The sequence below is a fragment of the Streptomyces sp. NPDC031479 genome (assembly GCF_055581065.1).
This window is the reverse complement of record NZ_JBVIKC010000004.1, coordinates 1-57249: the sequence shown is the minus strand read 5'-3', so window position 1 is coordinate 57249 and position 57249 is coordinate 1. Positions and strand designations below refer to the sequence as shown.

At 73.3% G+C, this 57249-nt stretch carries 46 protein-coding genes and 2 pseudogenes (1 of these 48 only partly in view); 30 read left to right on the top strand and 18 right to left on the bottom strand.

Going from position 1 to position 57249, the window contains the following annotated elements:
• Together ACZ5D2_RS06695 and ACZ5D2_RS06690 are read left to right on the top strand one after the other, a co-directional pair.
• A protein-coding gene (locus tag ACZ5D2_RS06695) for a prolyl oligopeptidase family serine peptidase (protein ID WP_371680307.1) crosses the window boundary here: on the top strand, positions 1 to 936 show its end. 1134 nt of this gene lie to the left of the window's left edge; 936 of the gene's 2070 nt are visible here — the last part of the coding sequence; its start codon lies off the left edge, out of view; its stop codon occupies positions 934 to 936.
• A 95-nt stretch (positions 937 to 1031) separates the two neighbouring features.
• Positions 1032 to 2210, top strand: coding sequence for a PP2C family protein-serine/threonine phosphatase (locus ACZ5D2_RS06690; protein WP_468927673.1), 1179 nt, complete (start codon positions 1032 to 1034; stop codon positions 2208 to 2210).
• Between the two features lie 25 nt (positions 2211 to 2235).
• Here ACZ5D2_RS06690 and ACZ5D2_RS06685 read toward each other — a convergent pair whose 3' ends face one another.
• From ACZ5D2_RS06685 to ACZ5D2_RS06675, 3 genes are all read right to left on the bottom strand, one after another.
• The gene (locus ACZ5D2_RS06685; RefSeq protein WP_371680309.1) at positions 2236 to 4344 is read right to left on the bottom strand and encodes a SpoIIE family protein phosphatase; all 2109 of its coding nucleotides are present in this window, start codon (positions 4342 to 4344) and stop codon (positions 2236 to 2238) included.
• Positions 4345 to 4521: 177 nt separating this feature from the next.
• Positions 4522 to 5601 (bottom strand): alpha/beta hydrolase family protein, encoded by a 1080-nt coding sequence (locus ACZ5D2_RS06680; protein WP_468927668.1) that lies wholly within the window; start codon positions 5599 to 5601, stop codon positions 4522 to 4524.
• On the bottom strand, positions 5598 to 6533 hold the full coding sequence (locus ACZ5D2_RS06675) for a zinc-binding dehydrogenase (protein ID WP_468927665.1): 936 nt from the start codon (positions 6531 to 6533) through the stop codon (positions 5598 to 5600). The genes ACZ5D2_RS06680 and ACZ5D2_RS06675 overlap by 4 nt, the downstream gene beginning before the upstream one ends.
• 88 nt (positions 6534 to 6621) lie before the next feature.
• Between ACZ5D2_RS06675 and ACZ5D2_RS06670 the strand changes: the two genes are divergently transcribed.
• A complete protein-coding gene (locus tag ACZ5D2_RS06670; RefSeq protein ID WP_468927662.1) occupies positions 6622 to 7560 on the top strand; it encodes a LysR family transcriptional regulator in 939 nt (312 codons plus the stop codon).
• A 60-nt stretch (positions 7561 to 7620) separates the two neighbouring features.
• Here the strand turns inward: ACZ5D2_RS06670 and ACZ5D2_RS06665 are convergent, their stop codons facing one another.
• Positions 7621 to 9687 carry a phosphocholine-specific phospholipase C gene (locus ACZ5D2_RS06665; protein ID WP_468927659.1) on the bottom strand — a complete coding sequence of 689 codons (2067 nt, stop codon included), beginning with the start codon at positions 9685 to 9687 and terminating at the stop codon, positions 7621 to 7623.
• A 268-nt stretch (positions 9688 to 9955) separates the two neighbouring features.
• Here ACZ5D2_RS06665 and ACZ5D2_RS06660 point away from each other — a divergent pair, with 268 nt between their 5' ends.
• Positions 9956 to 11281, top strand: a complete 1326-nt coding sequence (locus ACZ5D2_RS06660; protein ID WP_468927656.1) for a cytochrome P450 — start codon at positions 9956 to 9958, stop codon at positions 11279 to 11281.
• A gap of 204 nt (positions 11282 to 11485) precedes the next feature.
• On the opposite strand, the gene ACZ5D2_RS06655 is transcribed toward ACZ5D2_RS06660, so the two are convergent.
• Complete coding sequence (locus ACZ5D2_RS06655) at positions 11486 to 11998, bottom strand: hypothetical protein (protein WP_371680315.1); 513 nt, start codon at positions 11996 to 11998, stop codon at positions 11486 to 11488.
• A 242-nt stretch (positions 11999 to 12240) separates the two neighbouring features.
• Between ACZ5D2_RS06655 and ACZ5D2_RS06650 the strand changes: the two genes are divergently transcribed.
• The 6 genes from ACZ5D2_RS06650 (at position 12241) to ACZ5D2_RS06625 (ending at position 18880) form a co-directional block, all read left to right on the top strand.
• Entirely contained in the window at positions 12241 to 13446 is a 1206-nt protein-coding gene (locus ACZ5D2_RS06650; protein ID WP_468927652.1) for a sensor histidine kinase, read from the top strand.
• Positions 13443 to 14108, top strand: coding sequence for a response regulator transcription factor (locus ACZ5D2_RS06645; protein ID WP_371680317.1), 666 nt, complete (start codon positions 13443 to 13445; stop codon positions 14106 to 14108). Before ACZ5D2_RS06650 ends, ACZ5D2_RS06645 begins: the two co-directional genes overlap by 4 nt.
• A gap of 186 nt (positions 14109 to 14294) precedes the next feature.
• Positions 14295 to 14579, top strand: a complete 285-nt coding sequence (locus tag ACZ5D2_RS06640) for an SHOCT domain-containing protein (RefSeq protein ID WP_371681376.1) — start codon at positions 14295 to 14297, stop codon at positions 14577 to 14579.
• Complete coding sequence (locus tag ACZ5D2_RS06635; RefSeq protein WP_468927648.1) at positions 14576 to 15448, top strand: ABC transporter ATP-binding protein; 873 nt, start codon at positions 14576 to 14578, stop codon at positions 15446 to 15448. Before ACZ5D2_RS06640 ends, ACZ5D2_RS06635 begins: the two co-directional genes overlap by 4 nt.
• Positions 15445 to 18015: an FtsX-like permease family protein gene (locus ACZ5D2_RS06630; protein WP_468927645.1), complete on the top strand. Its 2571-nt coding sequence runs from the start codon at positions 15445 to 15447 to the stop codon at positions 18013 to 18015. The genes ACZ5D2_RS06635 and ACZ5D2_RS06630 overlap by 4 nt, the downstream gene beginning before the upstream one ends.
• Before the next feature lie 118 nt (positions 18016 to 18133).
• The gene (locus ACZ5D2_RS06625; RefSeq protein WP_371680320.1) at positions 18134 to 18880 is read left to right on the top strand and encodes an SOS response-associated peptidase; all 747 of its coding nucleotides are present in this window, start codon (positions 18134 to 18136) and stop codon (positions 18878 to 18880) included.
• Here ACZ5D2_RS06625 and ACZ5D2_RS06620 read toward each other — a convergent pair.
• Complete coding sequence (locus ACZ5D2_RS06620) at positions 18864 to 19511, bottom strand: MerR family transcriptional regulator (RefSeq protein ID WP_371680321.1); 648 nt, start codon at positions 19509 to 19511, stop codon at positions 18864 to 18866. The two genes, ACZ5D2_RS06625 and ACZ5D2_RS06620, sit on opposite strands and share 17 nt — an antisense overlap.
• Before the next feature lie 109 nt (positions 19512 to 19620).
• Between ACZ5D2_RS06620 and ACZ5D2_RS06615 the strand changes: the two genes are divergently transcribed.
• From ACZ5D2_RS06615 to ACZ5D2_RS06605, 3 genes are all read left to right on the top strand, one after another.
• Positions 19621 to 20619, top strand: coding sequence for a hypothetical protein (locus ACZ5D2_RS06615; protein WP_371680322.1), 999 nt, complete (start codon positions 19621 to 19623; stop codon positions 20617 to 20619).
• A gap of 61 nt (positions 20620 to 20680) precedes the next feature.
• On the top strand, positions 20681 to 21106 hold the full coding sequence (locus ACZ5D2_RS06610) for a GNAT family N-acetyltransferase (RefSeq protein WP_371680323.1): 426 nt from the start codon (positions 20681 to 20683) through the stop codon (positions 21104 to 21106).
• 116 nt (positions 21107 to 21222) lie between these two features.
• Complete coding sequence (locus ACZ5D2_RS06605) at positions 21223 to 21633, top strand: GNAT family N-acetyltransferase (RefSeq protein ID WP_371680324.1); 411 nt, start codon at positions 21223 to 21225, stop codon at positions 21631 to 21633.
• A gap of 21 nt (positions 21634 to 21654) precedes the next feature.
• On the opposite strand, the gene ACZ5D2_RS06600 is transcribed toward ACZ5D2_RS06605, so the two are convergent.
• Complete coding sequence (locus ACZ5D2_RS06600) at positions 21655 to 22776, bottom strand: sulfite oxidase (RefSeq protein ID WP_371680325.1); 1122 nt, start codon at positions 22774 to 22776, stop codon at positions 21655 to 21657.
• 105 nt (positions 22777 to 22881) lie between these two features.
• On the opposite strand from ACZ5D2_RS06600, the gene ACZ5D2_RS06595 reads away from it, so the two are divergent.
• The 3 genes from ACZ5D2_RS06595 (at position 22882) to ACZ5D2_RS06585 (ending at position 25115) form a co-directional block, all read left to right on the top strand.
• Positions 22882 to 23754 (top strand): class I SAM-dependent methyltransferase, encoded by an 873-nt coding sequence (locus ACZ5D2_RS06595; RefSeq protein ID WP_468927638.1) that lies wholly within the window; start codon positions 22882 to 22884, stop codon positions 23752 to 23754.
• A 37-nt stretch (positions 23755 to 23791) separates the two neighbouring features.
• Positions 23792 to 24583, top strand: a complete 792-nt coding sequence (locus ACZ5D2_RS06590; protein WP_371680327.1) for a class I SAM-dependent methyltransferase — start codon at positions 23792 to 23794, stop codon at positions 24581 to 24583.
• A 154-nt stretch (positions 24584 to 24737) separates the two neighbouring features.
• Positions 24738 to 25115 (top strand): hypothetical protein, encoded by a 378-nt coding sequence (locus ACZ5D2_RS06585; RefSeq protein WP_371680328.1) that lies wholly within the window; start codon positions 24738 to 24740, stop codon positions 25113 to 25115.
• Between the two features lie 28 nt (positions 25116 to 25143).
• On the opposite strand, the gene ACZ5D2_RS06580 is transcribed toward ACZ5D2_RS06585, so the two are convergent.
• The 5 genes from ACZ5D2_RS06580 to ACZ5D2_RS06560 form a co-directional block, all read right to left on the bottom strand.
• Positions 25144 to 25527, bottom strand: coding sequence for a GntR family transcriptional regulator (locus ACZ5D2_RS06580; RefSeq protein WP_371681377.1), 384 nt, complete (start codon positions 25525 to 25527; stop codon positions 25144 to 25146).
• A 125-nt stretch (positions 25528 to 25652) separates the two neighbouring features.
• The gene (locus ACZ5D2_RS06575; protein ID WP_468927634.1) at positions 25653 to 26639 is read right to left on the bottom strand and encodes an ABC transporter permease; all 987 of its coding nucleotides are present in this window, start codon (positions 26637 to 26639) and stop codon (positions 25653 to 25655) included.
• Entirely contained in the window at positions 26636 to 27580 is a 945-nt protein-coding gene (locus ACZ5D2_RS06570) for an ABC transporter ATP-binding protein (RefSeq protein WP_371680331.1), read from the bottom strand. Before ACZ5D2_RS06570 ends, ACZ5D2_RS06575 begins: the two co-directional genes overlap by 4 nt.
• Before the next feature lie 85 nt (positions 27581 to 27665).
• Positions 27666 to 29582 (bottom strand): helix-turn-helix domain-containing protein, encoded by a 1917-nt coding sequence (locus ACZ5D2_RS06565; RefSeq protein WP_468927629.1) that lies wholly within the window; start codon positions 29580 to 29582, stop codon positions 27666 to 27668.
• Positions 29583 to 29616: 34 nt separating this feature from the next.
• On the bottom strand, positions 29617 to 31002 hold the full coding sequence (locus tag ACZ5D2_RS06560) for an MFS transporter (RefSeq protein WP_371680333.1): 1386 nt from the start codon (positions 31000 to 31002) through the stop codon (positions 29617 to 29619).
• A gap of 236 nt (positions 31003 to 31238) precedes the next feature.
• On the opposite strand from ACZ5D2_RS06560, the gene ACZ5D2_RS06555 reads away from it, so the two are divergent.
• The 5 genes from ACZ5D2_RS06555 (at position 31239) to ACZ5D2_RS06535 (ending at position 36491) form a co-directional block, all read left to right on the top strand.
• Positions 31239 to 31454 carry a hypothetical protein gene (locus ACZ5D2_RS06555; protein ID WP_371680334.1) on the top strand — a complete coding sequence of 72 codons (216 nt, stop codon included), beginning with the start codon at positions 31239 to 31241 and terminating at the stop codon, positions 31452 to 31454.
• Positions 31455 to 31571: 117 nt separating this feature from the next.
• Positions 31572 to 32048 (top strand): cupin domain-containing protein, encoded by a 477-nt coding sequence (locus tag ACZ5D2_RS06550; RefSeq protein ID WP_371680335.1) that lies wholly within the window; start codon positions 31572 to 31574, stop codon positions 32046 to 32048.
• A gap of 458 nt (positions 32049 to 32506) precedes the next feature.
• Positions 32507 to 33550: a DUF2278 family protein gene (locus ACZ5D2_RS06545; RefSeq protein ID WP_468927959.1), complete on the top strand. Its 1044-nt coding sequence runs from the start codon at positions 32507 to 32509 to the stop codon at positions 33548 to 33550.
• Between the two features lie 29 nt (positions 33551 to 33579).
• The gene (locus tag ACZ5D2_RS06540) at positions 33580 to 35241 is read left to right on the top strand and encodes a hypothetical protein (protein ID WP_468927624.1); all 1662 of its coding nucleotides are present in this window, start codon (positions 33580 to 33582) and stop codon (positions 35239 to 35241) included.
• Between the two features lie 101 nt (positions 35242 to 35342).
• Complete coding sequence (locus ACZ5D2_RS06535; protein ID WP_371680338.1) at positions 35343 to 36491, top strand: hypothetical protein; 1149 nt, start codon at positions 35343 to 35345, stop codon at positions 36489 to 36491.
• 109 nt (positions 36492 to 36600) lie between these two features.
• Here the strand turns inward: ACZ5D2_RS06535 and ACZ5D2_RS06530 are convergent, their stop codons facing one another.
• Entirely contained in the window at positions 36601 to 37545 is a 945-nt protein-coding gene (locus ACZ5D2_RS06530; RefSeq protein WP_468927620.1) for a hypothetical protein, read from the bottom strand.
• Positions 37546 to 38025: 480 nt separating this feature from the next.
• On the opposite strand from ACZ5D2_RS06530, the gene aac(6') reads away from it, so the two are divergent.
• Together aac(6') and ACZ5D2_RS06520 are read left to right on the top strand one after the other, a co-directional pair.
• Entirely contained in the window at positions 38026 to 38499 is a 474-nt protein-coding gene (gene aac(6'), locus ACZ5D2_RS06525) for an aminoglycoside 6'-N-acetyltransferase (RefSeq protein ID WP_371680340.1), read from the top strand.
• A gap of 59 nt (positions 38500 to 38558) precedes the next feature.
• Positions 38559 to 39535 (top strand): annotated as a pseudogene (locus ACZ5D2_RS06520) (transposase).
• Between the two features lie 359 nt (positions 39536 to 39894).
• Here the strand turns inward: ACZ5D2_RS06520 and ACZ5D2_RS06515 are convergent.
• Positions 39895 to 40095: a hypothetical protein gene (locus ACZ5D2_RS06515; protein WP_468927617.1), complete on the bottom strand. Its 201-nt coding sequence runs from the start codon at positions 40093 to 40095 to the stop codon at positions 39895 to 39897.
• A gap of 135 nt (positions 40096 to 40230) precedes the next feature.
• Between ACZ5D2_RS06515 and ACZ5D2_RS06510 the strand changes: the two genes are divergently transcribed.
• The 3 genes from ACZ5D2_RS06510 to ACZ5D2_RS06500 all read left to right on the top strand — a co-directional run bounded on the left by ACZ5D2_RS06510 (position 40231) and on the right by ACZ5D2_RS06500 (position 45504).
• The gene (locus tag ACZ5D2_RS06510; protein WP_371680342.1) at positions 40231 to 40407 is read left to right on the top strand and encodes a hypothetical protein; all 177 of its coding nucleotides are present in this window, start codon (positions 40231 to 40233) and stop codon (positions 40405 to 40407) included.
• Between the two features lie 596 nt (positions 40408 to 41003).
• A complete protein-coding gene (locus ACZ5D2_RS06505) occupies positions 41004 to 44519 on the top strand; it encodes a CHAT domain-containing protein (protein ID WP_371680343.1) in 3516 nt (1171 codons plus the stop codon).
• On the top strand, positions 44512 to 45504 hold the full coding sequence (locus tag ACZ5D2_RS06500; protein ID WP_468927612.1) for a hypothetical protein: 993 nt from the start codon (positions 44512 to 44514) through the stop codon (positions 45502 to 45504). The genes ACZ5D2_RS06505 and ACZ5D2_RS06500 overlap by 8 nt, the downstream gene beginning before the upstream one ends.
• A 259-nt stretch (positions 45505 to 45763) precedes the next feature.
• On the opposite strand, the gene ACZ5D2_RS06495 is transcribed toward ACZ5D2_RS06500, so the two are convergent.
• Entirely contained in the window at positions 45764 to 48382 is a 2619-nt protein-coding gene (locus ACZ5D2_RS06495) for an MDR family MFS transporter (RefSeq protein WP_468927956.1), read from the bottom strand.
• Between the two features lie 50 nt (positions 48383 to 48432).
• On the bottom strand, positions 48433 to 51372 hold the full coding sequence (locus ACZ5D2_RS06490) for an AfsR/SARP family transcriptional regulator (protein ID WP_468927610.1): 2940 nt from the start codon (positions 51370 to 51372) through the stop codon (positions 48433 to 48435).
• An 80-nt stretch (positions 51373 to 51452) separates the two neighbouring features.
• On the opposite strand from ACZ5D2_RS06490, the gene ACZ5D2_RS06485 reads away from it, so the two are divergent.
• From ACZ5D2_RS06485 to ACZ5D2_RS06475, 3 genes are all read left to right on the top strand, one after another.
• The gene (locus tag ACZ5D2_RS06485) at positions 51453 to 52016 is read left to right on the top strand and encodes a carboxymuconolactone decarboxylase family protein (RefSeq protein WP_468927607.1); all 564 of its coding nucleotides are present in this window, start codon (positions 51453 to 51455) and stop codon (positions 52014 to 52016) included.
• Positions 52017 to 52148: 132 nt separating this feature from the next.
• Positions 52149 to 53126 carry a GNAT family N-acetyltransferase gene (locus ACZ5D2_RS06480; RefSeq protein ID WP_371680347.1) on the top strand — a complete coding sequence of 326 codons (978 nt, stop codon included), beginning with the start codon at positions 52149 to 52151 and terminating at the stop codon, positions 53124 to 53126.
• Between the two features lie 43 nt (positions 53127 to 53169).
• Positions 53170 to 54021: an SAM-dependent methyltransferase gene (locus ACZ5D2_RS06475; RefSeq protein ID WP_371680348.1), complete on the top strand. Its 852-nt coding sequence runs from the start codon at positions 53170 to 53172 to the stop codon at positions 54019 to 54021.
• A 117-nt stretch (positions 54022 to 54138) separates the two neighbouring features.
• Here the strand turns inward: ACZ5D2_RS06475 and ACZ5D2_RS06470 are convergent, their stop codons facing one another.
• Together ACZ5D2_RS06470 and ACZ5D2_RS06465 are read right to left on the bottom strand one after the other, a co-directional pair.
• Positions 54139 to 54597 (bottom strand): transposase family protein, encoded by a 459-nt coding sequence (locus tag ACZ5D2_RS06470; protein ID WP_468927602.1) that lies wholly within the window; start codon positions 54595 to 54597, stop codon positions 54139 to 54141.
• A 459-nt stretch (positions 54598 to 55056) separates the two neighbouring features.
• Positions 55057 to 55596, bottom strand: a complete 540-nt coding sequence (locus ACZ5D2_RS06465; RefSeq protein WP_371680350.1) for a GNAT family N-acetyltransferase — start codon at positions 55594 to 55596, stop codon at positions 55057 to 55059.
• Between the two features lie 98 nt (positions 55597 to 55694).
• Between ACZ5D2_RS06465 and ACZ5D2_RS06460 the strand changes: the two are divergent.
• Positions 55695 to 56516, top strand: a pseudogene (locus ACZ5D2_RS06460) (FAD-dependent monooxygenase); the annotation flags it as partial.
• Between the last annotated feature and the right edge of the window lie 733 nt (positions 56517 to 57249).

Below are 57249 nucleotides of genomic sequence, written 5' to 3'. Positions count from 1 at the left end.
GTGTGCACGGACCCGGACGAGAGCGACGAGTACTTCCTGAACGTCACCGGCTTCCTCCAGCCCTCCACCCTCCACCGGGGCACCGCCGGAGCGGCCGACCGGGGAGAGGCCGTCAAGCGGGGACCCGCGCTCTTCGACACCGCCGGCCTGGCCGTGAGCCAGTACTTCGCCACCTCGGCCGACGGCACCCGGGTGCCCTACTTCGTCATCGGCCCCGAGGACCGCCCCGGCCCGGGCCCCGCCCTGCTCTACGGGTACGGCGGCTTCGAGATCTCCATGGTCCCGCAGTACAGCGCCGTCACGGGCCGCGCCTGGCTCGCGCGCGGCGGGACCTACGTGGTGGCCGGCATCCGCGGCGGCCGCGAGTACGGGCCCGCCTGGCACCAGGCCGCCCTCGGCGCCAACCGCGTCCGCGCCTTCGAGGACTTCGCCGCCGTCGCCCGCGACCTCACCGCCCGCGGCGTCACCACCCCCGCCCAGCTGGGCATCGAGGGCGGCAGCAACGGCGGCCTGCTGATGGGCGCCATGCTCACCCGCGACCCCGAACTGTTCGGCGCGGTCGTCGCCCACGTGCCCCTGCTGGACATGCTCCGCTTCCACAAGCTCCTCGCCGGAGCCAGCTGGACCGCCGAGTACGGCGACCCCGACGACCCGGCCGACCGGCCCCACCTGGAGCACATCTCCCCGTACCACCGGATGCGCGCGGACGGGCCCGCGTACCCGCCGCTGCTCCTGCTGACCTCCACCCGCGACGACCGGGTCCACCCCGGCCACGCCCGCAAGGCCGCCGCCCGGCTGCGCGAACTCGGCCACCCGGTCCTCTTCCACGAGCACCTCGGCGGCGGCCACGGCGGCGCCACCGACCACCGGCAGACCGCCTTCAACGAGGCCCTCGTGCACACCTTCCTGTGGGAGCGGCTGACCCCGCGCAGGTGAAGGCCGTCCGGCGCGCTGCCCCGCCCGGCGCGCGGGGGCTGGTGCAATGGAACCACCGGCGGCCCGCACGGGGCCGCCCGGCGGGCGGAGGCACCGTGTCGGATCGCGACAGCCGCGCGTGGGTCCCGACGCCGGACGAGACCCTCGACGCGATCGGCACGACCGACGACGAGCACACCACCTGCCGGGAACTCGCCGCCTTCCTCTTCCGCGCCCTCTGCGACGCGGTGGCCGTCGACCTGACCGGTGAGGCCGGGCGCGTCGAGCGGGTGGCCGAGGCGGGCGCCGCCGGCCTGCTGCGGCCCCCGGGCCCCGGAGCGGGCGCCGCCGTCCGGGCGGTCGACGCCGGGCACCCGCTGCGCAGCTGGACGCTGCGGCCGGGCGGCCCCCCGGTGCACGGCCTGTCCGTCGAGCTCGCCCGCCAAGGGACCTCGTACGGGATCCTCCTCGTGGTGCGCACCGGCGCGGCCTTCACCGACCGGGAGGCCGCCGCCCTGCACTTCGCGGCGCGGGTCGCCGCCGTGCACGTCCGCCACGCCCGGAGGCTCGCCGCCACCGAGAGCGTGGCGCTCGACCTCCAGCGGGCCCTGGTCTCGGACCCCGGCCGGCCGCACCCCAACCTCCTGATCGCGGGCCGCTACCTGCCCGTCGGGCCGAGCGCGCTCGTCGGCGGCGACTGGTTCGAGACGGTGCGCCTGCACTACGGGCGGACCCTGCTGGTCGTCGGAGACGTCATGGGCCACGGCCTGGACGCCGCCGTCGACATGAACGCCTACCGCTCCACCCTGCGCGAGGTCGCCTCCACCGACCTGGCCCCCCACCGGGTCCTGCGCCAGCTCGACGCCGTGGTCTCCGAGGACGCCGGGCGGCGCCCCGCGACCTGCCTCCTGGTCCGGGTCGACCCCGCCCGCGGGACCGCGGTGTACGCCAGCGCCGGCCACCTGCCGCCCGCGGTGTTCGCCGCCGACGGCACCGGCCGGCTCCTCGACGTCCCCGTCGGCCCCCCGCTGGGCACCGGCCTCGGCGGCTACGAGTCCGCCGCCCACCCCCTGGCCCCCGACGAGACCCTCCTGCTCTACACCGACGGGCTGGTCGAACGCCGGGGCGAGGACATCGACACCTCCCTGGCCCGCCTCACCGCCCTGCGGCTGCCGCGCGGCGCCGGCATCGCCGAAGCCGCGGACGCGATCGTCGGCGGCCTCGACGCCCTCCACGCCGAGGACGACGTCGCCGTCCTCGCGGCCCGGATCCGCTCCCGCTCCCCGCACCCCTGACCCGCACCCCTGACCCGGGGTCCCGTCAGGGGAGGGCGCGGGCGATCAGGAGGGCGACGTCGTCGTGGGTGTCGGGGCGGCGCAGGGCGGACAGGAGCAGGTCGCAGGTCTCCTCGATGGGGCGGTGCGGGCCGGCCAGGAGGTCGGTGAGGGTCAGCAGCCGGGTGTCGATGTCCTGGTCGCGGGTCTCCACCAGCCCGTCGGTGTACAGCACCAGCTCGTCCCCGGGGGCCAGGGTCAGCGCGGTCGTGAAGAACGGGATGCCGCCGACGCCCAGCGGGACCGCCGACTTCAGGCGCAGGAGCTGCGGGTGGCGACCGCCGCGCAGGTGGACCGGGGGCAGGTGACCGGCGGTGGAGAACAGGCACAGCCGGGTGTGCGGGTCGTAGACGGCGTAGACGCAGGTGGCCATCGCCTCGCCCAGGTCGGCGGTCGCCGCGTCCAGGTGGGTCAGGACCGTCGCCGGGTCCAGACCCAGGCGCCCCAGGGCGCGGGCGGTGGCCCGCAGCTGTCCCATGGTGGCGGCGGCGTTGATGCCGCTGCCCATCACGTCCCCGACGACGAGCGCGGTGCGCTCCCCGGTGAGGGGGATGACGTCGAACCAGTCGCCGCCGGTCTCGTCGGCGGCCCCCGCGGGCTGGTACCGGTAGGCGATGTCCAGGCCGGGGGACGCCGGCGGTGACTGGGGGAGCAGGTGCTGCTGGAGGGTGAGGGCGGCGTGCCGCTGGCGCTGGAACCAGCGCGCGTTGTCGATGGACACCGCCGCGTGGGCCGCGAGTTCCGAGGCGAGCAGCACGTCGTCCGGCCCGAACGGCGCCGGGTTGCGCGCCCGCTTGAGGTCCAGCGCGCCCAGGACCTGTCCCCGGGCGATGAGCGGCACCGCCAGGTACGAGTGCAGGCCCGCCTCGCCGAGCAGCCGGGCCGCGTCCTCGTCGCGGGCGATCCGGGGCAGGTCCTCGGGCAGCACGTGCGGGACGAGGACGGGCCGCCCGGTGCGGGCGCAGCGGGAGACCAGCCGGGCGGGGCCGTACAGGGCGACGTCCCCGACGGGGTCGGCGGCCGCCTCGGCGGGGGTGCGGTAGGCGGACTTCACCGCCAGCGCCCGGAACCGTACGCCCAGATCGCCCGGATCCCCGCCCGGCCGCAGACCCGTCAGGACCGTGTCGAGGACGTCGACGGCGGCGATGTCCGCGACCTCCGGGACGGCGACGTCGGCGAGTTCCCGGGCGGTGATGTCCAGGTCGAGGGTGGTCCCGATGCGGACGGAGGCGTCCGCGATCAGGGACAGGCGCCGCCGGGCGTGGGCGGCGGACACGGCCGTACGGTGCTGTTCCGTCACGTCCATCACCGACACGGCGACGCCGATCACCCGGTGGGCCTGGTCGTCCAGCCGGTAGAGCGACACCAGCCAGGCGCGCTCGCCCTCGTCGTCCGCGGCGATCCGGCCGGTGGTGAACTCGTCCAGCACGGGCACGCCCGTCGCCATGACCTCGCGCATCCGCGCCTCGATGGCCGAGCCGTCGAGGAAGGGCAGGATCTCGGCGATCCGCTGGCCCAGGTGCCGGTCGGCGGAGACGCCGTTGATGCGTTCCAGCGCCGGGTTGACCAGCACGTAGCGCAGATCGGTGTCGAGGACGGCCAGCCCGATGGGGGACTGGTCGACCAGGCGCAGGGAGAGGGCCAGGTCCCGCTCGACCCGGTGCAGGGTGGCCTGCTCGGAGGCGAGGCCCAGGGCGAAGAACCGGCCGTTGTCGGCCTGCAGCCGCATGTTGCGGAACTCCACCAGCACGGTACGGCCGTCCCGGTGGCGTACGGGGAACACCCCCGTCCAGGAGCCGGAGTCCCCGCCCGCCATGACCCGGGCGAACAGCCCCAGCACCTCCTCGCGGTCCTCGTCCGCGATCAGCAGCGCCGCCGCGTACCGGCCGAGGGCCTCCTCGGCCGTGTATCCGAACAGGGTGGCGGCCTGCGGGCTCCACAGGGTGATCCGGCCCTCGGCGTCCAGGAGGACGGCGGCCACGCCCAGGACGTCGAGCAGGGCGCCCGCGGCCACGGACCCGGCCGCCGCGGACCTCACCGCCCCGCGCCGTGCCCCGGCGCGCGGGGCGCGGGGAGCGGGCTGCCCATCGGTCATGCAGGCCTCCTCACCCGGACGGACCTCCTTCCATGCTGCGTCCCCGCTCCCGGCCCTGCGACCCGTGCCGGGCACCGGGGGTGCCGGGGCGGGAGCGGAGCGTGCCGGGGCGGGCCCGGGGCAGGGGTCCGGGGCCGGGGTCCGGGGCCGGGGTCCGGGGCCGGAGGGGGGGGGCGGTCAGGTCCGGCCGGGGGCCGTCAGGGCTTCGGCCAGCCAGTCCGCGGTGCGGGCCAGCCAGTGCGGGTGGGCGTTTCCCAGCAGGTGGTCGCCGTGCGGGACCAGGAGGTACTCCCCGCGCGGGGCGAGCGCGGCCAGCCCCGCCCCGTTCACCACACCCGGGATGACGTCCCGCCCGCCGTCCACCACCAGCAGCGGGCAGGCGATGTCCGGCGCCACCCCCGACAGGTCGACCCGGCCGGTGAAGGCGCGCGCCCGCCCCACCCCGCCGGCGCGCCCGGCGAGCAGCTCCCGCAGGACGGGCGGCAGACCGTCCCAGTCGAGCCGCAGTGGCCCGCTCACCGTGGCCGCCGCGGCCACGCGGGGTTCGAGGGCCGCGCTGCGCGCCGCGTACCAGCCGCCCAGGCTGAGGCCGATGAGCCCGACGCGGTCGACGCCGAGCGCGTCGACGACCCCGGCCACCACCTGCTCGTAGTCCGGCCGGAGGGTGCTGGACGGGGCGAGCACGCCCTGGCCCGGCCCGTCCATGGCGAACACCGCCAGTCCCCGGTCCAGCAGCGCCCCGGTGACCGCGTGGAACTCTTCCTTCCCGGAGTCCAGGCCCGGAACCACCACCACGGTGGCCGCCGCGTCCGCCGCCCCGCGCAGCCAGCCGGCGAAGGAGTCCCCCTCGATCCGCCGCGCCCCCGGCTCCAGCAGGGCCAGCGCCCGTCCCATGGCCGCGTCGGCCTCCGCGGCGGCCCGCGCCCGGGCCCGCCCCCGCGGGTCCGGGCCCAGCGTCGCGAAGTGGAACCAGCGGGCCGCGACCTGGAGGTGCCCGCCCTCGGAGACGGTCGAGGCCGCCCGCTCAGCGCGGGCGAGGTGGCGCCGGCCCGCGGCCGCGAACGCCTCGGTCCAGCCGTCGGCCAGAGCCGGGCCACCCGTCACCCACCGGTACTCGTGCGGGTCGAGCCCGGCCCCCGTGGCCCGGCTGAACCGCTCCTCGGCGACAGCGGCGGCGGTGGTGGCGGTGGTGGCGCCGAGGGCGTCCTCGGGGGATGCGGTGTCCGCGGCCGCCGCAGCGGCCGGTGCCCGGCTCATCGGGCCGCCCCCGTCGTCAGGCCCGTCGTCAGCACGGCCTTGCCGCGGATCCGCCGCTCCCGCAGGTCCACCAGCGTCCCGGCGGTCCGCTCCCAGTCCGCGACCCGGTCGATCTCCGGGTGCAGCCGCCCGGCCCCCACCAGGCGTACGAGGGTGTCCAGATCGTCGGCGTACGGGGCCCCGGCGTAGTGGAAGTGCCGGATCGAGGCGCCCTCCGGACCGGCGAAGAAGTCGAAGAAGTCCAGGGTCGCCGGGGTCCTGGAGGCCTGCCCGAACCACACCAGCAGTCCGCCCGGCGCGAGCCGGGACAGCGCCACCGCGAGGGCGGGGCCGCCGGTGGACTCCAGCACCACGTCGAACGGCCCCCGCGCCGCGGCCACCTCGTGCACGACCGCCGCCGCGCCCAGCCGCCGCAGCCGCTCCCCGCGCGCCGCGGTCGCCGTCACCACGGTGACCTCGGCGCCCGCCGCGGCCGCCAGCTCGGTGACGTAGTGCCCCACGCCACCCGAAGCGCCGGTCAGCAGGACGCGGCGGCCCGCCAGGCTCCCCGCCGTGCGCAGCAGCCGCAGGGCCGTGATCCCGGCCAGCGGCAGCGCCGCGGCCCGGACCGCGTCGATGCCGTCGGGCAGGACGGCCAGCGAATGAGTGGGCACGGCCACGTACTCCGCCCAGCCGCCCAGCGGCGGATGGCCCACCACCCGGGTCCCGATCGGCGGGCCGGAACCGTCGGCCGCCGCCTGCACCACCAGCCCCGCGACGTCCTTGCCGGGGAGCAGACCGGGCTTCGGCCGCTCCAGCAGAAACGTCTCGCCGCGGTTCGGCGCGAACGCCTCGACACGGACCAGCACCTCGCCGTCGGCCGGTACCGGCTGGACGTCCTCGACGAACTCCACCGGCCGTGCCGGATCTCCCGTGGGAATCAGTCTCCTCATGCCCGTCATGGAACCGGCGGGCCCGCGGAGCGGTCCAACAACCCGCGGGAGGGGACGACAACCAGGGGTTGTCGCCTAAGGTGAGGGCGTGGATCTTGATCTCGCGCAGGTGCGCGCCTTCGTGGGTACCGCACGGGAACTGCACTTCGGCCGGGCCGCCGAGAGGCTCTCCGTCTCCCAGCAGGCCCTGTCGAAACGGATCGCCCGCCTGGAGTCCGCCCTCGGCACGCCGTTGTTCGACCGGGGCGGCGGCCAGGGCGTCCGGCTGACCGACGCGGGCCGCCGGTTCCTCGAACCGGCGCGCCGGACCCTGGCCGCCGCCGACCGCGCCGTGGCCGCCGTACGGGACGGGCACCGGCCGCTGAGGGTCGACGTGTGGGGCCACCTGTACGCGCCGATGCGGACGCTCGCCCCGGTGGCGGCGGCCGCCGGGGAGGCGGCCCTGGAACCGGGTCACGGCCGGGACCTGCCGGCGGTGGCCGCCGCGCTGCTGCACGGGGACGTCGACGCCGCGTTCGGGCGCGTCCACCCGCCGCTGCCGGCGGGACTGACGCACCGTCTGGTGCGCCTGGAGCCGGTCGACGCGGTCCTGGGAGCGGACCATCCGCTGGCGGCGGAGCCCGAGCTGCGGCCCGAACAACTGCGGGGCGGAGTGCTGTGGACCCCCGGGGCGCTGGACCGCCTCGACTTCCTGCACCGCTTCGCCCGCCGCTTCGGCGTCACCGAGCACGCCGAGAGCCCGAACCTGGGCCCCGACCACTTCCTGTCCGGGCTCCGGGGCGACCCGCGGCGCTTCACGCTGATGCCGGCGGACGTGCCGCTCCCGCGGACCCCGGGCATCCGGTCCGTGCCGCTGGTACGGCCCACCCCGCTCTACGCCTGGTCGCTGCTGTGGCGCGCCGCGGACCCCCACCCGGGGCTCCCCGCCCTGCTGGCCGGGCTCGCGGAGGAGGCCGGGCGCAGCCGCTGGCTGGAGTACGACCCGGCGCGCGACTGGCTGCCGGAGCCGGAGCCGGAGTCCGCGTAGGGGTACGGGCGCGGGGCGGACCCGAGCGGCCGCCCGCCGGGCGACCGCTCGGGGAGGGCGTCAGGAGGACTGGTCCGTCAGGATCCCGGGGTCCGACAGGCCTGCCGCTCCCGTTTCGACCTTGCCCGCGAAGCGGCGCAGGAAGTCCGGTGCCCCGGACGCGGTGACCGTCACGTCGTACCAGCGCCGCGTGTTCCTCAGCGGGACGGCGTACGTGACCGTCGCGCCCTTGGCGACGGTGAGGCGCTTGGGGCCGCCCCCGTAGGCGTTGGTGACCGTCAGGATCGCCGCCGAGGCCCCGGCGTTGGTGAGGGTGAGGTCCAGGTTCCCGGTGGTGGCGTTGTGGCGGGCGGTGACCTCGGGGCCGGGGGTGGTGCCGGGGTTGCGGAAGCCGCGCAGGAAGCCGTTGGGGCCGTGCACGGTCAGGTCGGTGACACCGGCCGAGTACCGCGTGTTCCAGACGTCCGCGATCGACTTGCCGGCCTCGGCGGTGTAGGTCCAGGGGGCATCGGTGCGGTTGCCGGAGGTGACGTGGAACTGCGCGCCCAGGTCCGGGCCGCCGCCGAAGGTCAGCCGGAACTTCCCCTCCCCGGTCAGCGCGGCGCCGTCCACGTACGGGGCGTACTTCAGCGCCCGCGTGGGGCGCAGGCCCTTCTCCTGGCGCGGTACGGCTCCCTCGGCCGGCGGGGCGGGCCGGAAGTCGGGGTGGCGGTCGCGGTCCTGCGGGTACCAGGCCCCGGTGTCGGGCAGCCGGACGGAGGCGGTGTCCTTGCGGGCGAAGTCGAAGGCGGAGGTGAGGTCTCCGCACACGGCGCGGCGCCACGGCGAGATGTTGGGCTCCCGCACCCCGAAGCGCCGCTCCATGAAGCGGATGACCGACGTGTGGTCGAAGGTCTCGGAGCAGGAGTACCCGCCGGTGCTCCAGGGGGAGACGACGAGCATCGGGACGCGCGGGCCGAGGCCGTACGGTCCGGCGACGTACCCGGGCTTGCCGGGGAAGACGTCCAGGGCGGTGGGCGTGGTGGACAGGCCCTGGGAGGCGTCGGCGGGGGCGTACGGGGGGACGACGTGGTCGAAGAAGCCGTCGTTCTCGTCGTACGTGATGAAGAGGGCGGTACGGGCCCACACGTCGGGGTTGGAGGTGAGGGCGTCCAGCACCTGCGCGATGTACCAGGCGCCGTAGTTGGAGGGCCAGTTGGAGTGCTCGCTGAAGGCCTCGGGGGAGGCGATCCACGAGACCTTCGGCAGTGTGCCGGCGGCGACGTCGGCACGCAGCCGGTCGAAGTACCCCTCGCCCGCCTTGGCGTCGGTGCCGGTCCGGGCCTTCTCGTACAGGGGCTCGCCGGGCTTGGCGCCCCGGAAGCTGTTGAAGTAGAGGAGGGAGTTGTCGCCGTAGTTGCCGCGGTAGGCGTCGTTGATCCAGCCCCAGGAGCCGGCCGCGTCGAGGCCGTCGCCGATGTCCTGGTAGACCTTCCAGGAGATCCCGGCCGCCTCCAGGCGCTCGGGGTAGGTGGTCCAGCCGTAGCCCGCCTCGGCGTTGTTGAGGACCGGGCCGCCGCCCGTGCCGTCGTTGCCGGTGTGGCCCGACCAGAGGTAGTAGCGGTTGGGGTCGGTGGAGCCGATGAACGAGCAGTGGTACGCGTCGCAGATGGTGAACGCGTCCGCGAGGGCGTAGTGGAAGGGGATGTCCTCGCGCGTCAGGTGGGCCATGGTCGTGGCCGTCTTGGCGGGGACCCAGTTGTCGTACCGGCCCTTGTTGAAGGCGCTCTGGCCGCCCGCCCAGTCGTGGTTGAGGCCCTGGAGGAACTCCATGCCGAGGTCGTCGGACGGCGGCCGGAAGGGCAGTGTCTCCTTCGTGCCGTCGGACTGGTGCCAGACGGACTTGCCGCTGGGCAGGGTCACCGGGCGCGGGTCGCCGAAGCCGCGGACGCCGCGCAGCGCGCCGAAGTAATGGTCAAAGGAACGATTCTCCTGCATGAGGACCACGATGTGCTCGACATCGGCGATGGTGCCGGTGCTCCCCTGCGCGGGGATGGCGGCGGCCCGCGCGATGCTCTCGTCGAGCATGGTCAGGGCGGCGGCGCCGCCCGCGAGCTGCAGGAAACGGCGGCGGTTGAGTTCTGCCATGGCGGTACGACCTCTGTGGTTGAGGGTGGTTGAGCGCCCCCAGCACAGCGCGGCCGGGGTACCGGACAGGGAGCCTGACGTGACGGCAGCGGATACACCAGGCGAACGGCAGCCGGATTCCGACGGAGTTCGGCCAGACGGCGACCCGGAAGGGCACGAACCGGCCCCGTCGGGGGGCGGCCTGTCGCGGGGAGCCCGCGCTCCCCTACAGTGCGTGATGTCCGCACCCGGCACGTGACGACGCACACCCGCCGAACAGGAGCCCACCGTGGCCACCGACGCAGGCCCCGGCCGCCTCCCCGTCCCGTCCCCGGCCGGCCGCCGGGTTCCCGAGCTCGACCCCGCCCTCGTCGCCGAGTGGAGGGCCGGGGGAGGGGAACCGATCGACCTCTTCACCCTGGCGCGCGAACGGCTCGGCGGTATCGCGGCGTTGGACCTCGGCGCCGCTTCCGGGCCGGCGGTCCTCGTCACCGGGCCGCAGGCCGTCCAGCACGTGCTCGCGCTCCGCCCGGACCGGTACGTCAAGCGCTCGCACCGGGCCCGGCTGCTGATCGGCGACGGGGTCCTGGCCGCCACCGGCGACGCGTGGCAACGGCAACGGCGGCTGCTGCAGTCCCAGTTCACCGGCCCGGGGATGCGCCGCTACGAACGGCGGATCACCGGGGCCGCCCGGACCGCCGCGGGGCGCTGGGCCGGGTACGCCCGTACCGGCCGGGTCTTCGACGTCGGCGACGAGATGCGCCGCTTCGCCCTGGACACCATCTGGCGGTCCCTGACCGGGCATCCCCTCGACCCGGTCACCGAGCGCGAACTGGGCGCCGTGGCGCACGTGGTGGCCGAGCTGCCCACCCTGCCGGCCGACGGGGGAGCCGCCCGGGGGGCCGTCGCGGCCGAGCTGGCCCGGATCGACGCCGTGGCGAGCCGCGCCATCGAGGCCGCCCGCGACGGCACGGCCGGACCCGACGGCCCGGGCCTGCTGCACGTGCTGCTCGACGCGGCGGGAACGCGCCCCGAGTACACCGACCGGCTGGTCCGTGACGAGCTGGTCACCCTCCTGGTCGCCGGTCACGAGACCACCGCCACCACCCTGACCTGGCTCCACCTCCTGCTGGACCGGAACCCGCGGGCGCGGGAACGGGCCCTGGCCGCGGGCCCCGAAGGCTCGCCCGAGCGGCGGCAGGCGGTCCAGGCCCTCGTCCACGAGACCCTGCGCCTCTACCCGTCCGCCTGGATGCTGCCGCGCAGCGCGGCGCGCGACGACGACCTCTGCGGGTACCGGATCGCGGCCGGCACCGACGTCCTGGTCTGCCCCTACCTCACGCACCGCGACCCGGGGGTGTGGGAGGATCCCGGGCGGTTCGACCCGGCGCGCTTCACCGTCCCCGGCCGGCGCCCCGCCCATCCGGGGAGCTACCTCCCGTTCGGCATGGGGCCGCGGGCCTGCCTGGGCCTGCGGTTCGCCCTCCTGGAGTCGACCGTCCTCCTGGAGCACCTGCTGCCCGCCCGCGCACCGCGCTTCCGCTCCGTCCCGGAGGGGGCCGCGTACAGCATCACGGTGCGTCCCGACGGGCCCACGCCCGCGACGCTGGGCTGACCCCGGGGCGGGGGCCCTTGCGGTGCACGGTTCCGGTCCGGGCGGTGCGGGGTAGCGTTCGGGCGGTGCGGGGTACCGATCCGGGCGTACGGTCCGGTCCGGCCGTACGGTCCCGGTCCTGCCTTAGGGTCCCGGTCCGGGCCCGCTCGCGCCCGCCCCGGCGGCGTACCGGCCCGAGCGGGTGCGGGCGGGCCCGGCCGCCGGTCAGTGGAAGAGCATGGAGGCGCCCCCGGCCGCCGTGGTGACGGAGCCCGGGCACAGGAAGCTGCCCGAGGTCTTGGTGGCGGTGAAGGCCCGGTTGACGTACTTCCTGGTCGTCCCGTCGCGGTCCCACATGATGTTGGTGGCCTTGTACCGGCAGGAGATGAAGCTCTGCTGCCCGGTGATGTCGATCAGGTCGGTCCGGGCGGTCGCGGCGGTGTCGTCGAAGGTGAAGACGGGGTTGTTGTTGAGGGAGGCGGTGATGCTCCCGTCGCAGGCGAGGTTGCCGCCGGGCTTGTTGATGCTGGTGCGGTCGACGGTGAGGGCGGCGGGGGGATTGGCGTCGGCCCGTGCGTTGGTCCAGCCGCAGGTGTTGCCCGCGACGACGATGACACCGTCGACCTTCTGGTCGGCGGTGGGTGACGCGGTGGCGGTCGTGACGCCGGCGACGGTGGCCGCGAGCGCCAGTGCGGCGATGCCGAGCTTCTTCCGGTGGGGCTGCGTGAGGTGCAGCATGTCGCTCCTCCTTGACACGTCCTTGTGGGGGTGTGGTGCGAGGCCGGTGCGGAGTGCGTCACGGAATGTCCCACAGGGGTCTTGAGATGTCATGTGCACATCAGGGATTGGCCGGATCGCGCTGCGCCGCGGGGCGCGCGGGGAGGGGCGCGGCGTACTCGGGCGTACTACCGGGGGAGTACGCCGAAGACGCTACGCCGGGGTGACGCCGGTGACGCGGGCCCACGTCTAGCGTGACGGTCATGGAACAGCAGCGCGAACGCCACGGTCCGCCGTGGCGACGATGGGCGGAAGGAGCCGGGCGGGGCTCGGGCCTGCGCTCCGCGCTGCTCGTCGCCGTCCTGGCACAGGTCGGGTCCGGATGGGCGGCGCAGGCGCAGAGCGGTCGTATGCCGCTCGACGTGTGGGCCAGGATCCTGCTCCTGCTCGGGCCGGCCCTGCTGGTCGTGCGCCACCGCCACCCGGTGGCCGTGGTCTACGGGGTGAGTGCCGTCACCCTGGTCTACCTCGGAGCCGGGTACCCCTACGGCCCCGTCTTCGTCAGCCTGGCCGTGGCCTGTTTCGCCGCCGTCGTCTCCGGTCACCGCAGAGCCGCCTGGGGGGCCGTGGCACTGCTGTGGACCGGCCACCTGCTCATCGGGCACCGGCTCTACCGGTGGCTGCCGCCCGCCGGGGACGGCCCGGCGCCCTGGACGCAGGAGCTGGGCATCACCGCCTGGATCCTCGCCATGCTCGCCGTCTTCGAACTGGTCCGCGTCCGCCGCGAACAATGGTCCCGCGAGCGGCTCGAACGGGCGGCGGCCGCCCGCCGCCGGGCCGACGAGGAGCGGCTGCGCATCGCCCGCGAACTCCACGACGTCCTCGCCCACAGCATCTCCGTGATCAACGTCCAGGCGGGGGTCGGCCTGGCCCTGCTCGACACCGACCCCGAGCAGGCGCGCACGGCGCTCACCACGATCAAGGCGGCCAGCAAGGAGGCGCTCGGCGAGGTCCGCCAGGTCCTCGATACCCTCCGCGCCCCCGGCGCCGCGCCGCGCGCGCCCGCCCCGGGCCTGGACCGCCTCCCCGAACTCCTCGAACAGGCCGCGGCCGCCGGCCTGACCGTCACCGCCGCCGCCGAGGGGCGGCCCCGCACCCTGCCGCCCGGCGCGGACCTCGCCGCCTTCCGCATCCTCCAGGAGGCCCTGACCAACGTGGTGCGGCACTCCGGCTCGCGCACCGCCCGCATCCTCCTCACCTGGCGGCCGGACGGCCTCGAACTACGGGTGGACGACGACGGCCCGGCCACCGGGAACCCCGCGGGCGGCAGCGGCAACGGCCTCGCAGGAATGCGTGAGCGGGCCGCCGCCCTGGGTGGCACCATCGAGGCCGGTCCCCGCCCGGACGGCGGCTTCCGGGTGATCGCGAGACTCCCGCCCACGGCCGCCCCGCTCCAGGAGGAACCGTGATCAGCGTCCTGCTCGCGGACGACCAGCTGCTCGTCCGGGCGGGGTTCCGGGCCCTGCTCGACGCCCAGAGCGACATCGAGGTCGTGGGCGAGGCGTCGGACGGCGCGGAAGCGGTGCGGCTGGTCCGGGCCCTGCGCCCCGACGTGGTCCTCATGGACATCCGGATGCCGGGCGTCGACGGACTCGCCGCGACCCGGTCGATCACCGGGGACGGCACCCTGTCCGCCGTGCGGGTGGTCATGCTGACCACCTTCGAACTCGACGAGTACGTCTTCGAAGCCATCCGCTCCGGCGCTTCCGGTTTCCTCGTCAAGGACACCGAACCGGAGGAACTGCTGCGCGCGGTCAGGGCGGTGACGGACGGCGACGCCCTGCTGTCCCCCGGCGTCACGCGCCGTCTGATCGCGGAGTTCGCGGCCCGCTCCAGACAGCCCGCCTCCGCGGCGGGCCTGGAGCGGCTCACCGGGCGGGAGCGCGAGGTGATGGCCCTGGTCGGCATGGGGCTGTCCAACGAGGAGATCGCCCGTCGGCTGGTCGTCAGCCCGCTCACCGCGAAGACGCACGTCAGCCGGACCATGGTCAAGCTCGGCGCCCGGGACCGCGCCCAACTCGTCGTCCTGGCCTACGAGTCCGGGCTGGTCCGGCCCGGCTGGCTCGGCTGAGCTCCACTGCCCGGTTTACGGCCCACGGCCCGGCCCACCCCGTCGGCGCCGGGCGCCGGGGGTACTCCCCGGGAAGTACCCCCGGTGCAGCCGGCCGTACGACGACCCGGACCCCCTCCCGGAGCGAGGCTCGGAAGCAAGACGAGACCCCCGCTTCCGAGGAGCCGAACCGACATGGACACCACCCTGACCACCCTCGCCCACGACGGGCCCGCCCCCTGGCTGCTGCTCTTCCCCCTGGTGTGGGCGGCGGTCGTGATCACCGTCGTCACCGTGCTGCGCCGTACCGTGTGGCGCGGTGGCCGACGCGGACCGTGGCAGAACCGGGCCGCCGCGTACGGCGAGCACTCCCCGATCGCGGTCCTGGGACGGCGCTTCGCCTCCGGAGAGATCGACGAGGACGAGTACTGGCGCCGGCTGTCCGTCCTCGACGAGCAGTTCGGCCGCTCCCTCCGGGACGGCGCGGCATGAGCCCCGCCACCACCGCCACCGCACCGGGCGGCGGCGAACGCGCCGCCGCACGCGTCGTCGACGCGGTCAAGGTCTACGGCCGCGGCGACACCGAGGTGCGGGCCCTCGACGGGGTCAGCACCACGTTTCCGGCCGGCCGCTTCACCGCCATCATGGGACCGTCCGGTTCCGGCAAGTCCACCCTCATGCACTGCGCCGCCGGACTCGACACTCTGACCTCCGGCTCCGTCCACATCGGAGGCACCGAACTCGGCGCCCTCGACGACCGCGGGCTCACGCTGCTGCGCCGTGAGCGCATCGGCTTCGTCTTCCAGGCCTTCAACCTGGTTCCCACCCTCACCGCCGCCGAGAACATCACCCTCCCCCTGGACCTCGCCGGCACCCGGCCCGACGCCGCCCGGCTGGACGTCCTGATCGACGTCGTCGGGCTCCGCGACCGCCTGCACCACCGGCCCGCCGAGCTCTCCGGGGGCCAGCAGCAGCGCGTCGCCGTGGCCCGCGCCCTCGCCGGCGACCCCGAGGTGGTGTTCGCCGACGAACCGACCGGGAACCTCGACTCCCGCGCGGGCCAGGAGGTGCTCGGCCTCCTCGGCAGGGCGGTGCGCGAGATGGGCCGTACGGTCGTCATGGTCACGCACGACCCGGTCGCCGCCGCCCACGCCGACGAGGTCCTGTTCCTCGCCGACGGCCGCCTCGTCGACCGGATGTCGGCCCCGACCGCCGACCGCGTCCTGGACCGCCTCAAAGCCTTCGACACCTCCGACACCTCCGACACCCTCGGCGCCTCCGACACGTCGGAGACCTTCGGCGCCACTGGCACCCGCAGCGGCACGGGCGCGGTCGCCCGCCCCGGAAGGCGGACGTCATGAGCGCGGCCCGCACCACCCTGCGACTGGCCACCGCCTCGCTGCGCGCCCGCAGACGCCGCTTCGCCGGAACCTTCACGGCGGTCCTCCTCGGCGTCGCCTTCCTCGCCGGAACCCTCGTCATGGGCGACACCCTCCGCGCGAGCTTCGACGGCATGTTCGCGGGCGCGGCGAGCGGCACCGACGCGGTCGTGCGCGGCTCGCGCGTCGTCACCGTCCCCGGCCAGGCCCAGGGCAGCCGCCAGACGGTCGCCGCCGACCTCGCGGACCGGCTCCGCGCCGTCCCCGGCGTGGCCGCCGTCGAGCCCGACATCCAGGGCGCCGGGCAGCTCGTCGGCAAGGACGGCCGCCCGGTCGGCGGTCAGGGCCCGCCCACCCTCGCCGGGAACTGGATCGCGGACCCCCGCCTCAACCCGTACCGCCTGGCCGAGGGCCGCGCACCGCAGCGCACCGGCGAGGTCGTCGTCAACCGGGGAGCCGCCGTACAGGGCGGCCTCGCCGTCGGCGACACGACCGTGCTGCGCACCCCCGACCCGGTCCGCGTCACCGTCGTCGGCCTGGCCACCTTCGGCGGCGCCGACGGCATGGGGCAGGTCACGTACACCGCGATGACCCGCGCGGACGCCGAGAAGTACCTCACCGCCGGCCCCGGCCGGGCGGCCTCCCTCCTGGTCCGGGCCGCCCCCGGCACCACCCAGCGCCGACTGGTGGAGGCCCTCGGCCCGGTGCTGCCGCAGGGCGTCGAGGCCATCACCGGGCAGGAGGCGGTCGAGGAGAACACCGAGATGATCTCGGGCCGGTTCCTCGGCCTGTTCACCACCCTGCTGCTGGTCTTCTCCGGGATCGCCCTGCTCGTCGCCACCTTCGGCATCCACAACACCTTCGCGATCGTCGTCGCCCAGCGCACCCGCGAGAACGCCCTGCTCCGCGCCCTCGGCGCCGCCCGCCGCCAGATCCTCGCCGGCACCCTGGCCGAGGCCGCGGTGGTCGGGGTCCTCGCCTCGGTGGGCGGCCTGCTCGGCGGCCTCGGCGTCGCGGCCGGCCTCCGGGCGCTCTTCCCGGCCCTCGGATTCCCCTTCCCCGAAGGGGACCTGGTCGTCAGCACCACCTCACTGCTGCTCCCGCTCGGCGTCGGCGTCGCCGTCTGCCTCGGCTCCGCGCTGGCACCCGCCGTACGGGCGGGCCGCACGGCACCCCTCGCGGCCCTGCGCGAGAGCACGGTGGACCGCTCCGGGGCCTCGCGGGCCCGCACGCTCGCGGGCGCCGTCCTCGGCGCCGCCGCCCTCGCGGCGATCCTGGCCGGGGTCCCGGCCGCGCCGTCGCCGTGGCTGTCGGGGACGGGGGCGGTCCTGGCGACCGCCTCGTTCGTCGTCCTCGGACCGGTGACGTCCTCGTACGCCGTACGGATCCTCGCGGATCCCCTGCGCCGGCTGCGCGGGGTCCCGGGAGCCCTCGCGGGACGCAACGCCGCGCGCGACCCCCGACGGACGGCGGCCACCGCGACCGCGCTGATGATCGGAGTCGCCGTCGTCAGCCTCTTCACCGTCTTCGGGGCCTCCCTCAAGGCCACCATGGACCGGACGGTGTCCCGCTCCTTCGCGGGTGACGTCGCCATCAGCACCCCCGCGTTCGGGGCGGGCGGCAGCGGCCTCAGCCCCGCGCTGGCGCCCGCCGTGGCGGCCCTGCCCGAGGTGCGGAGCGCCGTGGGCCTGGGCAGGGGAGTCGCGGAGGTCGACGGCTCCGGCCGCGCCCTGACGGTCACCGACCCGGCCGCCCTCGCCGTCGGCCTCGACCTCGGCACGGTGGAGGGACGCCTCGACTCCCTCGGCACGGACGGCATCGCGGTCAGCGCGAAGGAAGCCGGCCGGCACGGCTGGCGGCCGGGCAGCGGCCTCGAACTCGCCTTCACCGACGGGCAGAAGCTCCCGTTCACGGTCCGTGCCGTCTACGACCGCCCCGACCTCGCCGGCGACTACCTGATCACCCGTGCGGCCTGGGCCCCGCACCGCGCCCAGGACTCCGACACCCTGGTCGCCGTCACCTTCCGGGACGGGGTGTCCGCGGCGGACGGCGCGGCCGCGGTGGAGCGTACGGCCGCCCGGTACGGCGGCCCGGAGGTCCAGACCCGGGCGGAGTACGCCGCCTCCTCGGCGGGCGGCATCGACATGATGCTCACCCTCGTCTACGCCCTCCTCGCCCTCGCCGTGCTCATCGCCCTGCTCGGCATCGCCAACACCCTCACCCTCGCGGTGCACGAACGCACCCGCGAACTGGGACTCCTGCGCGCCGTCGGCCAGACCCGGGCCCAGCTACGGGCGATGGTCCGCTGGGAGTCGGTGCTGGTGGCCGCCTTCGGCACGGCGGGCGGCCTGCTCCTCGGCGTCCTCCTCGGCTGGGTCCTGGTGACGGCCTCGGCGGGCGCGGGGGACGACGCCCTCGCCTTCACCGCGCCTCCGGCGCAGCTCGCGGTGGTCGCTCTGGCGGGACCGGCGGCCGGCGTCCTCGCAGGACTGCGCCCGGCCCGTCGGGCGGCCCGCCTGGACGTCCTGCCCGCCGTCGCCGCCGCATAGCCCCACCCACCGGGGGACGCGGGCCCGGTCGCCCGGGAGCGGCCGGAGTCGAGATTCCGAAGGGAGTGAGGCTCCGCGCCGCCCTGTCCGGCGGCGGTCCGCGTGGCAGGCTGGAGGCATGTGCGGCCGATACGTCTCCACCCGCAGCCCCGAGGACCTGACCGGCCTGTTCGGGGCCGCCGCGCCGGGCCCCGACGCGGTGGTCCCGCCCAGCTGGAACGTCGCCCCGACCGATCCCGTGTGGGCGGTACTGGAGCGCGCCGACCGCGAGACCGGGCTCCTGGAACGCCGGCTGCGGCCGCTGCGCTGGGGGCTGGTGCCGTCCTGGTCCAAGGACCCGGGCGGCGCGGCGCGGATGATCAACGCCCGTGTCGAGACGGTCGCCGAGAAGCCGGCCTACCGCCGCGCCTACGCCACACGCCGCTGCCTGCTGCCCGCCGACGGCTTCTACGAGTGGCAGGCCGTCCCGGCGACCGCCACCGCCAAGGCCTACAAGCAGCCCTACTTCATCAGCCCGCAGGACGGCACCGTGATGGCGATGGCCGGCCTGTACGAGTTCTGGCGCGACCCCGCCGTCACGGACGGGGACGACCCGGCCGCCTGGTGGGCGACCTGCACCGTGATCACCACCGAGGCCACCGACGCCGCCGGCCGGGTCCACCCCCGGATGCCGCTGGCCCTCGCCCCCGCCGACTACGACGCCTGGCTGGACCCCGGGCACCGGGACCCGCACGCCCTGCGCACCCTCCTCGCCACCCCCGCCGAAGGCCGCCTGGAGGTCCGCGCGGTCGGCACCGCGGTCAACAGCGTCCGCAACAACGGCCCCGGGCTCCTGGACGATCCGGTGGTCACCCGGACCCGCTGACCCCGGACGCCTCCTGGGCGCGGGCGGAGGCGTCCGTCTGCGCCAGCCTGCGCAGCGCCGCGAACATCCTGTCCCCCAGGACCGTGGCCACGGCCACCGATTCGACGAGGTCCTCACGGGAGGTCTTGCCGGACAGGGACGCGAGATCCGCGCCCGCCACTTGCGCCGCCGCCTCGGCGTAGGTGTCGAGCACTCCGGCGAAGCCGGCGTGCCCGGCCCGCGCCAGGGCCGCCAGGGCCGCGGCGAGGGCCTCGCCGGCCGGGCAGTCCGGGGACGCCCGCCAGCCGCGCGCCTCGATGAGCCGGGCCACCCGCTCGCGTGCGAGGACGGTCTCGGCGTCCGCCTCCCCTCCGTGCTCCGGCACCAGCCGGTCCGTCACCGCCCCGAGGAGTTTGTGGACGGGCCGCTCCGTGTCGTCGACGGCCGCCAGTACCTCGCGGATGGCGGCCAGAGAGAGCCCGCCGACCTCCAGGAGGCCGCGGACCAGCCGCAGCCTGCGCTCGTGGGCGTCCCCGTAGCTCGCCTGGTTGGGACTGCTGAGCTCACCGGCCGGGAGCAGCCCCTCCCGTACGTAGTACTTGATCGTCGGTACCGGTACCCCGGTCCGTGCGCTCAGCTCGCCGATGCGCATCCTCGCGCCGTCCCTCCGTCGTGAACCCTTGCCGCCGTCCCCCGAATCATAGATAGTGGCGCTACCGGATAGCGGTAAGTGCCGCTATCCATTCTCTTCTGGGGTTTCCATGACGTTCTCCTCCTTAAGGACCTGGCACCGCCCGCTGGTGCTCTTCGCGGGCCTGATGGCCGTCTGGGCGGTCGGCTCGACCGTGGGGCTGCTCGTCGACGGCCGGGTCCTGTTGGGCGCCCCCATCTGGGCCAAGCCCCTCAAGTTCGCGCTCTCCTTCGTCGCCTACGCCCTGAGCCTGGCCTGGATGATCTCCCTGCTGGAGCAGGCCCGGCCCCGGCTGCGGCGGCCGGCCCGCTGGGCGGGCACGGTGGTGGCGGCGGCCAGCGCCGTGGAGATGGTGCTGATCACCTGGCAGGTGGTGCGCGGCCGCCAGAGCCACTTCAACCGCGCCACGCCCTTCGATGCCCGCCTGTACGACACGATGGCCGGGACCGTCGTGGTGCTGTGGACGGCGACCCTGGTGATCGCGGTTCTGCTGTTCCGGGCACCCCTCGCCGACCGCGCCGTCGCCTGGGCGATCCGGATCGCCGCGCTCCTCGCCCTGGCCGGGGCCGCGGTGGGCTTCCTGATGACCCCGGCCACTCCCGGACAGCTGGCCGCCGCCCGGGACGGGGCGCCCCCCGTGACCGGTGCGCACGCGGTGGGCGTACCCGACGGCGGGCCGGGAATGCCGCTCACGGGATGGTCGACCACCGGTGGCGACCTGCGCGTCCCGCACTTCTTCGGGATGCACGCCCTCCAGCTGCTGCCGCTGTTCGTCCTGCTCCTGACGGCGCTCGCCGCCCGGTACGCACGGCTGCGCGACGAACGCGTACGGCTGCGGCTGACGCTGGTGGCCGGCGCCACCTGCGCGGCGGTGCTGGCGCTGCTCGTCCGGCAGGCGCAGAGGGGCGTACCGCCGGCCTCCCCGGACGGGCCCACGCTGCTCGCCGGGGCGCTGATCGCGGTGGCCGCCGCCCTCGGCGCGACACTCGCCCTCCGGCTGCGCGGGCCCGCCACGAAGGCGCGTCCGGCGCCGGCGGAGACGGCCCAGCCTGTTGTCAGTGCTCCGTGAGACGCTCGCCACGACCGACAACTCCCATCCGCACCTTCACGGACACATGCGAGGCGAAGACATGACCACGGGGAACGAGAACGCCGCCTACGAGATCCTGCCGGGCGTTCCGGACGTCGCGACCTACCGGATGCTGCGCGGTGCGACCGGGCTCGGCGCCAAGAGCGTCGAGGGTTCGGCGATCGGGCTGCCGAACTCCTGGTACTGCGTCACCGTCGCCCACCACGGCGACACCGTCGGCATGGGGCGGATCGTCGGCGACGGCGGCTGCTTCCTCCAGGTCGTCGACATCTGTGTCCTCCCGGAGCACCAGGGGCAGGGCCTCGGCAAGCTGATCATGGCCGAGCTCACCGCCGAACTGGAGCGGCGCGCGCCCAAGGGGACGTACGTGTCCCTCATGGCCGACGGCGACGCCCGGCACCTCTACGCGAAGTTCGGCTTCGTGGATCCGGCGCCGGCGTCGGTGGGCATGGCCCGTCTGCTCTGAGGCAGGGGCGTCAGGGGCGGCCGGGGGGGCGATGCCGGGCGCGGCCGGCAGCTCGTACGATCATGATCGAAAGCCCGCGCCCGCGCGGGCGCCGTGCACCGAGGAGAGTCAGCCGCATGTGGTCCTGTGAACGCGTCGTCGGATCCGCCCTCGACGTCGATGAGGTCATCGGCCTCTACCGGGCGTCGACGCTCGCCGAGCGCCGCCCGGTCGACGACGTGGAACGCTTCGCGCGGATGCTGGCCGGCGCCAACCTGGTCGTCACGGCCCGCACCGACGAGGGACGTCTCATCGGCATTGCCCGGTCGGTCACCGACGGCGCGTACGCGACCTACCTCAGCGATCTCGCCGTCGACGCCGCCCACCAGTCCAAGGGCGTCGGGCGCGAGTTGATCCGGGTCACCGGCGAAGCCGCCCCGCAGGCCACGATCATCCTGCTCGCCGCCCCGGCGGCCGTCGACTACTACCCCCGGGTCGGGTTCACCGCGCACCACTCCGCCTGGACCCTCGACGGCCCCGAGGAGTGAGGCCGGCGCCCGCCGCGGCGCTCACCCGCGGCACAGGACGGGCACCCGCTGGACGGCGTTGTTGCCGAAGCCCCCGCGGTTCCACACCTGTCCGAGCGGCTGGGTGCGGCCCGCGGCGTCCGTCGCCCGCGCCATCAGGACGTACCGGCCCGGCACGGCCCTCCACACGCCGTGCCAGGCCTGCCACGCCCCGCGGGCCCGGCCGTCCCGCACACCCGGCTCCACCGCGGCGTCCGCCCACGTCCGGCCCCCGTCACAGCTCAGCTCGACGCGGGTGACCGGCCCGTGCCCCGACCAGGCGCGCCCCTCCAGGGGTACGGGGCCCGCGCGCACGACGCGCAGGCGGGACATGAAGTCGGGGAACCCCGGCGGAACCATCAGGGCGCGCGGCGCGATCACCGTCACCGGCTCCCCGGGGTCCTCGGGGTCGCGCCGGTAGCGGTAGGCCACCGCCTGCTGGAAGCCCTCGAAGGGCACGTCGGACAGCGTGATCTCCCGCAGCCACTTCACGTGCGCCATCCCGTACCAGCCCGGCACCACCAGCCGCAGCGGAAACCCGTGCTGCGGCGGCAGCGGCTCGCCGTTCATCGCGTAGGCGAGCAGCACCTCAGGGTCCGTGCCGGCCGCGACGGTCACCGGCAGGCTGCGCGCGTAGTCCTGTTCGACCCCGCGCTCCACGCCGTGGTCGGCCCCCGTGAACACCGCCTCGACGGCCTCCGGCCCCACCCCGGCCTCGGCGAGCACCGTCCGCAGCGGCACCCCGGTCCAGTCGGCCGTGCCCACCCCCTCGACCAGCCAGGGCTGGCTGACGGGCCGGGGCAGCAGCCGTGCCCGGCCGTTGCCCGCGCACTCCATCGTCACCCGGTGCGTCACCGCCGGCAGCGCGCGCAGGGCCGCCAGGTCCAGCGCCAGCGGCCGGCGGACCCGGCCGCCGACCGTCAGCCGCCAGGCGCCGGGGTCCGCGGCCGGGATGTCGTAGTGCACCAGTACGTAGTGCAGGCCGGCCGGCGTGACCTCGTAGCGCAGGGCCTCCAGGGGCAGCCCGTGGTTGCGGGCGGCGAGCGCCAGCTCCTCGGCCCCGATGTCCTCGTCCTCGGCCGCCAGCCGCCCCGGGACGCTGATCCCGCTCAGGGCCGTGTCCATACCCCCATGGTCGCGCGCACCATCCGACCCGGCACCCTGGGACCAGGGTGACGCCTTGCCGATCGGCAGAGTTGAGCGGGCACCGGGATGGGGACGGAAACGGGGATGGGGATGGCGAAGGAGACCGGGGCGGGGCCGGACAGGGAGGGACGGGTCGACAGGGCGCGTGCCCAGGTGTTCGGGGAGGTCGCCGAACTCTACGACGCCTCCCGCCCGGGGTACGCGGACGCGCTGGTGGCCCGGGTGCTGGAGTACGCGGAGCCGGGGGAGCGCCCGGCGCTGGAGGTCGGCGCGGGCACGGGCAAGGCCACGGTGCCGTTCGCCGAGGCGGGCACCGCGCTGGTCTGCGTGGAACCCGATCCGCGCATGGCCGAGGTGCTGCGCCGCAACACCGCCCGCTTCCCCCGGGTACGGGTCGAGGCCGGCGGGTTCGAGGAATGGCGGCGCGACGGGCGCCGCTTCGGGCTCCTGTACGCCGCCACCTCCTGGCACTGGCTCGATCCGGCGCGACGCCTGGACCTGGCCCGCGAGGCGCTCGACCCGGGTGGCGCGCTGGCCCTGTTCTGGAACCCGCAGGGGGTGCGCGACCCGCGGCTGCACACGGCGCTGGCCGAGGTCGACGCCCGCCACGGGATGACGGGGGCGCCGCACGGCGAACTCGCCTCTTCCTACGGTCGGGCACCGGGCGACTGGGCCGGGACGCCGGGCTGGCCGGCGGCCGAGTGCCGGGCCCACGGAGGGTTCACGGACCTGTGCGAGGTCCGTTTCCGCGAGGACCGTTACTACGACACGGACCGCTACCTGGGCTACCTGGCCTCCCTCTCCCGCTACCGGGTCCTGGCCCCGGACCACCGTGAGCGGGTCCTGGCCGACACCGCCGGGGTGCTGGACGCGCACGGCGGGGGCATCGCCATGGAGCACTTCAGCGACCTGCTGCTCGCCCGGACGGCGCCGCCGGTAGGGGACACCGTGTCGTAGCCCGGCGGCGCGGCCCCGATGGGCCGATAGTGGGGCTGTGAACGACAGGTCGAGCAAGAGGGGACAGGCGGGCGGGACCGGGGACCCCGCGTGGTCCGGACGGGCGGGTGCGGAGGCCTTCGCGGCGGTGGAGGCGGCCACGGACTGGCTGCTCGGCTATCCGTTCGTCTTCCGGGCCCTCGCCCGCAGGATCCGCGGCGGTGACGTCCTCGTGGACTACGGATGCGGCCCGGGCACGGTCGCCGACCGCGCGGCCCGGGTGCTGGGAGCCCGGGTGGTGGGAGTGGACACCTCGCCCGAGATGCTGGCGCTGGCCCGGGCCGCGGACACCGCCGTGGTGGAGTTCCACCTGGTCGAGGACGGGCGGGCGACCGGCCTGGCGGACGGCTGCGCGGACGCGGTGATGTGCAACCACGTGATCGCGTCGCTGCCCGACGAAGAGGCCGTCCTCGGCGTCTTCACCGAGATCCGCCGCCTGCTGCGCCCCGGCGCCCCCTGCGTCCTGCTGGCCACCGATCCCGCCTGCACCGGCCGGGAGTACGCCTCCCTGAGGATCGGCGAGCCGGGCGAGGTGTACGGACCGGGCGACGAGCTGACCGTACGGCTGCGGCGCACGGACGGGACCTGGCAGGAGGTGCGCAATCACGCCTGGCCCCCCGGGATCTATCCGGAACTGCTGGAGGGCGCGGGCTTCCGCGAGGTCGTCCAGCAGCACCCCACGGTGGAGGAGGCGCAGTCCCTCGCCGACCCGGACCTCCTGCGCGCCCGCCACTGGACGGCGGAGCGCGAGCGGCCGCCCCTGGTGGTCACCACCGCGCTGGCGGTCTGACCAGCGGAAACCAGCTGGTACCGAACACCCATTTGTCGGCTGATGGTTCGACTTCTGCGGTGTTCCATCGAAAGTCGGACGATCGGCCGGATCGTGTGGGAGTCTGCTGCGCACGCGAGGCGAGAGCGCGCGCATCCGTCACCGGGGAGGTCTCATGCGTGGATCACTGCTGCGTAAATCCCGTGCAGTGCTGGTGGGTTCGGCCATGGCGCTGGGGGTGGTCGGGCTGACGGCCGCTCCGGCCAGTGCCTGGTCGGGCGGGAACGTCTGGGTCAACTTCGGCGACTGGAACTGCCCGGGGGGAGGGTCCGTGATCGGCGTCTACTGGGCGGTGGACGCCTATTCCAGCGGTCCGGCCGGCGGTGACTGGGGCGACAACGTCATCTACCCGCGCGTGCGGGTGGGTTCGGGGTCCTACAACACCCTGAGCTACCAGACGGTGTGCAAGAAGTGGGGCTGGTACCAGTTCCGCGGCGTGGTCGGCTCGCGGACCCTGACCCCGTACAAGTCGGGCCTGAGCTACACCTACTGATCCGGCACCGCCGGAGGCCTCTGCCCGGTCAGCTCGTGGGGATGTGCGCCGGCCGGGGCGTGATCCCCGGGTAGGCCTCCCCGAGCACGGTGTCGAACAGCGTCGTGACGTCGTCCGCCGTCATCCCCTGCTCCCGCGCCTCCCGCATCCACTCCCCGAGCCGGCCCCGCAACGGGGACTCCGGTGCGGTCTGCGGGGTGGCCAGCGAGCGGGTGATGAAGGTGCCCGACCCCTGCCGCACCTCGACCAGCTCCAGCCGTTCCAGTTCGCGGTAGGCCTTGAGGGTGGTGTTCGGGTTCACCTTGGTGGTGGCGGCGACCTGTGCCGCCGTGGGCAGCTTGTCCCCCTCGGTCAGGGCGCCCATGCGGAGCGCCTGCTCCACCTGGTGGACGATCTGGAGGTAGGCGGGCATGCCGCTGCGGCGTTCGATGCGAAACACGACCACGGTGCCCGCCTCCTTGATCCTTCGTGGGTTCTTCCAGCCTAGGGCTTCGACGCCGCCGCGGCGGCCCGCGGCGGTCCCCGGCCCGCGGCGGCCTACAGGGCGCGGCGCCGGGCCCGCCACAGGAGCGCGCCGACGAGCGCGGCGGCGAGTGCGACGAACCCCGCCGCGGCGGCCCACTGCATGCCCGCCATCTGGTCCTTGGTGTAGTGGTCCGCCACCCGGTTGACGATGCCGAGAGCGCTCCGGCAGTTCTCCGGCGCGCTGTCGTGCGCGCAGGTGCCCCAGCCGTAGAGCTTCCCGGACGCGGTCGCGAACCACTCGTCCACCACGACCACGTGGTCGAGCAGGGCGGGCCGTTCGGCGGTGAGCGGGTAGGTGAGCCGCCTGGGGGAGTCGAGCCGGGTCCGGAAGACCCCCGCCGCGATGACCGCGACGCCCGAGACCAGGAAGGTGGCGGCCATGGAGGCCACGGTGCGGCGCAGCAGCGCCCCCGCCAGGATCCCGAGGGAGGTGGTGAACAGGGCAGTGGCGACCCCGGCCGGGCCGGTGACCTCGAACACCGGGTGGTTCAGCCAGTCGTTGGCCGCGAACGGGCCGGCGGAGCGCCACCACCAGGCGTAGAAGAGCCCCAGGACGCCCGTCGTCACGGCGGCGAGGGTCAGGGCGAAGCCCACTTTCCACACCAGCCACCGGGTGCGGGAGAGTGACTGCGTCGTGACGAGCCGCGCGGTGCCGTTCTCCTGATCGGCGGAGATCAGCGGCGCGCCGAGGAACACGCCCAGCAGCACGGGCAGGAAGGCCAGCGAACTGCCCGCGGAATTCAGGTCGTTGGTGATCGCGTTGACGACGTTTCCGTCGATCTCCGCCCCGGGCTTCCCGGGCCAGCCGGCGCCGTGCAGGGCGTCCAGCATCGCTCCGCGCTGGTACACGATCCAGGCCGCGCCGAGGACGGTGGCCGCGGCGCACGCGATGAGGGCCGTACGGTGCTGGCGGGCCACGAGCCAGGCGAGTCCGCGCAGCCTGCGGGTCGGGACGGACGCGGCACGCCTGCCGGAAGCGCCTTGGGTGAGCGTGCTCATGCGGCGGACTCCTCTCGGTGGTCGGGGGCGGCGGTGGGGGAGAGCAGTGCGGGGGCCGCGGGGGAGCGGAGGTAGGCGAGCAGTACCTCCTCCATCCCGGGTTCGGACAGTTGCCACGCGCCCTCCAGCGGTCCCTGACGTCGGACCAGGGCGGTGAAGTGCCGCCCGGAGGTGCGTACTTCGATCACGGTGTGGGCGTTCAGGGCCGCGGGCAGGGTGCCCTCATCGGTCACTCCGGTCACCAGCGTGTGCATCGGCACCAGTTCGTCGGCCTCACCCGCCATGCGGACACGGCCGTCGGCGAGGACGAGGAGGTAGTCGCACATGTCCTCGATCTCGCTGAGCAGGTGCGAGGACATCAGGACGGTCGTTCCGTGCTCGGCGGCCTCGGACAGCAGCAGGGCGCCGATCTCGTCCCGGGCGACCGGGTCCAGATCGGCCATGGGCTCGTCCAGCAGCAGGAGTTCGGGCCGCTTTCCGAAGGCGAGCGCGAAGGCCACGCGGGTGCGCTGGCCGCCCGACAGGGTCTCGACCCGGGCCCCGAGCGGTACCTGGCCGGACCGGACGATCCGCTCGGCCGCCTGCTGGTCCCAGCCCGGGTTGAGTTCCCGGCCCATCCGCAGGGTCTGTTCCACGGTGAACCTCTTGAACAGCGGCTTGTCCTGCCCGAGGTAGGCCCACCGGGCCATGGTGCCGGGCTCGTCGGCCGGTGCGCCGAAGATCCGCAGCTCGCCGGCCGAGGGCTCGGCCAGGCGGGTCGCCAGGTTCAGCAGGGTGCTCTTGCCGGCGCCGTTGGGCCCGACGAGCGCGGCGATGCGGCCCGCCGGGACCCGGAAGGAGCAGTCCTTCAGGGCCCAGCGCCGCCCGTACTTCTTGCCGAGCCCGCACGCTTCGAGGGCCCATCGGGCGTCCGCCGCGCCGGAGGTGGTCGTGCCTCGCACAGCTTCCCCCTTTCCTTCAGTCCACTAGATAACTAGTGGAATCATGGACTCAGGGGGGAGCCCTGTCAACACGCTGTCGAGGAGGTCAGGAGGGAGACTGCGGGGACGGCTCCGCGGCCGCCCCGCCGGACACCTGGTGCAGGCGCAGGGCCAGTTGGAGCTCCAGGCTCCGGTCCGGCGACTGCCAGCCGGGGCCCAGCAGACGGCCGACGCGGTCCAGGCGCTGGACGACCGTGTTCACGTGGACGTGCAGGGCGTCCTTGGCCCTGGCCTGGCTCATGCCGCAGGCGAAGTAGACCCGCAGCGTGTGGACGAGGTCGCTGCCGCGCCGGGCGTCGTACTCCAGCAACGGCCCGAGGACGTCCCGGACGTAGGCCGGCAGGTCCGGCCGGTCGCCCAGCAGTACGCCGAGGAACCCGAGCTCCGCGAGCGCGGCGCCGTCCCCGTCCCTCCCGAGCGCGCGCAGCGTGGACAGGCAGCGCAGGGCCTCGGCGTGCGCGGCGGGCAGGGCCGAGGGACTGCCGTCGGCGCGCGCCGCCCCGACCGTGACCGGGCCGCCCACCGCCCGCCCCAGCGCGGCGGCCAGCGCCGGGGCATCCGCACCCTGCGAATCCGAGGGCGCCAGCAGCACGACGTGGTCGTGGTGCACCCCCGCCAGACCCCTGCGCTCACGGGCCCGGTGAGCCGCCGCGGCGAGCAGCCGCGGGCGCGGGGCCACCGCGCTGTGCAGGACGAAGAGGGCGTGCGGACGTCCGAGGTCCACCCCCAGCCGACGCGCCCGCACCGCCAGGCCCGCCGGATCCGCCGACGGACTGAGCAGGTCGCCCAGCAGCTCCCCGCGTATCCGGTCCTCTGTCTCCGCCACCGAACGACGCAGGAGCAGCAGCAGCGCCGTGACCGTCGCGGCACGCTCGAACAGGCGCCGTCCGGCGTCGTCGAGACCGGCCCGGCCGGTGAGGGTGACGCTGCCCAGGAGCTCGGGGCCGGCCAGCACGGCGCACACCCAGGTCCCCTCCAGGGGCACCGCCCGCCCGCTGCTCCGCGACGCGACCACGGCCCGCGCGGTCGGCGGCCGAGGGACCGACCGTACGCGGGCCAGCTCCACACCGTCCGCGTCGTGGATCAGCGTGCCGCCGTCGAGGAGGGTGCCGATCGCCGCCGCGACCTCGGTGATGTCCCCGCCGCGCAGGACGAGACCGGTCAGCCGGTCGTGCGCCTCCTCGGCCCGCCGCAGCGCGTCGCTGTTCTCCCGGATGGTGCGCGACGCGGCGTTCAGCTCGGTCAGGGCCTGACGCGTCTCCTCCAGCAGCCGGGCGCCGTCGATGGCGATCGCGGCGTGGTCGGCGAGCGAGGACAGCAGGGCCACCTCGCGCGCGGAGAACGCGCGCGGGCTGCGGTCGGCGGCGAACAGCACCCCGATCACCCTCGGGCCCAGCCGCAACGGCACCCCCAGGATCGCCCGCAGGTCCTCCTCGGCGACGGCGCTGTCGATGGGACCGGTGTGCCGGAAGCGGGGGTCGCTCTGGTAGTCCCCGGTCGCGTACGGGCGGGCCGTCTGGGCCACGAGACCGCCCAGCCCCTCGCCCATCCCCAGCCGCAGTTGCTGGAAGGCGGCCGACACCGAACCGTCGGTGACCCGCATGAAGGTGTCGCCCGCCGCCTCGTCGTTGAGGGAGAGGTAGGTGACGTCGGTGTGCAGCAGCTGCTTGGCCCGGTGCGTGATCGCCCGCAGCACCGCGTCCAGGTCCCGCAGCGCCGCGAGGTCGCCCGCCGTGTCGAACAGCGCGGTCAGCTCCGCCTCGCGCGTGCGGTGCTGCAGCAGCGTCCGGTGCACCTCCAGCGCCACCGCCGTGGCCTCCTCCACGACCGCCAGCTCCGCGGCGCACGCACCGGCGGAGCGGGCGGCCGCGGCCGGCCGCGCGAAGTCCTCCGCCGGCGCGCCCCGGGCCAGCAGCCCGAGCAGGTCGCGCAGGGCGGTCCGTCCGGCGGTGGGGTCCGTCATGCCGGTGAGCTTACGTGCGCGGGCTCGGGCGCCGTCAGCCGCCGAGGCCGGCCCGGACGGGTCCGGACGCGGATCCGGACCCCGACGCCGGTCCGGACGCCGACCGGGTGAGGCTGCGCCCCCTGGTCTCCCGGGCGAAGAGCACCGTCACGGTGGTCACCAGCGCCGTCGCGCACACGTACAGGGAGACCGGGACGGAGGACCCGTAGTCCTTGAGGAGTTCGACGGCGATGATCGGGGCGAGCGCCCCGCCCACGATGGAGGCGAGCTGCGACCCCATCGAGGCACCCGAGTAGCGGACCCGGGTGTCGAACATCTCCGAGATGAAGGCCGCCTGCGGACCGTACATCGCCCCGTGCAGCAGCAGCCCCGCGGTCACCGCCACGGCGATCACGGGGAACGAGCGCGAGTCCAGCAGGGCGAAGAAGGCGAACGCCCAGCCCGCCATGCCGACCGACCCCACGAGGGTCACCGCCCGCCGGCCGATCCGGTCGGACAGGGCGCCCCAGGCCGGAATGGCGACGAAGTGGACGGCCGAGCCGATCAGTACGGCGTTCAGGGCGTCGGCCTTCGGCAGGTGCAGGTGGGCGGTGACGTAGACCAGGAGGAAGGCGGTGAGGACGTAGTACGAGACGTTCTCGCCGAGCCGGACCCCGATCGCGGTGAGCACTCCGCGCCGGCCGGTGCGCAGCACCTCGACCACCGGCGGCCGCTGCCTGGCCCCCGCGGCCTCCTCGGCCTCGGCCCGGGCCCGCGCCTCCAGGAAGGCGGGCGACTCGGAGACCGACACGCGGATCCACAGCCCGATCACCACCAGCACCCCGGACAGCAGGAAGGGGATCCGCCAGCCCCAGGCGAGGAACGCCTCGTCCGACTGGACGGCGGCCAGCAACGCCAGCACCCCGGTGGCGAGCATGTTCCCGCCGGGTGCGCCGGCCTGCGGCCAGGAGGCCCAGAAACCCCGCCTCCGGTCGTCCCCGTGCTCGGCGACCAGCAGCACCGCCCCGCCCCACTCCCCGCCCAGCGCGAACCCCTGCACCAGCCGCAGCACGGTCAGCAGCACGGGCGCCCCGGCCCCGACGCTCGCGTGCGTCGGCAGCAGCCCGATCGCGAAGGTCGCCCCGCCCATCATCAACAGGCTGAGCACCAGGAGCCGTTTGCGCCCGATCCGGTCGCCGTAGTGCCCGAAGACGATCCCGCCGAGCGGCCTCGCGGCGAACCCGACGGCGTAGGTGAGGAAGGCCAGCAGGGTGCCCACAAGAGGGTCGCTGGAGGGGAAGAACAGCGTGTTGAACACGAGCGCGGCGGCGGATCCGTAGAGGAAGAAGTCGTACCACTCGATGGTGGTCCCGATGAGGCTCGCGGCGACGATCCTGCGTATGCCGGACGGGCTCGTTCTGCTCGCTGCGGGGGAGACCATGTGCACCACTTCCAGAGGGTCTGCGGGGACGTCGGGTGTGGCCACAACGTAGAAGCCACCAGGTCAGCGGCATATGTGGCGGGCCATCACAATCAGATGCCGTCCTGTGTGCCCTACCACCACCTGATGGCCGATGGCTCATTCACGCCCCGGGAAGTGACCCTTGCGGTTCGCGTCGGATTCGCTCTACGAGCAGTACTCGACCCTCTTGGACCACAACGGCCCAGGCAACCGCCGTGAAGAAGCCAGGTTCGACCGCGATCACAGAGCGGTTCACCCAGTGGGACATCAACGTCGACCGGCTCCCGCTCCACTCCGACGCCGAACTGCCGCCCGTGATCCACGAGGTGATGACCGGGCTGGACCTTCCCGCCCGGAGCGACGACTCCTGCCTGGCCCCCGCCCGGCTGCGCGGCGAGGGCGCGGCCGCCCCCGCGTCCTGGCGCCCGTGACCGCCCGGCTCGAGTGTCACTGGTGTCGGGCCACAACACCCCGGTGAGTCTGGAAGGGTTGGCCCGGTGCAAACCTGCGCCCGAACGCGTACCACCTCCGTCGACCGGGAGAGAAGCATGACCATCAAGGATATCGGGCCCGAACCTCAGAGCTTCGACCTCGAGCAGGCGACGCTGGAGAACGCCAACTACCGCTCGGTCGCCTGGTCCGGGAAGTACCTCCAGCTGACCCTCATGTCGATCCCGGTGGGCGAGGACATCGGCCTGGAGGCACACCTGGAGACCGATCAGTTCCTCCGGCTCGACGCGGGCCGCGGCCGCGTTCAGATGGGCAGCGCGAAAGACCGCCTCGACTTCGACCAGGAGGTCGAGGACGGCTGGGCGGTCTTCGTGCCCGCCGGCACGTGGCACAACGTCACCAACACCGGCGACGAGCCCATGCAGCTCTACGCCGTTTACGCCCCGGTCCACCACGCCCCGGACAAGATCCACGCAACCTTCGCCGACGCGGAACGCGACGAGGACTCGGGCAACGACGAGCCCCCGACCTGGTCGGTCCAGCCCACCCACCGCCCTGCGGACAAGCACGCCTGACCACCGGCGGGGGCACCCCCCGCCGGCCCAGGAGAATGGACGAGCCCCAGGTCGCTGGCCTGGGGGCTTTGCCATGGAGCGGATGCCGGGAACCGAACCCGCGCTATACAGCTTGGACATTACTCGGAGCTTGAACGCCGATATGTCATCTGACTCGTGGGAATGGCCGCAATGAGGGCCGGTGGCGGTGCGGCAGGCGACTGGTGGGCCCACCCGGCCCGCCCGACGGCGTTCTCGAGCGCGAGGCGCAGGTTCTTCCCGGCCCCGCTGAGACGGAGGCCGTCTGCTGTCGATTCCCACAGGTCGTCGACCTCACCGACGCGTCTGCGCATCCGACCGCGCATCTGCCCGGTAGCCGAAAGTTCCACGACCTCGCCGCCGAGGATCCGGTGCACCCCGGCGCGGATGAGATCGGTGACGAGCTCCGCGCGCTCCTCAGAGCTTCCCACGACGAACTTCTGCACGTCCTGGCCGCCCGCGCCGTCGACCGGCGCCGCGAAGGATCCAGAGATACCCCGCACTACCAGATCCACCTCACCGACAACGCCGGCACTCACTACCGAGCCGCCGTCAACGTGGAGTCACAGCAGGCGCCCTCCGAGCTCCTATACCTGTCCGACGACGATTTCCGCCATCCCGTGACCGAGCTGCCCCCGCCGGCCGGCAGCGGATGGACGGCCCTGGTGTCACAAGCGGGCAAGGCCAGCCGGGACTTCATTCGCGGGAACATGTTCGACCCCGCCTCGATGCGCATGCTCCCACCCGATGTCGAGGGCGCCGACAACGACCCGGCCGACCTGCTCGACCACTACGTGCAGCGTGCCATCGCCGACCCCACCGCCACCCTCTACGTCTTCGGGCAGAGGTTCGGCCCCGAGGCGAACATCGCCGACAAGGTGTTCGGCTTCCGGCCCGGCAACGGCGTACACGACATCCACATGAACCAGGGCAACAGCGGCCGCTTCCGCTCCGACAACGGCGTCTGGCAGGACGGCGCCCTGTTCGTGCACCTACCCGCCGAAAACCGCTGGGTCGCGATCTTCCTGGCCTTCCAGCCCCAGGCCTGGCACACCGCTGACGACACCGGTCCCCCCGGCCGAGCGCGAGGGACGGACCATCACCTTCTGACACCACCGGGACCAAGGCCCCACAGCACCCTCGCCGGCCGGCCAAAGGCGACCTGGCCGGCGGGCGAGGGTGGTCTTCGCACGGCTGTTCCCGGAATCCCGTTCGGCCCGGGAGCGCGCCTTCACCGCGTCGGCGAACCGGGGCGGCCCGCGTTGCCGCCCCATCGGTATCGGATCGGGAAACGCACGATCACGGTGCCGGACCTGACGGGCGCTGCGTCAGGCGCACGCAGAATGCGGATGAGGGCAGCACCAGACTCTCGCCGTCTCATCGAATCAGCGGCAGGTACGGCCATTGAAGTGGATCTGCGGCTGCCGCCGGAGCGGGGTCGCATGCCTGGGTATGCATGTGCACATCGGCTTCAGTGCCACTGAAGAATGACCCATCGTAGGAGCGGACTGCCATGCCCGACCACGCGCAGCTGCGGCGGGCGACCGCCTGGATGAGTGCGACTGCCGTCGAGGAGGGCGACGCCGCCCGCGTCTCAGCTGCCTTGCGCGACCCTTCCGGTCACTTCCCGTTGGAGCCTGACGTCTCCGATGGCGGCTGCGGACCGGGTTCCACTGCGCTGGAGCCGGGAGGGCTGTACCGCAGGATCAGCGGCCGTGACGATCGGGCTCGGCCCGTCAGTGATGAGGAACTGGCGGCATTGGGTGACCCGATGGCGGTCACGTTCTTCCGCACGGGCAGGTTCCCGACCACCGTGCAGGAACTGCTGTCCGAACTCCCCACCGCGGCAGCCGCCTCACGCAAGGTGTACCTGGTCAGCGAGGCCGGGCACATCTCACCGGTTGCCATCGGCGAGCGCGACATGCGGTTCGCGATCACCACCGCCGTGGACGGCAATCAGGTGGACCTTCTGGTCAGCACCCAGGCCGGCGGCGACCCCGAGAACGGATTTCTTCAGGTCGCGGCGTGGGATTCTGTAGCGAGGGTCTTCAATTTCTATGCCCGTTTCGAATCGAGCTGGGTGTGGGCGGGCAACTCCTGGCACTCCCTGGAGCCGGACTCGCGGGGCAAGGGCTGCTTCGACAGCCACATCAACGGCTGCGCCGTGATGAAGGAATTGAGGATCCCCTGGATCAACTGGCAGTCAGAACGGGCCACAATCCGGCTCGCCGATGATGACCCGCTCCGCCATGACCAGCTGTTCCAGCAGGTCATCGGAGCCGAGCGGCTGGAACTGACGGTCAGGTTTCTCGTCACCCGGTGGACGGCTGCCCGCCTCGCCGAGGTGACCGCGAACGGCGTTGTGGACCACCCCGACCGGTTGCTGCGCCACCTGTTCACCGGCACAACGGTCAACCTCACCAGTACAGACCGGCAGAGCAGCACCATCACGGCGGACAGCGGAGAGCTGACGCTGCCCATGGGGTTCTGGCTGAACCAGGACGTCCTGTTCGACGACCTGCGACTGTTCGTGCAGGCCGCTCCGCCCAGGGCACAGGCCGACGCGTACCTGGCCGGCCTGACGCGGTTCGGTTTCCGGCTGGAGGAGAAGTTCAGCGGCTTCTCCCAGCCAGGTGACACGTTTTTCGCCTTCGTCGTCCCCGAGGCTGCCCACGAGGACAACGAGGTGGTCCGCCAGATGGTCCGCACGGGGCTCATCTCGGCCAGGTTCGCCGCCTGCGTGCTGATGGTGGACTTTCCGAACCCGGTCTTCAGCCCTGCCCGCAGTCTCCTCATGCGGTACGTGCCGACCACTGCGACCAAGGCCGTGGAGTTGTGTGACAAGGTCGCCCAGGCTATCTTGGACGCCGCGCGAACGCGGAACCTGCCCGCCGACAGTCCCGAAGCCCGCTTCGCCGCGCACTGGCAGGTGCCTGAAGACGCCTGGCGATCAGTGTTCGGACAGCGCGTGGACGCCTATCTGCGCAAGGTCACCCAACAGGTCCAGACCGCATCCGGATTCGACGACTACGTCCGGTTGGCCGAGTCGCGGCGTCGGCAATTTCGCCTCATGAAACTGAATGAGTTCGAGCTCACCCTGCCGGTCACCAGCATTCCCCCCGGTGCGCCGCTGCTGGCGATGCGCGAGGACGCCACCGTTGCGGAGCTGACCTGAGGCCGCCCCTGATCAGCCGGCACGGCATCGGCTTCAGCGGCACCAGCGACCGCTGCTTTCTTTCCACCCCTCCGTCTTCACGAGCAAGGAGAACGAGCGCCATGGCCACAGTGGATGCTTACGGGCCTCCCGGCAACCTCGACGATCTGGACGACTTCGGCCGCAAGGCCTGGAACGTGTTCATCTCCGACACGGTCGACGAGGCCATTCAGGGCCCCGATCCCCGTCAGGTCCTGAACGACAGTCCGAGACCGCAGTTCTACAACCTGACCAGCACGGACACGGCCTCGGACGTCCAGCGCGCCTCCATCACATGGACCGCCTTCCCCCGCATTATCAAGATCACCTCCGTGGGTGACCTCCAGCGATGGCAGCGCGCCGACGCCAGCCGCGACGTCCAGGACGAGTACTGCGAGTGGAGCGTCACCCGGGATGGCTCGGGAAAGATCACCCGGGTGGTGTTCACCTGTGAAGGCCCCGAGTACTGGGAGATCCTGGCGCAGACGAACCCGGACAAGGTGGTCGACCTCTACCGTAGCTTCATCAGTCCGGACGTGCGCAAGGAGGATCTGTTCTCCCCCAGCGGCAGGTACCAGCCGCGCAACAAGTGGAACGACTCCACGAGCCACGGCGCCATGCACCTGATTCAGCCGAACAACACCCTGGGCGCAGAGATCGAGTTGGCCGCGGCAGCCACCATCCGGCGCGTCGTCAACGGCCAGGAGCTGAGCACTGAGCAGGAACTCGTCAACTGCAGCAAGTACGGTGCCGCAGAGCGCAACAGTGATCCCCACATCGGCGCAGGAGTTAACGCCCTGGCCCGCCAGAAGGCCGACATCAGCCTCGCCGACCCCGTGGGCCTGTACTTCGACGGCCTGTCGACGGACGGCTGGGAGACCCCGGACGGCTCCGATCCCCAGAGCTACTGGACCTATGTGAGAGGCGACTCGGAACACCGTGTCCGTGCCGTCTACGAAGTGCCCCAGGACAAGGGTTTCGATGTCGGGGACATCACCATCGGCGGGAGGCCCATCGAGTTCGGAGCCCAGATCGCGGACTTCATCACCATCAGGCTCACGGGCGTCGCCTGCCGGTTCCACGACTCCACCGCCCAGCCGCAGACCGCCTGCAAGGAGTTCCCCGCGGTTGACGTGCGGCACGAGGGGTTCGGCGCGTCCGCCTTCTCCGCCTCCGGCCGCTTCCTGGATCCCCGTCCCACCCTCTCCCACCGATCCTCCCGCGCCACCTGACCCGTTCCGTCATGGAGCGGTCGGCGGCCGGCTGGACAGCCGGTCAGGAAGCCGGAGCCCCTGGAGGCCACTGCTACGGCCCATGTCGCCAAGGATGGACGTTCCGATGTCACCTGGCAGCACGCACTTCCCGGGCCTGGGTGCCGATGCGGTGTCCGAGCTCCCGATAGGCGTCGAACTGGGCATGGTCGAACCACTGGTCGAAGGTGGGCTGGCGGGGGAAGGCCTTCTCCCTGAGGGCGTAACTGAGCAGCTCGTACGGCATGTCGGGAGTCGGAGTGGCCTTCACGAAGATGATCGTCCCCTTCGTGTCGGCCGGTGTGCCGGGCGAGAACTCGACCGGCTCGGGGTACTCGATCGTGCCGCGCACCACGCTGGTGGCGGAGAGCCTGGCGTTCAGCGCCGCCATCGGTGTCTCGGGCGGGAGCGGTGGGGCGCTGCCGGGTACCAGGTCCAGCAGGTTCTGCCCCTCGTCCTTGAAGGTGATCTTCACTCCGAGGTCTTCGTAGGCGAGCGTGACCGCCTGCGCGAGGGTGGTGGCCAGCGGCGGCGTGTCCCCTGGGGAATCGATGACGTAGATCGTCCGGCAGCGGAGCCGGAGCGTTTCGACCAGACCGAGATTGTGGAAGTGCCCGCCGTCCGTGCACAGCAGCAAGGGAGTGGTATCCGAGTACCAGCCCACGAGTTCCTGGAGTTGGTACCGCAGCCGCCGTACCCGTGGTAGCCGCGGCATGATCCGGCAGGGCCCGTACTTCGCCAGTTCCGCGAGGTAGAGCGGGTTGGGGACCCAGGTGCCCAGCCGCACGTTGGAAAGGGCGAGCAGCCGCTCCATGAACATCGTCTGGGTGTCCATCGCGGAGGCGAAGGCCGCTCCTGACACGGCGACGGCCGACTGCACGGTCAGGTCGCGTCCGATCAGCGCGGGGGCCGTGTGCTGCAGGGTGTCGGTGCGGACCCAGCCCGTGTCGGGGCCACCGCAGTAGTCGGAAGCGAGGGTGAAGGGCACGGCGGGCGATTCCTCTCGGCCGGCCACCAGCAGGCGCGAATCGTTCACTTGCGGGCGATTTGGGCGATGTGGACAGTGGTAAGGGTGATTGCTGCGGGCCGCGTCGACACACTCGCCAACCCGGCTGGAGCGGCTGACGTCGCAGCTCCCCGGGGCGAAACCGATGTGCTTGGCCGGTGATACGACCGACCACCGACCTGGCCGGCCGGCCGGCATACGTCCGTCTCGGCCACCGGTGCCTTAGACGGCGGCCCCGGGTGTTCGGCCTGACTGCGGCGGCTCGGGAGCCGGACGGTCACACCGGTTCCGGTGTTCGGACGGTGGAAGCGGTCGCCGCTCGGCAGGCGCGCCGCCCAGGGGGCCGGTGCAGCTGGTTCGCCCCGTCCTCCCCCTCGCGGTCGACTTCCAGATCCGGCGTCTGCGGAGGCTGATCGACCCCGAGCGCGAGGTCGGACGTTACGACGTGGTCGGCTATTGAGCGAGTCATGCTTCTGAGCGCGCTTCCATCTCCCAGGGATACTGAGGGGCATGGAGCTGCGTGGGGACAAGGTCGTGCTGCGACCGGTGGCCGTCGGCGATGGAGAGGTCCTTGACAGGATCGTGCGGGAGCCGGAAGTCGCGGCGTGGTGGTCGCCCCCGGACGACTTCGAGGGCATGCTCGCCGTTGTCTTCGAGGGCGAGGTCATCGGAGCGATCCAGTTCGAGGAAGAAGCCGACCCCGAGTTCCGGCACGCCGGCATCGATATCTTCCTGACAGCGCGCCATCACGGGAAGGGACTCGGCACCGACGCCGTACGCACCCTGGCTCGGTTGCTGGTGCACGAACGCGGCCATCATCGGCTGACCATTGACCCCGCCGCGGCCAACACCGCGGCGATCCGCAGCTACGGCAAGGTCGGGTTCAAGCCCGTGGGGATCATGCGCGCTTACTGGCGCGACCACCGGACGGGCACCTGGCAGGACGGACTGCTTATGGATCTGCTTGCCGAGGAGCTGATCTGACCGGTCGGCACCAAGTACACCAGGCGTGACGTGATGCGGGCCGCACAAGTTCTTCGGCTGTGCAGACGAAGTGGGCCCGTGCGGCCTTGTCCCATGCTGCCTTCACCGGCATCTCCCGTGCACATCTCGGCGGCTTGATCGAGGAGTTGGCCCCGGCATGGCAGACGCGACGGGAGTCTGCGCTGCAGGAGCGATGCGGCGGAGACCGTCGGCGTGCCGCCGGGGCCGGACGCAAGCACGAGCTGGTCTTCACCGACCGGATGCTGGTCACACTGATCCACCTGCGCACTCAGCTCCCGCACGCCGCACTCGCCGAGCTGTACGACGTAGGCCGTTCCACCGTCACCGAGGCCATCGGCGAGATCCGCCCGCTGCTCGCCGAGCGCGGCTTCGCCGTCCCCGACCGGCCCGGCCTGCGACTGCGGACCCTGGCCGACGTGTTCGCCTACGCGGCCGCGGAGGGGATCAAGCTGCGGATCGACGGCACCGAGACCCAGGTCCGCCGCCCGAAGGCCCATCGACCCGGCCGCTGCGCGTTCGTCTCCGGCAAGAAGAAGCAGAACACCATGAAGACCACCACGATCAGTGATGGCCAGGGCCGCACCCTGTGGTCGGAGCCGACCGGCCCGGCCGGATGCACGATCAGACCGCGATGCGCACCGAGGGAATCGCCGAACAGCTTCGCCTGCACCCGACGGTGAAAGCCGAGGTCGACGAGGGCTACCGGGGCCTGGCCAACGAGTTCCCCGACCAGATCAGCGCCCCGCCGAAGAAGCCGAAGGACGATGCCCCACTCGGCGAGCGGTACGCCTGGCGTGAGCAGCGACGCCGCCAGTCCTCACGGCGGATCTGCGTCGAGCACGCCAACGCCGAGCACAAGCAGTGGCGCCCGCTGCAAGGATTCCTCGGGCGCCGCGAGCACTATCCGGCTACCCATCGGGCCATCGCCACCTTGGTCTCTGACCGCGCCGCCCGACGGGCCACCCGCCACAAGCCGAGCACCGAACTCGTGCTCGTCAGCATGACGGCCTGCTGACTCACCCCACCAGCCGAATCCCCAGGTCAGCACGCCCAAACCTCAATAGCCGACAATGCCGTTACGGCGCAGGCCACATCTACGACCGTGCCCGCCGCATCGGCGAGGCCGCCGCGGTCCGCGACACCCAGGCCCGGCACATCAGCGCAGTGCTGCAGAGCTTGCACCGCACTCCCGCTCCACCGGAGACCACGCCCGCCGCCCCGGTCACACCACCGTTCCCGGCCACCGTCCCGGCCTCGCGCGCCCGCTGACACCCCCTCAACCAGGTTCCAGGAGCACCCCTTCGGCTACCACCGGCCTGGGCGCGGCGTGTCGGCCCTGGTCGGGCCACCGCGTCCAGGCCGAACCCGGCGCTGTTAGGTTCCGGCGCAGTTGGTGAACGTCGCCCGGGTGCGGGCGCTGTAGATGCTGGCGCCCCCGTTGACGTCATACTTGAGGGGCACGGTGATGGTGTCGTCAGCGGTCCACGGGAAGCCTTGGGTGTCGAAGGTCCAGGTTCCGGTGGCCTTGGCGGCCAGTTCGGACAACGCGACCCACCCGTACTGGCGTGGGGGCACGTCACGGTCAGCTTGTTGCCCATTTCCTGCTTGAGGTCCACCGTGGTCGCACCGTTGACCTCGGCGGTGACTTCGAGCGTGAGCTTGGCGAGACCGATGCCACTGGCAGACAGGCTTCCCCCCAGTTTGAAGCCGATGGTGTTGCTCCACCCCGTGGAGGTGTTCAGCGAGAACTCCCACGGGATCGTGGTCGAGGTGTCGTTGAACCAGATCGGTGAGACGCACATCTCCGGCAGCGTGAACGGCGGTGTCTGGCCGGTCGTGGACCACGAGCAGGTCGAGGTGTCCTTGTTGCACCGGGCGGCCGCGTAGTCCACGGCCATGTTCCACGCCCCCGCGGACCTGCCGCCACCAACCTGACGACCCATCAGGGGTATGTTCGATAATGTCCCCTCGGGCATCTCGAAGCGGAGTCACCGCCAACCGCCCGGCACCGCCACTCACTTGGCCGGAACTGGGGGAACGGTTCTCGTGCGGCGATCACCGAGACCGGAGGATCACCGGGCTGTCGCCCGTTGTGATCGCGGAACCCGTGGCCGAGGTAGGCTCGTCATGGCACGAACGGCACCGGGCAAGGCTGGGGTCCAGGCCGCGGAAGCGAGCTCTTGGCGCTGGTGCAAAGCACCGGCTGGTCTTCATCGACGTCCCGGTCCAGTCGGCGGCACGGACCGCGGTGACCCTCCCGGCCGGGTCGAGCTCGTACTCCTGCCGCCCGCTGCCGGCGTCGTCGACCGCGGTGAATTGGCCACCCGGCGGAGGACGTTGAGGCGGGCTGCGGCCGTGTCCGTATCCATGGCACCCGCCGCGCTCTCCGTCGCGGCCCCACCATGCGGTGCGGGTATGCCGGCCATCGGAACAACATGGCCGAACACCCCGCGCGGCGCCACGTTTCCTGCTTGGCTGTTGCCGTGAGTGACGAGGTGTACGCCGCGATCGAGCGGCTGGCCCTGGGCCTGTGGGGTCCCTCCGTGATCCCGCCGCGGGACGCCCCCGCCGAACAGTGGGCCGCCCTGGCCCTGCGGGTGGCGGAGACCGTGACGGCACGGCCCCGCCCCGAGGGCCCGGGCGCTCCCCCCGCCGAGGCGGTCACCGCCCTGGTCCTGCGCCCGGGCACGGAGGCTCGGCCCCTGTGGCAGGTCGCGGACGAGTCCCTGATGGTGAGCCGGGCTCTCGACGACACCGCTCACGCGTACCAGGGCGAGGACGACGCCGAGCTGATCGGACTCGCCCGGAGCCTCCTCGACGGCACCCCCGAGAGGGCCGCGGCGGACGGTTCGGGCCCGGCCGGTTTCCGGGTGTGTCCCCCGGTGGTGCTCTCCCGCTACGGATCCTCCGACGCGGACACCGACGACGACACCGACCGGCGGACCCTGGAGACCGAATGCCGCAGCGAGCTCCGCGACGGCACGGACCGGCTGCGCCTGCGCCGGGCGCGCTCCGCCCTCGGCCTGATCCTGCTCACGCGGTACGAGCGCACGTCAGGTCCGGAGGATCTGGACGAGGCCGTCGAACTGCTGGAGCAGGCCGTACGGTTCGCCGCCCCCGACAGCCTCGAGGACACCGCCCACGGCGACCTCGCCCGCGCCCTCTCCCTCCGGTTCGTCCGCTCGGGCGATTCCTCCGATCTCGGCCCGGCCATCGAACACGCCATGGCGGCAAGCGTGTTCGACCGGACCGGAGCACCGGTGGGCGACCGTGCCGCCACCTGGCAGGCCGTACTCGGCAACGCCCTCTGCATGCGCTACGACGCCCTCGGCGCGCCGAGGGACGTGGAGAACGCCGTCCACGCGTTCGGCGAGTCCCTCCGCCGCCTCCCCGCCGAGCACCCCGACACGCCGGAGCTGCGCTCCCATCTCGGGGCCGCGCTGCTGCGCCGTCACGAGCTCACGGGAGCGGCCGACGACCTCCGCGCCTCCCGCGCGCTGCTCGGCGGAACTCGGTGGGCCTCCGAGCGGGCGGCGGCGCTGCACGCCGAGTTCCTGCGCAGCGGGGACCTCGAGGCCCTCGACGGCGCCGTGGCCGACGGCATCGCCGGGGTCGGGCAGCTGCCCGACCGCCGGCTGCTGCCCGGGGCACTGCACGACCTGGCGGCCTACTGCCTGTCCCGGCACGAGACGCTCGGCGTCCGGTCCGACGCACAGGCCGCGCACGACCTGCTGACGGTCGCACGACGGCTCTCGCGCGCGGGAACACCCGCGTACGCCCTCCTCCTGGTCGGTCTCGGGCGGGCGCTCCTCGCCCTCTTCCCGGGCATGGGGATCGACTCGCTGACCTCGGCGGCGGAGCTGTTCGAGGAGGCGGGCGGGATCGCCGGGACGGCCCCCGAGCTGGAGGCCGAAGCGGTCGTACTCCTTTGCGGGACGTTGCGCCGGCTGGGCCGTTTCCTCGATGACCCGCCCCTGCGTGGGGCGAGGGCCGACGCGCTGGACGCCAGGCTCGGCGAGCTGGCGAACCGGCTGCGCGCGGTGGCCGCCGCAGACGCGTACCCGTCCGTCCTCCTCGAACGCGCCCGCCTGCGGCGCGTCCTGGGGGATCCGGCGGGCGGCGGCGAACTCGCCCGCCAGGCGCTCGACGAACGGCTCTGGGAGCTCCTCGCCGAGCCGGATCCCGGCCACGCCCACCGGTCCGCCCGCCGGAACCTCGACGCGGCCTGCGAGCTGGCCGCCTGGCTCCTGGAGGACGGGGCTCCCGACCGTGCCTTCGCGGTCGTCGAATCCGCCCGCGCCCTCGCCCTGCGCGCCGCCACCGAAACGGTTCCGGTCGCACGGCAGTTGGGCTCGCTCGGCCTGGACGGGCTGCGTGCCCGGTGGCTGCGGGCCGTGGAGCCGGCGTCGCGCGGAGAGGCCCCCGGGGGCGCTGCTGTCCTGCGTGCTGCCGGCTCGGCCGCTCCGGCCCACGCCCCGGTGCCCGCGGAGCTGCGTCCCCTCGTCCTCGAAGCGCTCTCCGGTGCCGCGGACACCGACCCCGTCGTCGGCGACTTCACGGGCACGACGACGCAGGACAGGACGGCCGAGCTCTGCCGGGAGATCGGCGCGGACGCTGTGGTGCACCTGCTCCCCGGCGACGGGGAGCGGTCCGGCTGGGCGCTGGTGCTGCACCGGGCCGGCCCGGTCTCGGCCCTGCGGCTGCCCTCGCTTCATGTGGGGGCCGACGCGTTGCGCACCTTCGTGGGCGCCCACGACCACCTTCTGCGGTACCCCCGCAGCGGCCCGGCCGGCTGGGGGCGGGCCCTGCGGGCCGTCTGCGACTGGGCGTGGACGGCGGCGATGCGCGACCTGGCCGGTCACCTCGTCCCAGAGGACGGTGTGGGCCGGAGAGGGGTCCCCCGTGTCGTGCTCGTCCCCACCGGAGTGCTCGGCCTCGTCCCCTGGCACGCCGCGCGGCGCAAGGTGGGACTGCCCGACGGTACCCGGGGCCACCGGTACGCCCTCGAAGACCTCGGTATCAGTTACGCGCCGTCCGCCCGGGCCCTGGAGTGGTTCGCCGCTCGCACCCTCGCCCCTCTCGACGGCGGCGGCCTCGTCGTGATGGACCCGCTCCGCGACCTTCCCCACGCCCGCCGGGAGGCGGCCGACATCCACCGCTGGCACTACGCCAAGGGAACGCGGCTGGGCAGCTCGGGAGAGCCCGGCAGCAGCCCGGCCACTCCGCGGGCCGTCCTCGACGCCCTGCACCCCGGTGCCGGCGGCCCCCGCCCGCCGGTGGCCCACTTCGCCTGCCACGCCAGGACCTGCGTGCCCGCCGCCGACTCGCACCTGCTGCTCGCCGGCGGTCAGCGCCTGAGCGCCGGCCGGCTGCTCGCCGACGGCACCCGCGCGACGGGCCCCGGGCCCGGGAGCCTCGTCGTCCTCTCGGCATGCGCCACGGCCGTACCCGGCGCCCGCTACGACGAGGCCCTGAGCCTGGCCACGGCCTTCGCCTCGCGCGGAGCCGCGGCCGTCGTGGGGTCGCTGTGGGCCGTGGGCGACGCCGACACCGCGCAGCTCATGACCGAGTACCACCACTTCCTGAACCTCGACGGACTCGCGCCCGCCGAAGCCCTGCGCCAAGCGCAGCTGCGCATGCTGGAGCGTGCCCGACGCCGCGGTGCCGGCGGCGGCCCGGCGGCCCGGACCCGGGCCGAGGACCCGGCGCGCTGGGCGGCCTTCGTCCACCACGGCCGGGGACTGCCGCTGCCCGGTGACGCCGCACGCGGGCCCGGCCCGGAGGACCGGGTCGCGTTCCGCCCGGCGGGACCCGGTACGCAGGTCCGTCAGCCCATCCTGGGCAGGCTCCCCGGCTCGGGCAGAGCCGAGTACGCCTGGAAGTGCCCGGAGCCCGGGTGCGCGCGGGAGACGACCGGCGACGCGAAGGCCCCGTACGACGAGGACTGCTGTCCGGACCACCCCCACCAGGCCTTCGAGCCGGTGCTGCCCCGTGGGTGATCTCGTCAAGGGGATGGTGGAGCCGCTCGCCAAGCGCTGGACGGCTTCGATGAGCGGGCCCCTGCTGCTTCTGTGGCTCTCAGGGGCCCTGATCCACCTGCACCAGCGCGGCGGCCCGGGACACGCCTGCGCGAAGCCCGGGTACTTGGCGCGGGCGGGGTGCCAGGTCGCGAAGCAGGGAGCGCCCGGCGCCGTCGTGCTGGCGGCCGCGCTCGCGGCGGCGGTGCTGTTGTCCGGTGTCGCGCTCTCGGCCGTCGCTTCCCCCGTGCTGGAGGTGCTGGCCGGGAGGTGGGGCACGTCCGCCCCGGTCGTCGCGTACGCGCGGCACCGCACCGCCCGGCACGCACGGCGCCGCGCAGTACTCGACGCCCGGAGCCGTGCGGCTGCCGCGCCGGCCCGCTACGATCCGCAGGCGCAGGTCACCTGGCAGGCGCAGAGTGCCTGGCGGCGCGACCGGGCGTTGCGCAGCTGGTCCCACTACCCCAGGCGCGCGGCGGACCTGCGGCCGACCTCGGTCGGGAACGCACTTGTCGGCGTCTGCGAGCAGATCCGGCGCGACTACGGCTTCGAGCTGCCGGTGTGCTGGGGTCCGTTCGTCGAATGCCTCGACACGGCCGCCCGTGACCGCCTGATGGCCTCGGCCACCCGCGTGCTCGGCAGGACCCAGGCCCTGATCTGTGCGGTCGCCGCGGCCGGGTGGGGCCTCCTGCTGCCCGGACTCGTTGCGAAGTCCCTCTGGGTCGCGCTCTGCGCCGTCTGCGCGTGGGGCGCGAACAGGGCCCTGCGCTCCGGGACGGAGGCCTACTGCGCCCACGTCTGCGACGCCTTCGCCGTGCACCGCATCCGCCTCTACCGGGCGACCGGCATCGAGCCGCCCGCGACGACGACGGACGAGCCCCGGTCCGGGAAAGTCCTCACCGACGCCCTGGCCATGCGGCTCGCCCCCGGCGAATCCCGTCCCTTCCGCTGGCCGGACACGCCCTGACCGGCAGCCCAGGAGGCACCGCCAGCTGTCTTCGGCTCGTTCCCGAGGCTGCACACGCCGCCTGAGAGACGCAGCGTTCGCACCGGACGCGAGGACATCGGCGGCGCGCCCCGCATGGTTCGAGCTGAGCCCGAATTGATCCATGACGTCACCGGGATACTTCGCGGCATCTGCGGCAGACAGGTTGTCCACCGCCGCCAGTTGCATGGCGGCGCGTCCGTTGGCGATGGACTGGGTCTCGGAGGCCCGGGGGCGCCGGTCACCGGGCGTTGACGCCGGCCGTACTGGGTGCCCCGGCCCTGACCAGCAGGCCGGCGGCCAGGGCCGCCAGCAGCAGGGCGCCGGCCGCCCACCAGAGGGTGTCGGTGTAGCCGTGTATCAGCTGCTCGGACTGGTTCTCCTCCGACGAAGCGGCCAGACGGGCGCCGATGAGGGTCACGAGCAGTGCCGCGCCGATCGACTCGCCCACCTGCTGGGCCATGACGACGACCCCCGAGGCCGCGCCGGAGTGCTGCGGGGCGACGCCGGAGGTGGCGGTGGCGAAGAGGGGTCCGGAGGCCAGACCGCTGCCGAAACCGGCGAGGACCATGCCGGGCACCACATGGGGCCCGTAGGCGCTGCCGGAGTCGAGGGCGGCGAGGAGCAGCGTCCCGGCGGCGGCGGTGACCAGTCCCGACACGATCAGCACGCGGGGCGCGGTGCGGTGTTGGAGGCGCGCCGAGACCTGTGTGGCGGCGAGGACGGCCGCGGCGGCCAGCGGCAGGAGCATCACCCCGGTCATGCCCGGGGCGTATCCGAAGACGTACTGCATGTAGCCGGTGAGCGTGGGGAGCAGCGCCAGGAACCCTGCGCCGGTCAGGCTCATCGCCAGGGCGCAGCCGAGGCGGTCGCGGTCCCCGCCGAGGTACCCGGCCGACGGGGCACCGGACGTCCTGGTCCGCCGCCACAGGAAGGCCGCGAGCAGGAGGACGCCCACCGCGAGGAGGCCCAGGGCCGGGGGAGTGGTCCAGCCGAGCCGCCCGGCCTCGTCCATGCCGTAGACCAGGGCGGCGAGTCCGGCGGAACCGAGCAGCACGCCGAGCAGGTCGGGGCGGGCACCGCCGCCGGGCGGGCGGCCCGGCAGCAGGGTGGCCGCGCCGGTCAGCGCGAGCGCCGCCAGCGGGACGGAGGCGTACTGCGACATCCGCCAGGACGCCAGCTCCGCGAGCCAGCCACCCGCGAGCAGCCCGAGCGCCCCGCCGCCGGCCGCGACCGCCCCGTAGATCCCGAAGGCCCGGGCGCGTTCCCTCGGGTCGGTGAAACCCGTGGACACCAGGGACAGCGCGGACGGTGTCAGCAAGGCGGCGAACGCGCCCTGCAGGGCGCGCGCCGCGATCAGCAGGCCGGAGTCGCCGGCCGAGCCGCAGAGCGCGGAGGCCACCGCGAAGCCGGCCATGCCGGTGATCAGGGCCCGCTTGGCGCCGACGAGGTCGCACAGGTACCCGCCGAGCAGCAGCAGCCCGGCGAAGGCGAGTACGTAGGCGGTGACCGGGTTCAGTGCGTCGTCGGCGAAGCCGAGATCGGCCTGGACGGTCGGCAGGGCGGAGCTGAAACCCATCACGTCGAGCAGTACCAGCAGCTGCGTCAGGGCGATCACGCCCAGCCCCCACCAACGTCTGGGGTGCGGGGCGGCCGGGTCGGGGAGGGCGGTCGGGGGCGGCCCGAAGCCCTCCGCGGGGACGGACCGCGCCGCGGCCGGGGCCGTGGGCGCGTACGGGGGCGCGTACGGGGGCGCCAACGGGGGCGGCGGCGCGGGGACCGGCTGGTGCTGGCGCGGCACGGAGGGGAGGCGGGGGTCCGGCGGCGCGGCGGGCTCCGCAGCGGGTGTCTCGGGGGCCCAGTCCAGCAACCTGGCGGCGCGGCGGCCGAGTTGCGCCAGTACCGTGCCCGGCAGCCACTCCCCGGCCTGTTCGACCGCCGTCCGGTCGGCGATCTCCTGGGGGGTGGGCCGGGCGGCCGGGTCCTTCTCCAGGCAGGCGCGTACGAGCCCGGTCAGCGGCTGCGCAACGCCGGTGAGGTCCGGTTCCTCCTCGGCGACCCGGAAGAGGTGGGCGTTCAGTCCGGAGTCGGCGGCGCCGAAGAGGAGCCGTCCGGTGGAGGCGTACACGAGGACGGCACCGAGGCAGAAGACGTCGCTGGCGGGCGTGAGTTCGCGGCCGCGGACCTGTTCCGGGGACATGAAGCCGGGGGAGCCGATGAGCATGCCGGTGCGGGTGTGCAGGCTGTCCCCGGTGAGGCTGTCCATCGCCCGCGCGATGCCGAAGTCGATGACGCGGGGGCCGTCGACGGTGACCAGTACGTTGGACGGCTTCAGGTCACGGTGGATCAGGCCCGCCCCGTGCACGGCCCGCAGGGCGACGGCCAGCCGGTTGGCGAGGGTGTGCACCGAGTGGTCGGGCAGCGGCCCGAAGTCCTCGGCGACCACGGTGCGCAGGTCCGGCCCCGGGATGTACTGCGTCGCCACCCACGGCACGGCGGCCTCCGGGTCGGCGTCGAGGACCGCTGCCGTCCAGTCCCCGCCCACCCGCCGGGCGGCGGCCACCTCGCGGGCGAAGCGCCTGCGGAACTCGGGGTGCCCGGCGTGCTCGGCCTGCACGACCTTCACGGCGACGGTGCGCCCGCCCTCGGAACGGCCCAGATAGACCAGGCCCATGCCGCCCTCGCCCAGCCGGGCGATCAGACGGTAGGGGCCGATGTGGGTCGGGTCTGCTGCGATCAACTGGTCCACGGGGACGAAGTATGCCAACTGCCGGGCCGGAGTGGACCCGGGCTCCGGACACCGGAGGAACGCCCCGCATTCGGCCCGGGTCGTCGAACCGCTGTTGGCCGGGCGGGTCAGGGTTCGGTCATCACCGGCGGGCCGAGCGGCTCACCGGGCTCATCCCCGAGTCACGGTGCCTGAACCGGCTGCCGGCCCGTCGTCTCCGGCGGTTCGGGCCCCTCCGCGGTCGGCGGCAGCTCGGTGATGAAGGTGCGGATCTCTTCGGCCTCGGGCACGGCGAGGGCGGTGTACAGGTCAAGGGCCTGTCGGGCATGGTCGTGGGCGGCGTCGGTTCGGCCGAGGTCGCGGTGGACGTGCGCCAGGCCGGCGTGGGCGCGGGCCTGTTCGGGGCGGTAGCCGGACTCGCGGGCGAGGGTCAGCGCCGTGTCGTGTTCGGCCGCGGCCCGGGCGAGGTCGCCCAGGGAACGGGCGGCTTCGGCCAGGGCGTTGAGGGATTCGGCCTCGTCGCCGGGGAAGTCGAAGCTGCGGCTCAGCTCCAGGGCATCGTGATGGTGGCGCCGGGCCTCGCCATAGCGGCCCTGCCGTTGGTACAGCAGCCCGATGTTGTTCAGGACGACGATCTCGCCGATGCGCGATCCGTTCTCGCGGTGCAGCTGGAGTGCCTGGCGGTGATGGTCGTGGGCGTCCTCGAATCGCCCTCGGCGCTCGTGGATGATGCCGAGTTCGGTCAGTGATCTGGCTTCGCCGGCGCGATCGCCGAGTTCGCGGAAGAGCGCGAGGGACTGCCGGCAGTGGTCGTGGGCCCGGTCGTACTCCCGGCGCCGGGAGTGGAGGGTGCCGAGGTTCTGCAGGGCGCGGGCCGTGGCGCCCCGGTCGCCGGCGTCGCGCGAGAGGTCCAGGGCGCGCAGGTAGCAGTCGGCCGCTTGCTCGTAGGCGCCGTGCCACCAGTAGTGCACCTCGCCGAGGTCGAGGAGCGTGCGTGCCTCGGCGGCCGTGTCACCGCTTCGTCGGCTCGTCCGGAGCGCGAGGCCGTGGAGGTCCAGTGCGTCGGTGTGGTGGGCGTGGCCCAGCAGGTACCGGTGCAAGGTGGCGGCCAGTCGGCTGGGGTAGGGGCGCCAGTCGTGTTCGGCGGCGTGCCGGGCGACCGCCATGAGGTTCGCGCGTTCTGCGTCCAGCCACCGGATGGCATCGGCCTCGTCCAGCAGGAGCGGGGCTTCCGCGGCCGGTGCGGGGATGAGTGGTCTGCGGTTCTTGCCCTCGGGGTAGAGGTGGTCGACGGCCGTGCTCGCGGTGTGGAGATAGTGGTGGAACATTCGTCCGACGGCGTCGCGCCGGACATCGGAGGGTTCCTGGGCGGCCGCGGTGGCCAGGGCGTGTTCGCGCAGCAGGTCGTGGAAGGTGTAGCGGCCCGGCTGGTGCTGGGCCAGGACGTGGGCGTCCAGGAGGTCTTCCAGGAGCGTCTCGGCCTCCTCGCTCGGGAGGCCGGCCAGCGCGGCGGCCGCCTCGGGGCCGATGTCACGGCCCGGCTGCAGCCCCAGGAGCCGGAACATGCGCTGCTGATCGGCGGTCAGTTGCTGGTAGGACAGCGTGAACGCGGCGGCCACGCCTCGCTCCGACGTGGCCAGCTCGGACAGTCTGCGGCGCTGGTCGCGAAGTCGGGCGGCCAGATATTCGACGGTCCAGCGGGGGCGATGGTGCAGCCGGGCGGCGGCGATGCGGACGGCCAGCGGCAGGAACCCGCACAACTGGAGCACGTCGAGGACGGCGAGCGGTTCGGCGGCCGCCCGGTCGCCCACGATCGCCGTGAACAACTCCACGGAGTCCGCGGCAGGCAGCACTTCCACGGACAGGGCGTGTGCCCCGTCCAGGTCGGTCAGCCGCCGGCGACTGGTGACGAGGACGAGGGTGTGGGAGGCGCCGGGCAGCAACTGGCGCACCTGGTCGGCGCCGAGGGCGTTGTCCAGCACGGCCACCACGCGACGACCGGAGAGTTCGGAGCGCCACAGCGCGGCGCGGTCGGTGACCGATGCCGGGACGTGTGCCGCGGGTACGCCGAGTTGGCCCAGCAGGATCTCTAGCGCGGCACCGACGTCGAGCGGCTCCTGACCGGCGGTGTGCGCCTGAAGGTCGACGAACAGTTGCCCGTCCGGGAAGTGGTCCGCGAGGCGGTGTCCCGCATGGACCGCGAGGGTCGTCTTGCCGACCCCGGCCATCCCGTCGATCGCCGCGATCGTCACGCTCCCGCTGTTGTTGCTCGTCCACAGGCGGGCCAGCCCGTCGAGCTCGCCCTCGCGTCCGGTGAAATCCGGGACGTCGAAGGGCAGGAAGTTGACCCGCCGGGTCTTCGCCGGCACGGCGACCGGGGGCTGCAGGGCGGGTTCGTCCCGCAGGATGTCCTGTTCGAGCTTGACGAACGCGCGGCCGGGGTCGAGTCCCTGCTCCTCCGCCAGGGCCGCCCGGAAGTCCCTGGCCACGTGCAGCGCGTCGGATTGGCGTCCTGCGCGGTGCAGCGCGAGCATCAGCCGGCAGCACAGACGTTCCCGCAAGGGGTTGGCCGCAGCGTGGACGGTCAGTTCGTCGATGAGGTCGTCGTGACGGCCCAGGGACAGTTCCAGGTCGGCCAAGCGCTCGACGGCGGTCAGCCGCTGCCCGTTCAGGCGTGTTCTGGCGCTCTGGACGTAATGGGCGGTGACGTCGGCCAGCGGCTCTCCCCGCCACAGCGCCAAGGCGGTACGAATCCGGTCCACGGTGTCCCGCGGGTCGTCAGAGGTGGCCGACGCCTGGGCGATCAGGCTGGTGAACTCGTGCAGATCGAGTTGTCCCGGCTCGGGAGCGATCACGTACCCGGCCGGCCGGGTGGACAGCATCCGGTCGGCTCCCGAAGCGCGCAGCATCCGTCGGATCGCGGCGATCGTGGTCTGGATCTGCGCGCGGGCGGAGTCCGGCGGCAGCGGCCCCCACATCGCGTCGATCAGGCGGTCCGTACTGATCGCGACCCCGGCGTGCAGCAAAAGGTAGGCGAGTACCGCTCGATGACGGGGTGCCAGCCCCGGCGACTCCGAACCGGGGGCCAGGGTCACCACCGGGCCGAGGATCGTGAACCGCATACCGTCACTCCGGGGGTCACCAGCGCGTGCATCGAAGAAGCATCGGGAATGTATCAAGATCCACCGGCAGGGTTGCCGGCATGCCAGCACTCCACACCATCGAGCCGGAAAAGGCGACCGGTGAAGCCGCGACCCTGTTCACCGCCACGCACCAGGCCCTGGGAGTCGTCCCCAACCTGGCCAAGGTGATGGCCAACAACCCAGCCGTGCTGAAGGGATACGTGGACGTCGTTACCGCCCTGAGCGCGGAGGGGACCTTGTCGGCGGAGGTGCGCGAGCGCATCGCGTTGCTGGTGGCGCAGGAGAACCGATCCGACTACTGCCTGTCCGTGCATGCGTTCCGCGGGACCAGAGTGGCCGGGCTGACCTCGGCCGAGGCCACCCGCGCGCGGCGGGGCGAGGCCGACGACCCCTGGGCCGCGGCTGTCCTCGACCTGGCCGCCGTGGTGGTCCGGAACCACGGAGCCGTTTCCGACGCGCAGCTGGCGGCAGCCCGGCACGCCGGCCTCTCCGACGGGCACGTCGTCGAGGTCATCGCCCACGTGGCGCTCGGCGTGTTCACCAACTACCTGGCCACGGCGTCGCGCATCGACATCGACTGGCCGCTCGTGCGCCACACCGACTGGGAGCACGCGAAGACCTGAACGTACGCGATGACACGTCAGGGCCGGACCGCCTGAACCGGCCCGGCGATGACACGTCAAGGCCAGACCGCCCGAACCGGGCCCCAGCCGGCGCCCGAAGGAATGCGAACCATCCCCACCGAGGAGTCCCACATGATCACCGCCGTCCCCCTCACCGAGGTCTCGACCGAAGACGCCACCGCCTGGCACGCGGTCGTGGCGGCCTCGCTCGCCGGCGATCTGCCCGAGGAGCCCCGGCCCACCTTCGAGCAGGTCCACGCCCGACTCACCGTCACCGGGCGCGACAACCGCCGGCTGCTGTGGCTGGCCACCGCGGCCGACGGCGCGGTGCTCGGTGTGGCCGGGCTGCGGCTGTTCACCTCGCCCGGTCAAAGCCACCTGGCCGAACTGGAGCTGCACGTCGCCCCGGACGGACGGCGCTCGGGAGTGGGCTCGCACCTGCTGGCCACGGCCGTGGAGGCGGCACGGGCCGAGCAGCGTCGCAGCCTGGTGGCAGCCGCACCCGGTGACGGACCGAGCGGCGCCTTCTGCGCCGCGCGCGGCTTCCGGCGCGTACTGGCACTGGACCACCTGCTTCTCGACGTCGCGCACGCCGACGATTCCGGTGCCGACGCCGAGCACCCCGGCTACGAGCTGGCCGGCTGGACCGGCACGGTTCCCGACGGGCTGGCCGGGGCGTTCGCCGCGGCCAAGAACGCGATGAACGACATGCCGACCGGCGACATGGACTACGGCAGCCAGGCCTGGACCGCCGACCGGGTCCGCGCCATGGCCGAAGTGCTGGCCGACCGCGGTGACCTGCTGCTGACGACCGCCGCGCTCCGCGACGGGGAGGTGGCCGGGTACACCGAGATCGTCATCCGGGCCGGGGAGACCCACCGGGCCCTGCAGTACGACACCGTCGTGGTGCACGCTCACCGCGGCCACGGGCTCGGGCTGTGGGTCAAGGCCGAGATGGTGCGCAGGCTCCGCGCCGAGCACCCCGGAATCGGGGAGATCGAGACCGACAACGCTCAGGACAACACGCACATGCTCGCCGTGAACCGCCGACTGGGCTTCCGCTTCCACCGCAGCACCCACGAATACCAACTCGACCTGCCCGCCAACTGACCGCTCCCCTCTCCTTCCGACCGCTCCCCGAGGAGAACGTCCGATGAAGAAGTCCGAGACCCCCGACCCGACCGCCGCCGTCCCGGCCGGCACGCTCCGTACCGACGGGACGGCGGTGGCCGCGAAGCTGCTCCCCGACACCGCCCGTGCCGCACCGCCGAGCCGCGAACAGATCTCCGGCATTGCCCACACCGGCCACCCGATAAAATCTCCGCTCGACGACGACTCGGTCAGCCGGCTGCTCGAACGCGGCCTCCCGCGGGGCGACGAGCGGGTGCTCGACCTCGGATGCGGCACGGCGGAATGGCTTCTGCGCGCCCTTGCGGCGCGCCCGCACCTGCACGCCGAGGGCGTCGACGTCTCCGAAGTCGCCCTGACGCAGGCCCGCCGGGCAGCGGGCGGACTCGGGGTCGACGAGCGCTTGGTCCTCCACCACCGGGAGGCCGTGGACTTCGTCTCTGCACAGCCGTTCGACTTGGTGATCAGCGTCGGCGCCACGCATGCCTTCGGTGGTCTTCTCCCCACCCTCGCGGCGGCCCGCAAGCACCTGGCCCCCGGCGGCCGCGTCCTGATCGGTGAGTCGTACTGGGAGCGTGCCCCTTCGCCGGCGGCCGTCGAGATGTTCGGTGACCTCGACGACCTGGCGACCACGGTGGACCGCGTCGTCGCCGACGGATGGACCCCCGTCCACGGCCATGTCAGTACCCGCGGGGAGCTGGACGCCTACGAGTGGGCCTGCTGGGGCTCGCTGGCCTCATGGGCCCTGGACCACCCAGATCATCCGGCCGGCGCACAGGTGCTGGAAACGGCCGCCGCTCAGCGTTCGCAGTGGCTGCACGGGTACCGGGACAGCTTCGGGTTCCTCTGCCTGGTCCTGCGTCGAACATCTGATTGATCGCAAATGACGGTTACGACATGTCACGGCCGGTGGTTTCTTCGCCGGTCTCGGTAACGAGTAGCCGCACGATAGGGCTTGGGACGTGCTGGCCTGGCCGTCCGGCTTGGGCGTGGATCAGCAGGCCGTCGCGCGGACGAGGTCGAGTTCCGTGCTCGGCCTGCTGCGGGTTGGGCGCTTTGCGCTGCGGTCGGAGACCAGGGCGCCGATTGCGGCGATGACCCCGGGCAGGTCGTCGCGCTCGCCGGTCCAGCGTTGCAGCGACCGCCACTGCTTGACCTCTGCGTTGGCGTGCTCGCCCGTGATCCGCCGTTGGGATTGGCAGCGGCGCGCGTGGTCGTAGAAGTTGCGCTCGGACGGCCCGGCGTCCGCCGCTGGTTTCTTCGGCGGGGCGCTGACCTGGCCGGGGAAGTCGCGGGCAAGGCCGGCACAGCCGGAATCGACTTCGGCTTTCACGTTCGGGTGCAGCCGCAGCTGCTCCTCGATGCCCTCAGTGCGTACTGCGGTGGCATCGTGCATCCGGCCCGGGCGGATCGCCCCGAGCCACAGCTCCCGGCCCTGCTCGTCGCAGATCATCGTGGCCTTCGGTGTTCTGCTTCTTCTTGCCCGACACGAACGCCTTACGGCCCGGCCGCCCCGCCTGCGGGCGGCGTACCTGCACCTCGGTGCCGTCGATCCGCAGGCTGATCCCCTCGGCCTGGGCATAGGCGAACACGTCCGCGAGGGTCCTGAGCCTGATCCCGGGCCGATCCGGCACCGCGAAGCCGCGAGCGGCCAGCAGCGGGCGCACCTCGCGACCGCCCGGCCGATCGTGGAGGGCGAGACTCCGAACAGCGCGCCGCGAGCACCCTGTGTGACAGCGCCCAGCGCAACACCACCAAGGTCACCAGCACCCGGTCCACGAAGATCCCGCACAGGGCAGAATCAGAGCAGGCCGCGCGGGCCCAACTTGACTTCACACTCCAGATGATCCCGCGCGGCTCTTCGCCTTCCGGCACCAGGGCGGCTGCCGGAGCCTGACCGCCGATACCCCGATCATTCAGGCCCGGGCCGGTGCACCCATTCCTGGTCGAGGATGCTGAAGACTTCGGAGTCACGCCAGCCGTCCCGGATCCGCGCAGTGTGCCGGTGTCGGCCCTCGTGGGCCATGCCGAGCTTGCCCAGCACCCGGGCCGATGCGACGTTGCGAGGATCGCAGGTCGCATAGATCCGGTGCAGTCCTCTCAGCCCAAACCCTCTGCCGAGAAGTTCCCCGCCGATGGCTGTGCCCACGCCTCGCCCCCACACCCGAGGATGGACGAGGTAGGAGATCTCGCCCTGGCGGTGGGCCAGGCTACGGACCTTCAGCTCGCCGATACCGACGAGTTCACCGTCGAGGCAGGCCGCATACACGAATCTCGTCTGCGGGGACTGCAACCGGGCATCCACCGCGCCTTGGACGAAGTCCCGCGTCTGTTCCTCGGTGTTCGGCCCCCACGCCTGGTATCGGCAAGCCTCCGGCAGGCTGGCGAAGGCATGTACAGCGTGGCAGTCACCGACAACGAGATCGCGCATAGTCACCGAGGTTTTGATCACGAGCCGATCCTGTAGGCCAGGGCCGCCAAATACCAGCACTCAAGTCGCGGGGCTTCTACACGATCAAGATCGCGTCATTATCGTGCGGCTACTCGTAAGGTGCCGAGATCCGGCGCGGCTGCGAGGTGGTCGGGCTGAGCCCGGACGAACGGGGGGTGAGCGTCGAGCTGGGCGACGGCAGCGAGCTGCGTGCGCGCTTCTTCGTCGGCTGTGACGGTGGGCGCAGTGCGGCGCGCACTCACCGCGCTGGCCGTCCCGCTTCGGCGACGCCACCCGGCAGGCCGAGCGCTACTGCGTCGACCGGGTGTTCCTCGCCGGGGACGCGGCGCACATCCACCCGCCGACCGGCGGGCAGGGACTCAACCTCGGCATCCAGGACGCCTTCAACCTCGGCTGGAAACTGGGCGCCGCGGTCGTCGGCCGGGCCCCCGGAAGGACTGCTCGACAGCTACCACGCCGAACGGCACCCGGTCGCCGCCGACGTGCTGGACAACACCCGCGCGCAGATCCAGCTGATGTCGACCGAGCCGGGCCCGCAGTCGGTGCACCGCCTGCTGGCGGAACTGATGGACGTCGAGGAGGTGAACCGCCACCTGATCGAGAAGATCACCGCCATCGGGGTCCGCTACGACTTCGGCGAGGGCCACGAACTGCTCGGCCGACGGATGCGCGACCTGCAACTGAAGCGCGGTCGCCTCTACGAACGGATGCACACCGGCCGAGGTCTTCTGCTCGACCGGACCGGCCGCCTCTCGCTCGCCGGCTGGGAGGACCGGGTCGACCACGTCATCGACGTCGGCGAGGAACTCGACGTGCCCGCCGTACTGCTGAGGCCCGACGGCCACGTGGCATGGGTCGGCGAGGACCAGCGGGAACTCCTCGGGCGCCTGTCCTCGTGGTTCGGCGCCGCAGCCGGCTGAGCGCGCGGATCGGGAGCGGTGGCCGCCGGAAACCTCGTTCAAGAGTGTTCCTCGCAGGCGTGAGGGCAGCCGATCGCACCTGGTCAACGGCGACCTGTGCTACGCGGGTGTGGCCGGTGCGATCGGCGAGGACCGTGTCGCGACCTGGGTCGACTGGTTCATCGGCAACAGCCGCTCGGCGCGGCTGCGCCCCTGGATGCCCTGCGTCGGCAACGGCGAGACCGAGAAGGGCAACGGCCCCCTGGGCCTCACGGGTTACCGGACCTACTTCACGCTGCCGGGCGCGACGACCGCCACCGACCCCGAGACCCGTGGTCTGTGGTACGCCTTCACCGTCGGCGCCGTCCGTTTCATCAGTCTGGCCAACGACGACGTGGCGATCGTGGACACCGGCGACATCTGTCTGCGCGGATACTCCGGCGGCGCACAACGCCGCTGGCTGGAAAGGGAGTTGAAGTCAGCGCGAGCCGCCACCGATATCGACTGGATCGTCCTCGCTGCCGGTCCGCGGCACCCTGCCGAACGATACCCGCACCCCGATTCCGGTCTCCACCACGACCGATGTCGCCGACACCGCCAAGGGCACCGTGCACATGATCATCGGTGGCGGCCATACGAGCGTGGGGGGGGGGGGGGGGGGGGGGGGGGGGGGGGGTGGGGGGGGGGGGGGGGGGAGGGGGGGGGGGGGGGGGGGGGGGAGGGGGGGGGGAGGATATGACTCTCCGCCGAGATC

Bases quoted from the DNA above. Each gene is read 5' to 3' on its own strand.
- ACZ5D2_RS06685 (WP_371680309.1), bottom strand. From the start codon at position 4,344: ATGACCGATGGGCAGCCCGCTCCCCGCGCCCCGCGCGCCGGGGCACGG.
- ACZ5D2_RS06680 (WP_468927668.1), bottom strand. From the start codon at position 5,601: ATGAGCCGGGCACCGGCCGCTGCGGCGGCCGCGGACACCGCATCCCCC.
- ACZ5D2_RS06675 (WP_468927665.1), bottom strand. From the start codon at position 6,533: ATGAGGAGACTGATTCCCACGGGAGATCCGGCACGGCCGGTGGAGTTC.
- ACZ5D2_RS06665 (WP_468927659.1), bottom strand. From the start codon at position 9,687: ATGGCAGAACTCAACCGCCGCCGTTTCCTGCAGCTCGCGGGCGGCGCC.
- ACZ5D2_RS06655 (WP_371680315.1), bottom strand. From the start codon at position 11,998: ATGCTGCACCTCACGCAGCCCCACCGGAAGAAGCTCGGCATCGCCGCA.
- ACZ5D2_RS06650 (WP_468927652.1), top strand. From the start codon at position 12,241: ATGGAACAGCAGCGCGAACGCCACGGTCCGCCGTGGCGACGATGGGCG.
- ACZ5D2_RS06635 (WP_468927648.1), top strand. From the start codon at position 14,576: ATGAGCCCCGCCACCACCGCCACCGCACCGGGCGGCGGCGAACGCGCC.
- ACZ5D2_RS06630 (WP_468927645.1), top strand. From the start codon at position 15,445: ATGAGCGCGGCCCGCACCACCCTGCGACTGGCCACCGCCTCGCTGCGC.
- ACZ5D2_RS06625 (WP_371680320.1), top strand. From the start codon at position 18,134: ATGTGCGGCCGATACGTCTCCACCCGCAGCCCCGAGGACCTGACCGGC.
- ACZ5D2_RS06620 (WP_371680321.1), bottom strand. From the start codon at position 19,511: ATGCGCATCGGCGAGCTGAGCGCACGGACCGGGGTACCGGTACCGACG.
- ACZ5D2_RS06615 (WP_371680322.1), top strand. From the start codon at position 19,621: ATGACGTTCTCCTCCTTAAGGACCTGGCACCGCCCGCTGGTGCTCTTC.
- ACZ5D2_RS06610 (WP_371680323.1), top strand. From the start codon at position 20,681: ATGACCACGGGGAACGAGAACGCCGCCTACGAGATCCTGCCGGGCGTT.
- ACZ5D2_RS06605 (WP_371680324.1), top strand. From the start codon at position 21,223: ATGTGGTCCTGTGAACGCGTCGTCGGATCCGCCCTCGACGTCGATGAG.
- ACZ5D2_RS06600 (WP_371680325.1), bottom strand. From the start codon at position 22,776: ATGGACACGGCCCTGAGCGGGATCAGCGTCCCGGGGCGGCTGGCGGCC.
- ACZ5D2_RS06595 (WP_468927638.1), top strand. From the start codon at position 22,882: ATGGGGATGGCGAAGGAGACCGGGGCGGGGCCGGACAGGGAGGGACGG.
- ACZ5D2_RS06585 (WP_371680328.1), top strand. From the start codon at position 24,738: ATGCGTGGATCACTGCTGCGTAAATCCCGTGCAGTGCTGGTGGGTTCG.
- ACZ5D2_RS06580 (WP_371681377.1), bottom strand. From the start codon at position 25,527: ATGCCCGCCTACCTCCAGATCGTCCACCAGGTGGAGCAGGCGCTCCGC.
- ACZ5D2_RS06575 (WP_468927634.1), bottom strand. From the start codon at position 26,639: ATGAGCACGCTCACCCAAGGCGCTTCCGGCAGGCGTGCCGCGTCCGTC.
- ACZ5D2_RS06565 (WP_468927629.1), bottom strand. From the start codon at position 29,582: ATGACGGACCCCACCGCCGGACGGACCGCCCTGCGCGACCTGCTCGGG.
- ACZ5D2_RS06560 (WP_371680333.1), bottom strand. From the start codon at position 31,002: ATGGTCTCCCCCGCAGCGAGCAGAACGAGCCCGTCCGGCATACGCAGG.
- ACZ5D2_RS06550 (WP_371680335.1), top strand. From the start codon at position 31,572: ATGACCATCAAGGATATCGGGCCCGAACCTCAGAGCTTCGACCTCGAG.
- ACZ5D2_RS06540 (WP_468927624.1), top strand. From the start codon at position 33,580: ATGCCCGACCACGCGCAGCTGCGGCGGGCGACCGCCTGGATGAGTGCG.
- ACZ5D2_RS06535 (WP_371680338.1), top strand. From the start codon at position 35,343: ATGGCCACAGTGGATGCTTACGGGCCTCCCGGCAACCTCGACGATCTG.
- ACZ5D2_RS06510 (WP_371680342.1), top strand. From the start codon at position 40,231: ATGGTGTTGCTCCACCCCGTGGAGGTGTTCAGCGAGAACTCCCACGGG.
- ACZ5D2_RS06490 (WP_468927610.1), bottom strand. From the start codon at position 51,372: ATGCGGTTCACGATCCTCGGCCCGGTGGTGACCCTGGCCCCCGGTTCG.
- ACZ5D2_RS06485 (WP_468927607.1), top strand. From the start codon at position 51,453: ATGCCAGCACTCCACACCATCGAGCCGGAAAAGGCGACCGGTGAAGCC.
- ACZ5D2_RS06480 (WP_371680347.1), top strand. From the start codon at position 52,149: ATGATCACCGCCGTCCCCCTCACCGAGGTCTCGACCGAAGACGCCACC.
- ACZ5D2_RS06475 (WP_371680348.1), top strand. From the start codon at position 53,170: ATGAAGAAGTCCGAGACCCCCGACCCGACCGCCGCCGTCCCGGCCGGC.
- ACZ5D2_RS06470 (WP_468927602.1), bottom strand. From the start codon at position 54,597: ATGATCTGCGACGAGCAGGGCCGGGAGCTGTGGCTCGGGGCGATCCGC.